Below are 47,248 nucleotides of genomic sequence, written 5' to 3'. Positions count from 1 at the left end.
TTTTGTCTCTGAAGTTCGATGGATTAACCATATTTCCCTGTACAGCTAACGCCGCCATATGGGGCGCACAAATGCTTGGCTAAACTTAGCGAAGAATGAGCGCAAGCCAAGCGTTTTGCGTCCAATTGCCATAATGGCCTTGTTAGTTGTAATTTACTCTTCACCAACTGGGTAAGCAGAATACTCAATAGATATACCACAATTTAATAGTAACTCTAATGTGTTTAACGAAAACTGGAGTGATGCAATAAACTGAACATCATCACCAACACCTATACCAAGAGATAACTCAGCGGAAAGCCCTGACTTATTGAAGTTGACCGATTGTTCTTTCAACTGATTAAGGAATTTTTCTATTGAAATAGTTAATCCTATGGGTGTATCAGTATCTGCAATCTCATACACACAGCCAAAATCTTGATAAGTTTTGCTCGCTATTATTGAGTCCCCACAAGACCAACTCCTAAATGGCAATGGAGGAATTTTGGCTTTGGCAATTTCTAATTCTTCTTTTGAACCACGAATAGTTAATGTAGCTAGATTCAAGTGCTCAACTTCCTTATTACAACTAACATGTTTATAGCGAGCGAATCGCGCGTTTTTCTACCACTGCGTCGCTCGCTTTTCTGAATGACTCATTTGTAACAAACTTCTTAACTAATTGCCATTACTACTAAAATGCAGTAATTCTAGCTTTTGTCTCAGGACAAAAACGAGCGATTGGGTCGTTTTCCTGACTATGCAAGCAATATGCTTTGACGAAATAGAACAGTAATTTCGAACGGCCGAAGTTCGCTCTTTTGAGTCATGCGCCTAAACACGTTTAGGGGCAATAACAAGTTAGCCTTCATCAATAACCATAAATTATCACCTAACAAACATACGTATTTGCACAGTACAAATGAGGAGAACCTGTGTGAAGACATTTTGTTTAGAGCTCGTACTTGGGTTAGTTCGAGTGGGTGTGAATAGTATTTATCTGTTTATCTCACTTGCGATATTTTTGTGGGTTCTTGATTACCCCGAAACTTCTAGACTGGCGTCTGCTAACTTACTCGAAAGCTATGAGCACATTATTTTGGCATACATATGTGCTGACATTTTAAGTTTCATAGAATCAAAATTACGAGACAAATACCTTTAATTCTAAGCGCCCTGTGGGCGCTTTTTTAAATTCTGATATAACTACGATTTTACTCTCTTATAAACCGAAAAAAGCGCCATATAGTCGCTTTGGTGGACAAACATAGGAGGTTAGTAAAACCTTAGTAACACATACTCAAGCATCTTTTTCATGCTGGGTGCGCGCTTTTCTGCATAGAGATAGTAGCCCGTTGCACCCATTACAAATTTGGTGCAAAACAGGCTCATTACGATTAACCATACAAGATTATCTGTGACCTTAAGCTGATAAAACGTAAATCCAACACCACTGAATAGAATCAGTGCGATAACAATCTCTATGCGATTGCGATAGATAAATGAGTGTTTAAAACTCATCTATTCCACCGCAAGAAATATCTATCCCCCAATCAGTATCATCAAATAGAGAGAAAGAATCACAGCTTGTTGTATCAGAAAAATCACTGTTATCTGTGCCAAATACGTTGCCACCTATATCTACACAATTGCCATTATCAGCATCATTGATAGGTAAACCGGTTGCAGGATTAATCGATGTAGTCGTCATTTTTTAACCTCTTAGAGTGGGTGGGTTCTCTTTAAAAGTTAATGATTTTGTGATAAAAAACAAACTTGTTTGACTGCGAAGCTCAGCAACAAACAGTTTGAATTATCACTTACTTCTTTTCTATTTATCTCACTATTCACAAACAATATTACTTTGTTTTGTTACGAAGTAGACTTACTTTTTCGTCTGAAAGACATCAAATCCAGCCTAATTCGGAACGAAATTAGGCAATAAAAAGCGTCTCAGAATGAGACCAATAAGTCGCGTAATGTGCCGTAGGCGAAGCCAAAGAAACATGGAGCAGCGCGAATGTACAGCTGGTCTGTACTCACCGCGATGATGTTTCGCCCTAGCGAAATTCGGTTGAAATTTGGTACAAATTGAAAAGCGAACCACCTTTTCGATAGAAAAGTAAGCGATATGATAAAGGCAGATAATGGGGCACCCATCGCCTGTTCATATAGCGGCATTGTGGCGGTGAGTACAGAGCGTAGCTCGGTACATTCGCGCTATGGCTTAATACGCTAGAGCGATAGCTCGTTGAGTCAGCTCGTTGCGGAGCAACATCAGAGATGACGGGCGTTTTAAGACATATGTTTGAACAACAACGTTGTGAAGACATCAGCTGAAAGCTGCCTGTTGTTGCGATAATCATCGCGACAACTCTACCGGGCATGCGTACAAAGCATCCCGGTAGGAAAACCGGCAGATAATCGCTAAACAGCGATAATTTGCAAGGTGGGTTGTTAATTAAAGATTCAAACTAACAACCAAGGTCTTTAAACATGACAAGCATCCAAAACAACAATACCTGTAGCCAACTTCAGCTTGCCTACCCTCGCTATTTTGATATTGATATGCGCTACTATGAAGGTGCAAACAATCATCAAAAGTTTAGCAATCGCCTTAAGCTCTCAATCCTTATTGCCATTCGATTTACTATCATCACACCAGGCCTTGTGAGTTGGCTTTATGGCATCTCACACCGATTAGCCTTGGAGCATTTAAATAGACTCACTAGTGATGGCTTTTTAAAGCTCGTTAAAACACATCGCAGCCCCGATGGGCGCGTCTATGTTCCAACCTACAGCGCCGCAAAGTACGCTGAAGAAATAATGAATATTGATGTCTACTTCAGAGCCAATACCAACCCCGCTTTACAGTTTAACCATAACAACGTTATGCATAACCTTATTAACACCTTTGTGATGCTAAGAGGCATTCACAATTATCACAATGATGGCACCTACGCCCCCATGTGGCAAAGCTTTATCACTGAACCCGAATTCAAGCGCGCCAATACAAGCACAGAGACCCGAACAGTCGATGGCGCAGTACGCTTATTAGATGGCTCAATTACAGCTATAGAAGTCGAACACTCCTTCAAGAACAAAACAGCACGGCAAGCCATTCTTCTAAAGTACCTAGCCTCACTTAAAAATGGCGACTACGACAAAGTGTTTTTATTCTCCCAATCGCAGCAAATTTTTGACGACATAAAGCGCCTGCATGAACAATTATTCGAAGAAATGACAACACGATTCGATAAGAAAACTCGCCACCCTCTCCTATCGCCTGAAGATGTCGAGCTACTGCAATCATCGATTATCTATCGAACCAAGCTATGTGATGAAATAAGTGAGAGGTTTTATAGCATTTAGATTTTGCTTACCAGTGGCGATAATAGCACCATATAAAAAGTAGAAATTTTTCGCAGAAATGGGCTATGAAGAAGGGTTCTAAATTGGGCATAACCGAGTAATGTCGGGAAAAATAAATTTAGGAGCCCTTAATGAATAACAAAGTTGGCATCTTTTGGTTTGCTGAAAACACATTAGTCTTTAAAGCTCAAAGTGCTATCGACTTAAAGCCAGATCAACTTGGATTTATTGATAGCACGCTGCAACACCAAGTTGAGTGGGAAGATAATAATATTTATCAATTGTTTGGTTTAATGCTAGACAACACTGACTACTACAACTTTCCCAGAGGTCGAGTTGTTTTTAATGTTGATCAAAATGCCTCATACGTATATTTAGACAAAAACTTGTTTAAAAAGCATATAGTTACAAAGATAAAAGCTAATTTTTCTTTACTAGATACAAATGTCAGGTTCTTTACTGATCCTCATTACAATTGCTTTGGTAGTATTTAGAACAAATAAAATACTACCAAATAACTGAGCACAGATACGCAGAGCTAGATTGGTGGTAACCTTGTGAAACTACTTACCAGAGGGAGCTGGTGATTGACTGCGTATAAAAGCCGGAATATCAAAAATATCACTTTGACTAGATACAACTGCTTTAGCTTTTGTTGTTTGCTCTACTTTAGGTATTGTTTCATCTATGTTTTTGGCATGAATTAACTGACTTTTTGCACCAGTGGCTATGATGAGTATTTCAAAGTTATTCGCCAAACTCGTAATTTTAGAAGCACCACAAATAACCACTGCGTTAGGGCTAACTTGATGACGTACTGTATCCATGATGGTGTTGTAACTACCTAATGAAATCTCATCGACACAATTAATTTGTACAATAACACCTGTACTTGTGCTCATATCAACACTGCTAACCAGAGGGTTACTCAGGGCTTGCGTAAGAGCCATTTGTAAATCGCTTTCATCTGCACACTTTCCAACCCCCAATACAGCATCGCCTTGGGCGTCCATTACTCTTTGAAAGTCACGCAGATCTACGTTAATTAATCCCTGATAACACAGCATATCAATGAGTGAGGTAATTAAAGAATGTAAAATTTGATTACTGTGCTTAAAGGCATCAAATAAGCCAATGTCATTGCCAAGCACCTCAATAAGTTGATCATTTGGTAAAGTGACAACAGCATTAGCGAACTGCTTTAATTCATCAAGCCCTTGCTCAGCTACTTTTCGCCTAAAATCCCCCTCACTGGTAAAGGGTAATGTTGCAATACAGATTACAGGCTTATTAAGATCTTTGGCTAACTTAGCTATGTATGGGCTAGCTCCTGTGCCAGTGCCACCTCCTAAGCCAGTTGCGCATAAGAGAATATCGCAACTTTTGATAAGCGTTAATAATTGCTCTTCACTTTCTTGTGCGGCGAGTAACCCTATTGCTGGGTCTGCGCCAGCGCCATAGCCGTTTGTAAGCTCAGCACCTATCAACACAAAATCATCACTTTGAGAGTGCTCTAATACAACCTTATCAGTATTAACGCAGTAAAACTTAGTTTGCGGGTTTTGAACCTCATTAAAAATGGTATTAACAGTGTTACAACCGCAGCCACCAATACCAAATACGCCAATAGACAAGCCATCTAAATTCTCAACTAACTCAAACATCATTGCTCCTCATTTTTTAAAGAGCATAACAACAAGGTGCGTCAATTTTTGACGCACCTAAAAGTCACAAGTTATAAGTGTTTGAAGCCTCATTTAGTTTTTTAATGATTCTGCTGCGTACAGCTTGAGGCTCTATTACCTCAAGCCAATGTGATGCTCTAAACAATTCACTTGTTAATTGCTCAGTGTCCTGCACATTGAATTTAAGCAGTGATGTTTGAGCATCTAACTTTTTCTGCTCTATTAACTCACCAAATTGTACAAACCCCTGATTCAATGAAGATTGAGACGGCACTTTGATAATCAAATTAATACTGTCCTGACGCTTTCCTTTATTAATCGCAGATCTTAAAGAGCTTAACTGCTCTAAATTTGGTTCACGCCGTGTCTTTTGTAATACTTTCACATTACGAATACGATAAACCGGCATCTGATAGCACTTGTCATGCAGCGTCCCTACCATAAACTGCGCCATAAGAATTCCGTTGTCTTCTTCAAGACCATAGAAGCTAAGTTCAGTAAAAGCTAACCAGTGTGCCTGATCATATAAAACGCGATAAATCTCAGCACTAACTGAACGATTATGTTTTATTGCATGCTCGATTTGTTCAACAACCTTGCTGTCAAGATTCACCTTAATCGAGCTATTATTTTCTAGGTTTAACCATTCAGGTTTGATGCCATTTAGTCGCTGTAATGCAATATCAGCTTTAGCATGAATTGTTTGTTTAATATCTACAGGGATATTCTGTGGCAGAAGCTGCTCAAGCAGTAAGTAATGCTGAGCAAGCTCAATACTTAGTAGCGGTGAGCTTCCCCGCCAATCCTTACTAATAGACCATGCATAAGGTTTTGTTCGTGTATCTTTTTCAAGGCCAAAACAGCCTTGATCGTATAAAGATTGAAGATCACGCTGCAACATGCGTGTTGAGAGGTCAATACCATGATTTAAGAGCTTAACTTTTAAGTCGAGTACTGAAACACGCTGCGGTTCAATTGGAATACTATTCAAAATTAAGTGATAGCGTTGGATTAACATTATCTCAAAGCCTCAACTAATATTTAATATAATAGAAAAAAGGGCTTAATTGCCAACCAATGTTGTATAAACTATAGCTAACTGAAGAGATTTAATTTTGTGATCAATTTAGAATATTAATCACAAAATCAAATTTATCTAGTCATCATAATTTAACTTGCATTTGGTATCGACCGTAGTCTTCAAATCTATATGGAACATTAACCTCTGATAGTTTAGCTGGTTTTATGATAAATACGTTAACCCCATCTGGAATACGTTGCACCTCCCAATTATGATTACAGCTAGACCTTCTAATAGCGAAACAGTTTTCATCCCTAGAAATCCATTGTTCTTCATTGGCTTTTTCGCCACAACAAGGGCAATACAACAACTCTTCAAATCTTTCTGCGGCCTCAGTAACTGCATCAACAGCCTGGGCGATAGAAACATCCTGCTTATGCTCTTTCTTAAACTCCAGTAGCTTGGGTTTAGTAGCTAGACATGGCTTTATTATGGTGATGCTATTATTCTCAAACTTCCAATAGCCATTTGCATTCATTCGGTTTAACGCTTTTAAAAGCAGTGATGGAGCTTTAGATATTGTAATTCCAATAGTTCGCAATGTTTGACTGATTAACCACTTCGAAATCAAAACAGCTAGCTGTTCTAATGAATAAAAATTGGTTGGTGCAGTACAAAGGTATTTTTCATTCATTTCTACAGAAGAACCTAAAGAAAGCAATATCCTTTGACTGTTTTCCATCAACTCTGTGTCTGAGAGGTCAATACTATTGTTGAAACACGGAATAAAGAATAAACTATGTTCAGGTGTTTTTAATACGATTTCAGAGCCAGTTGTTACCTCAAGATAAATGGCCTGGTTTCCATTTCTTTTAAAACAGTTTGGTGTCAATTCATTAAAACCAAGTTCATGCAATGTTCGTTTCACTAAGTCACGACAATATTGTGAATATGCAACTGCAAGCTTCTTATTTCGTTGAAAGATTTGTTCAGAATCGAGGTTATTAGCTTGCTGAGTATCCAACCAACTATTCCATAACCTTGCTACATGACGATAATGCTGATCATGTGACAAAACGTTGGTCATATTTAACTTAAGCGGAACATGAATATTATGAGTTAACTTTAGGTACAAACCTGAATGTTGTAATGTTCTTATTTTTTTCAACATCTTCGTTAGCAGTTCAAGTGTTGCTATTCCGTGTACTGCGGCATCATCCGCCTGTTCATCATCAGAAAAGCCTTCTCCCCATAAGGTAAAGATACTGTTCCGCAACTCAAAATAAATACCGTCCGCATTCTGAAAACTCACTGCTTGCTTGAATATTTCTTCTAATTTTTTAACTTCTAAAATGCGCTTAACTAAATATTGCTCAATATTACCCAATAATTTCACATAGACTCGATTTTCATAAATATTGAGCTGGTCCTCACTTTCTAAAGCGAGGATTTGTTTAGGGATCACACCAGTTAATGTCCTGGTTTGCCAACACTCTGAATGAGAAGCTAGGTGAGCATTGGCGGAGCGTGCAACTTTTTTAGCCCTGGATACTGGAACAAGATGCTCTTCATAAATTAACTCCATTCTAGGCCGCCTGGCAATTTCTTGGAGATGCCCTTTTTTTAGAACATCGACTAGTAATTCCTCAAATTTACTCAATTCAAAGCGAGCAAGTAATTTATCTGGTATAAGAAAAGAGCTATCTTTCCCCAAGTCAACCGCATCTTGATATGCGAGTATTGCGCTCTCGATAATTTCTAATTCGGTCTCAAGTTGTTCCGACTTTTCATTATGAATAAATGAGCCTACTTGAGATCCAATGTGAAACTTTTCTGTTCCATCACTAACAAGAAAATCATCTGGCTGAATATTTGAATGTCCATTAAAAATGCACGGTGCCTGAGCCGCATATCTTCCAGACACAATATTTTCAGGAAGCTGTTTTACTAACTTCCCGTTAAATCTGTCATACCAAGTAATCATTAAAGACTACTCTTTTTCTTCAATTCATTATTTAAGAGTTTCAAGCTCGCTTCAGGTTTGGAATTAAAGCCTTGAGTACGCCAAAACTCATTTAATGCATCAATTAGATTTGAAATATCTTCATGCTCAGTGTCATAACGGCCAGTCGCTTTACCCGCCCTTAACACCTTAGTTGCTAACATATGATCCAAGGCAAAACCCAAATCACTACCACACTCAAGCATCACTGGTATAAATCTAATCAAGTGCCTTTCTAGTCGATTGCCCCAACTAACATTGAATTCTTCCTCTAAAATCATTGAAAGCTCAGAACCATCTAATGCTTTAATAAGCTTAGTGACTTGAGAGTTATGTTTGTTAGCTGCCGCTTCAAAGGCTGCCTCAAGTGAATCAAAACTGTAAGTCACTTGCTCAAGATCTTTGTTGATTTCAAACGAATTCTTATGCCTTGGAAGCTCCATTACATGGGCACGGTCATAAGTTTTATCAGCGAACTCAAACGTTGTTTCATCGTGGTTAGCTGTGCCAATAAACCAAAGGTTTTCGGGTATTTTAATTTTTCTTCCATCTATTAACTTTTCAGGCCCATTAGGTTGTCCTGTTGTCATCAACGTAAGAATACGGTCTTTGGGATCTAATTCTAAAGCTGATAAAAACTCTGCAAAATATTGTTCTGGTCTGGAAAGATTCATTTCATCTAGTAAAACGATGTATGGACGATCACTGTATGCCGGAGATTGTGCTTCATATAAAGCTTGCAAAGTTTCTTGCTCGTAAAACTTCTTCTCGAACGCATTAAAGTGACCAATTAAATCTCCTTTATCACGCCAGCCAGCTTGAACAGATATGGTTTTCACACCACCACCAACAGCCCTTGCAAATGCTTTTGCTAAGCTTGTTTTACCTGTACCGCTGATCCCTTGTAGGATATGTAAACGGCTCATAGCAAGGCCAGCAATAAACAGCCAAATATCTTCAAGGCGATAGTACAACTCTTTCTGTTCATGAGAGTCCCAAGCAATACGATGCTGAAGCTCTTCTGCAAAGTTTCTTAATGAAGGAATAGACTCTGTTGTCCCTTTAGCTCTAAGTTTGCTATCAAGCTCTAACAGAGCTGGAAATGCGGTTTTAGTCTGTTGCTTATTAACTAGATCATCAACATCAGCGCTCAACTGATCAACTGCTGCCTTTAGTAATTGATTGTGTTTTTCCAAAGTTTGCTTCTGCTTTTGAACTTGCTCTAACTCAATAACGGACATTCTACTTTTTGTAAGCTGCACTTTATTTTGCTGTAGCTCTGCATGAGCATTATTGTATTCTTGCTCTAATGCTTCGTAGGTCTTTTTAAGCTCTTTGTAATTTTGTTCAAGCTGTTCGCTAGGCTTCTCATCTAACTGTAAACGCAGTTTGCTTACCTCTTGTTTGTAATGATTAAGTTGCTCTAAAACCTCTTGTGGCGTAGCGTCACCAAATTGTCTCTCTATGTCCTTAAATGAACTCAACTTTTCAAGTAACTGCTTTTCACCTTGGTCATACTGAGCAATTTGCTTTTCAAGGTTAGACTTCTGGTTTTCAAGTGAAGATATCTGATAGGTGAATTCTTTTTCAATTTCATCTTTTAGTGAGATTTTATAGCTACTGGCTTCTTCATTGGTTAGTTGTGCTTGCTTACGCTTTCTCTCAATTAGTATTTTCTCTTGGTTTAATTGGAACTCTTTTTCGTCTAATTCTGCTTCTTTAGAAGATAACTCATGTAGCTTTTCTTCAAGCAAGGCTTTTTCCGCTTCATTCAACGATTGTTTAGCTTTAGTTAGCTCATCTACTTCTTTTTCAAGATTTAATTTTTTCTGTTCCAATGATTCGCGAAGCTTATTCTGTTTTTCCTCAAACGAATCCAGCATTTCCATGTGTTTTGCGGCAAACCCATTTTCAGCATCAAGTTCTTGCTCTTTTAGCTCTTCGAGTTTGTTGGCAATTTCAGCCGTATCTTCTGCATTCTTCTTTTTGTTTGCTAATAGCTCTTTAGATTGCTTATCTAAATCTTTTTTCTCTAACTCGATTTTCTTTTTAAGTTCTTCAACCGACTCTTCTAATTGCTTTGATCTTGATAAACTTTGCCTATTATCCGCTTCAATCTTCTTGTTTTGCTCTACTAGCTTTTTAAGTTCGCCAACCAAAGTTTGAATATCGTTGCCGTAAGATTCTGATGCTTCTTTTTTTTGCTCTTCACTCGCAGCATCATGTGACGTTTTTGCTAGCTTAAGCTTTTCAGCCATAGCGCCAAAAACAGAACCGCTATCACTTTCTGCTAGATTGTCCACAGCAGCTAAAGCGCTACCAATTTTATCCGCTGTTGAATTTGATGGATTTGTTGCATTTGCAGCTACAGGCTGCTTCCGTGCTTTGTTTCGTTTTGCCATTATTTACTTCCTAATATTCTTTCTAAAACTTTTAATAATTCATCTACTGAATTGAGGTGATTTATAACCTCTTCTTTTGTTAAAACTTCACCACTCGCATGACTGGCTTTATTGTTTCTGTCATCAGCAAGCCGTATTGCATCGTCTAGCCAGTTAGGCAGTTGAATTGATAATTGCTCCACAACCTTTGGAAACGTTAGTAACATCGCAGCAAGCATCGGCTTTAATGATTGGTTGCCTCTTGTCATTGCTGATTGAACATTGCCCCCTCTAACGGTTGCTAACCTTTTCGCGGCATAGGCACTAACGCCGCTAACTCCTAAGTAAATTTGCTCAATAAGTCTTTTGTCATGCTGAAAAACAGGTCGATTACCGTTCCACCGCATGACTAAAACTTCCCAGTCATTGCTGGCTTCATTAGGCTTCATAAAGGTTTTTAACCAAGCTTCGATTATTTTCTGCAACTCACTCAACAACCCATCCAAGACTTCTGGTCTAGGTATTTGCGATTGTTCAACCTGGTTCTTAAATCGCAGTGTTGCTAGGACATGCTTTTCTATCAGTGAATATTCTTGAACCCAGGGATAGTTTGATAACAACTCTACTTTTGCCTGCTCCTCAAATAGCTGTTCTTGTTGCTTGTAATTGAGCGTATGTTCATCTTCAGCGATCCCCATTACTTCATTAACTCTAGAAGCAAAATGCTTATTTGAATCTAACAACTGTTCAGCAATATCATTTAGCTCAGGAAGGGTTTCCGTTAGTCCCGTTGGGTCAGATAAATACCACGAGCGCTCACCAGAAATTGTTGAAAATAGCTTAGTGTGGATAAACGCTGCGATAGGTTCAGGCTCAATAAACTCAATTGAGTAGGTAACTTCTAACGCATCGTCAGATATATAAAAATCAGCTTGCTTTAACTGGTTCAATACTCTGCGATAGGCTCTTAAGCTGGTGTTCATTTGCTCTGACGTTGGCGCTTCTGGCTTAACGCTATTACTTATTAACAAGGGCTTTACTAACTTCCCAGAGCCTTTACTTCGAACAAATTGAGGGAAACGCTCACTGAAATCCATGCCTTCAATGTGCGGTAGTGTAGAAAGTACCCTCGGCATCAACTTTCCCGTTGTTGCATCTTGAAGTATGTAATAACTTGTTTTCTCGTTTGTAGACTCTTCTACACCTAAAAGTAACTGCTTGGCTTTTTCTGTATGACTCCAACCATCAAGGTAATCATCATTAGTTAACTGAGCTAATATGTGCCTAATAAGCTCTTTATCTAAATTGCTATATCGGCATAATTTTTCGTTGTCGCGGCACCCTGCCAAAATAAGCTTTAACACCAACATCTGAAAAATATTCAAACTTGGTTTACTTTTGGGCGCAGCTACTCGCCATAGATAAAACGGCCAAAAGATATCTTTTTCATTCTGGTATCGCTTCAGCTTACTTTTCAAGTAGCAAGCATCTTGAATATCTCTATGTGTAATCATGATTTCACCCCACAGAGTTCGTGAATAAATGCCCATACTTGAGGAATGGCTTTTTCAGCTGACTCGCTAGAAAACATCGCTTTATCACCAACAACTTTAATTAAACTCTTAGCTCGACTAAACGCCACATTTAAACGGTTTGGCGTGCGAATGAAGCCATATTTTTTTCGGTATGCATTCTCATCTGATGCCGAAAAGTCATTAGAGCGAACCGTTGATAGAATCACCACATCAAACTCTTTCCCCTGAAAAGCATCAACAGAGCCAACTCGAATTTTTTCTTCTCCTTCTTCAGTTGTTTTAAAGCCTGGCAGATACTCCCAACCATCTTTTGATTTTTGGCAAATGCCTACTTGCGCAAGCTTATTTAAAATTAACTCTCGCTGAGCTGCAAAGAAGGTAATCACACCTACACTTAAATTAGGATTTTCTGCAAACAACTCTTTCACTTCACTAACAACTTTTTGTGCTTCGCAATCGCGTTGCCAACTAGTCCCTGAACGCTGCTCTTTGCCAGACTGTAATGGCAAATCAATCCACTCGGCTACTTTACCTTTATACTTAGCAATACCGAGATCAAAATGCTCTTTCCTTGAGCCTGCTTTTAGTTTTGGCTCTCCTTCAGCTTCATAAAACGAACGACTAACAAATCCGCCGATATCTGGATGCATCCTAAACTGGGTATCCAACATCACAGTTCGCTGAATCCCATCTTTGGCTTGGCGAGCTTTTAATTGCGTATATAATCGTTCGAAAAGACTCATTTTGATCGCTTTGGCAGTCTCTTGTTGCAAGTCACCTGCTTCAATCATTTCATTTTCAATATCGGGTTCTAACATTTGCGGTAGCTGGAAGTGATCTCCAACCAATACGATCCGCTTCACTGCCAGTGACATTGGAATAAACAAATCAAGCGGGTTTGCTCTGGCAGCTTCATCCACAATGACCGTATCGAAGGTAAAGTCTCCGCCAACTTCATCTAAAGAAGCATTAATTTGCTCTTTATACTTCACAACCTGTTGACCGGCAGAGCGTTGGCACGATGCACCAATTGACGTTGTGTAGTCTCTTACACTTTTTGCAAGGTAATCCGGTTGATACTTGATTAAATCTAAATACTCCTCGATAACATCAGGTATTCCCGCTGCACAATTCATTGCGTGCTTAGCGATAACTTCATTCAATTGATGAAGCGTTGATATTTCTTCTTTTGAAAGCTCAACTTGTAACGACTTAGGTCGGTAATCGGGGATTAAATCATCGAGTAACTTATTTTTTATTTCTTTAATTTTTTCAAAATCTTCAGCACTGAGAGTCAGTTTTTCGATAATTTCATCAAGAACTTCAGCTTGTTCTTCATATCGCCCCGTTCTGCGTAAAGCGGATAGACACTTGAAAGACTGTTCATAGCCATCATCGTAATACGCTCGTTCAGAGGTTCGTAAACCTCTAACTTGGCTCAGCAACAAAGAATTAGAAGTTGGGTTGTTCTCATCAACTTGAGTGTCAAACTGTTGCTCAAGTTTTGCTTTCAAGGACTGAGGTATATCAAAACCGTGATTTATCCTAAGATTATCAATATCCTCAAGAAGACTTTTTATCCGCTCGTGTTTTTGTTTTTTATCTACACGAGAAGCTAGAATTGTCGCTATATCCTTGCGAATGTTTTTTATAATTTTATAACTGCCGTCATTTTGAGCTAACTCATTCGCAACTTCAGTTAAATTACTTGTTTGTTTCTGGCTCCACTGCTCCAATAAATAAGGGGCGCGGGTATTGTCATCCGCTCTAATCGCCGGAATACCAAATGCCTCAGATCTAGCGATGACATTATCCACCGCATCATTTTGATAGCTAGTAAGTAGTATTTGCCCCGTTAAATTGCTTTTATGCTCTTCTGCCAACCTATTTTGCAGCGCACTAATAACTTGGGTTTTCCCCGTACCTGGAGGGCCGAGAATTAAGGCAATATCAGGTGTATTAAGAGCGACATCTAATGCTTCTATCTGCTTTGGAGTTGGTTCACCTTTGAAAGATCTTCTCGCCGCAGCGGTTAACGGCTTCAATTTATTTTTGGCTTGTTTTTGCCTAGAAATACTAAAATCTTGATCTTCAATTAACAGACGTAGGTCTTTCATTGGATTCAAAAAGCCTGTTATTGAATCCCTTGCTTGCTCACGTCGTTGCATTTGCACAATTGAGCCACTAATCGACAAATAAATAACACCTTTTTCTTCAGGCTTTCCGTAAGAGTTTAAATTGAGCGTTATATACTGATTAGTATGCCCCGAAAATTGAGCAGCAATACTCTCTACCTTTTCATCCTTTTCAAGCCCAATATCACCAATATTATTCTCTAACCAGCTAGGTAAGCGCTTGTTGATCTCTAGCGTAGAGTTAGGCTCTTCTCTTAAAGCGGAGACTAAACGGTTAACTTTATCAGTATCTTTTTCTTGGAAGTAAAACTTCCATTTAACACCATCAATCGAGTCTTCTTTATCGATTTTGATATAACGAACAAAGCCAGCGTTATTGGCGAGTTCCAGCGCTTTTTCTTTAACTTTTTGGTTGTATTGATTCCATAAGTTTATGTATGTTGAGTTATCTCGATTTAACTCCTCAAGCTTTTGCTTAATCAAGGGATCATTGATTCTAGCTACTTCGGTAAAGTCAACGAACGATAATTCACAATCTATCGAACTCAAATCGAACTTAACCTTGCGGCGCAATTTCTTAACCGATTTCGCCCACATCCTTTGCTCTGGTGTATATTGCGCTTCTAGCAAACTCGTTTTACCTACAATCGTTAGCCCTCTATTTTCAGCAACGCTTGCTTTATTGATTGCTGTTAGCACTTTCGATTGGTTATTTACATCAAGTACAAACTCGCTTTTTAGCCAATCAGTTACGCTATCAATGTCTTTGTTTTTTAGCTTTGCGAGTTTAGCTACTTGCTCAATAGTGTTTTCATCTACAGAAATTTGCAGCTCGTGAAAATCCAAATTATTTGGTAAGCAGGGGATCGCTTGAATAAGCACCTTATTTTCTTGTTTAGAAATCGGTATCCAAATAAAGTGCTCAATGTCGCCATAGCTATCAAATACTTCAGCGTTAGTAACCTGTGCTAAAAGCTCATTTTGCTTAATAAACAGCTCGTCGTGGATAATGTGAAAAGAGATATCTTGTTCACAGTCGAAAGCCGAAATAGCATCCTCTTCTATAGCAACTTCAATGATCTTTTCTTGAGTTAAATGTTTAAGATCTTGCGTATTCATCAGCTTACCACCTCAACCTAAACAGGTTAGCTATTTGCGGCTCAGGGGTCTCGACGATTGGTTTGATGAGTAGCCATTGATTAGCTCTTGTCGAAGCCGATACTGGTGTTTTCGAGTTGAAGGTTTGAAGTTTGTTCTTACCCATCCCCATCTCAAAAGATTTAGCACCTAGTGGAGTGATCTCTAAACCCTCTTTGGTAAAGCGTATCGACAGTAGCTCTTGTGATTCAGGCCAGTACATAGAACCAGGGCAAGAGTTTTTGAGTACAATGGTTTCGCCAATATTAAGCGTTTGGTGATACCCCGTATCAACGTATGTATCGTAAATCGTTGTGTTAGGTAGCTCTAAAATAGATAAATCTTGGAGGTTATTACGAATATACAAGACTTGGCTGTTGTTCATTGAAGTACCACAGAAAGGACACTCTAAATGGCCGTCACTCACCAAGAAGTTAAAAGAAGCATTACATTCGTTGTTTTGGCACTTCACTAGCATATGCGCAAGCTGTTCAAAGACTTCCGCCCATTCACTTAAACTCGGTCTGGCTAGCGGATCGTTTTTACCCGCGTTAAAGCATTGTTCAAATAAATTGGAAAGTGGCTTTAGCGCTACCAGTTCTAATGGAATGCCTTTGGGGTAATCTTCATCTAGCGCATTTGCATGATCAGTTGGGTGGTATATCCAAGGTAACTCACCCGCAAACGCTCGCTCTTCGTCTTCAGGTGTACCATTTTCAACAGCTTCACCAATAAATGGATGATTAGTTGTTAATAGCTTCATCGCGACGATTGCAAAGCTCCATGCATCCGTTAGCGAGGAAACAAAGCTGTCGCCATTAACCACTTCTGGTGCACCAAAACCTGGACTATAAATGCGACCTGGCTTGCCTTCATCTACCAAAGAGTCAAAACTTTCTCGTTGATTGACACAAATGTTGTCACAGTCAATCAACCACACTTCAGAGTAATCTGGGTTTGCTGAAACAAAAATATTAGCAGGAGATAAGTCACCGTACGCTAAACCCCTTGCATGAAGATCTGAGAGTGTTCTGGCAAGCTTTGCCAAAATAGTCATTCGACGTTTTAAGCCACCCGTTGATAAGTAATGCTCTGGTGACCCCTCCGCTGCAATTAATTCTTCAGTTTCATTCATTAACGATTCGAGAGGAATTAATCCGTCCATCAACTCCATTGCATAACCAAAGTTATTTCCTTTCATGGCAATGCGCGAGAATGGTTTAGCAATGTTTAATTGCTCTAACGGTTGCCTCATTAACCAATGAACATGCTCAAGCCAATTTCTTTTTTTATCTTTATATCGCTGTGTGCTCATTTTAACCAGCACGTTATCAACCTGAGTTGTACAAACAACTCCCTGACCACCTTGTCCTATCTTTTTGATTAACTCAAACTCTTGACCAAAGGTGTCGGTTACAATGCGCTTCTTTGTTTGTTCACTTGTCATTTGTTTATAACCTTTATTTTGCACAGTCAGCTCAAAACCAATAGTGCGAGGGTTTTATCATCCGTGTGATTCGGCGTACCCCAGTTCCTAAATTCGTTTTTTAGCCAAGCCTTAGCTTGTCTAATGCTCTTGCCCTTAGTGCTTTCAATAATCGAATGTGCAAAGTCCAGCTCCATGCCTTGGTGCAGATCTTCGCTAATACCGTCAGTCATAAGCGCAATCACATCACCTACACTCAATTTCTGCTTCGTTATCTGCCAGTCTGAAAACTGTTTAGATTTACCTAAGCCTGTAGTTATGTTGCCAAAATCATTTGTATCCGAATGCTCAGCTGTCTGTTGCGAAGTTAAAATTAAACCGTCACCTAACTGAAACGTTCTTAGCTCTCCGCTATCAGAAACCCAAGCAATCAAACACGTTGTTACTGCATCACTGGCTTTAAAATCGCCAAGCGAGTTCAACCACTTTTGGTAAACCCGCTTGATAAGCGCTTTACTTTCAATGCTGAAATCAACCGCCTTAATCACATCAAATGCAGCTCGACATGCTTGTTTTGATCCCACATCCGAATGAGCCTTGGATCCCATGCCATCACAAACTACAGCGAGCCAACCACTAGGCACCCTTTTTACTAGCACCGAATCTTGATTAGTCTGACCATTGAGTAAATGACCAGGCCCAATGACAGAAACACTTAGATGGCGAATACTTACCATTGGCCTTCTAGATCTAAGCCTAAATCGTCATCATCGTTGTCTAACTCATCAAAGTTAATCGGTGCAAGTTCGTTCGGGGTTCTACTTTGAGAGCGTGCAGTTACGCTCATGGTGACCGCTCTAAAAAAACGGTGAATATCTCTGGCTTCATTAGCTTTAAATACTGGCGCTTCTAAATCATTGTTAAATGCTTCAAGTACGTCGATATTAGCTTCAGCGCCTATCGCCATTGCAAAACGACTGGCTTTTTGACCGCGTTCACTCGTGGTTAAACGTTCTAAACCTGCTTTCCAACTGTCTGTTGGAATACCGTCCGAAAGTAAAATTAATACAGGGCGATAATCGCGAGATGTGATCAGTTCTTTATCTTCGAGCACCTCCGTCGCTAACTCGAACGCATGACCCATTGGTGTGCGACCAATCGCATCGAGTGGCTGCATCGCTTCTATTTCAGATGCTTTAGCAAGTGGTAGGTGCATTTCAGCCTTATCACCACCAAAGGTGATTAAGCCCACTTGAATTTCAGCTTGTCGTGCTGATTCTTGCCTAAAAGTAGAAACCATGTTTCGAACGGCTTCGTTAAGCGCTGCAATCTTCCCGTCCACTGACATACTGCCACTGGTGTCCGCTAGAATAATGACAGGGAGTGCTCTGGCTTTTGCTACTGCAAATTTTTTTAAACTCATTTTCTATCCTTTTAATTTTGATTAACTGTAAGCCAATCAAACTTCAATTAGTGTAAGTGTTTGTGACTATGCTTGAATGGGCGGATCTTTCTAAGATCTTTATTTCGGAAGGCTGTCATTACTGTTCCATTTGAGGACATAACAAGCTGAATTCCATTCATAGCTTTTAGTTCTGGCTCAATAGAGCCATACTTTTCAATTTCTTTATTACCAATCACGTAATAGGTTGCACGCCTTGAGTGAATAACACGACCATATTGATAAGCAAGCATCACCTGCTTTTTAGATATCCCTCTTTGCCCTTCTCTTATTTGTGCGTGCTGGCTATTTTTTAGGTCTGGTACAACGAAAAATCGATCTTGTTCTTTTACAATAAAGGTCATAACGTTTTCCTCACATGATTAGATAACCTTGTATTGCGAGAACCAGACCACAATTAAAAGTCAATAATTACAGGAACTTAATAAATAACCCCGACATCAAAAACCTAAAAAAGTAATATTTATTACATATAAGTAATTATCTATACACCAGATTTCAAAGTGAAGTTATAAATACATATCCGATATTACTCATACTTAATTGCAATATATGAATCATGGTTTGCAGCTTCTAACTTAAACGACCATTTTCTGACTGCATCAGCTTGCCCGAATTCATCTTTAGTAAAATCAAAAGTATTAAACCGGTATGGGTAACGTGTAGCCCAATAGCCCATCCCTTGATCAAATATGATCTTGACTTCACTTCCATCTTTCAGTTTTAAGAGTAAAAATCGACCATGTGGGAGATCCTTTGGCTCTGAAACTTCGGGATATACCGTTATTCCAAAGTTTTTACTAACCTGTGTATAAAAGTAAGGCTGATCAGAATGATTTTGCCAATTATCAGCAACACACACAGGTGTTCTATTATCACGATCTCTTTTCGGGTATGCAGAGTAAAGCTCCAAATCAAATTCATTTGTTTTTTCTTTGATTGCAGCAACAAAGTTAATTATTAAGAATGAGCTTAAGGGAGAGACTAAGAACTTATCATAATAATAGGCACTATCTATGCCACATGATATTTTTTCTAAAAGACTATCGTCATGTTCTGATATAAATGCTAAAAGGTTGCTGCCAAAAGATTGGACATTGCAATTTAATCTTGCGCCTACGTTATCTATAACGGTTGCAGAGTTTAAAGATGACTGGCTTGATATATTGTCAAGGTTGACCAATTCAGCAACTAGTTCATTGCTACTTGAAAGGGTTGATTTAACAATAAGTGTATCTAAAGGCTCACCCCAAGTTTCATTTGGGAAACAAGCATTTTTATCTAGCGTTCCCCAGGATTGAACGCTTTCACCTTTAATGACATCAAATAACATATGTCCACTTTCTATAGGTAGAACATCGAATTCACTCGCATACCACTTAATACTCGGAACAAGATCTTTTTGAATGCTCCAAGCGATATCAGGCTGAAAGTGTTCAAGGTATTTTCTTTCGATATAAATAGAGACATCTAAATTAGATACTGCAAGTTGATTAATCCAATTCCTATACTTCCACTCAGGCCAATCCCAATCCTGTATGTCTCCACCAAGATATATTCGTACACCTGTAACATCTGTATCAATAACTTTCGATATTAATAAAGATATACAGTCCATTTCTACTAAGGTGTCATTACCAAACGCCCTTAGTTCTTTAGGCAACCTTAACTTTTCAACAAATTGAGACGTTACCAAGAAGTCATTAGCATAAACTCGATCTAAGTTATCAATTTCATGTTGTGTATCATAATCCAAAAGACATGCGTGACATGCTCCTTCACACCCAGTGTTAGTACATGTCCCGAGGTAAGTTTTCGCTGCCTCTATTACTTCGGTAAAGTTCTTTAATATTGATGTTGAAAAACCAGCTCCTTGTGAAGCCATATCATATAGAAATAAGCTTGTAGCTTTTAAACCACCTCTTTGAGTTACATCACGAACAGCAACACCTAGCTCATTAGTTGTAATGCCAGATTGTTGAGCCAATTTTGTTCTTATGGCGACACCAAGGGTATACATTAATTTAGAGTCAAATATGGCGTTGCCTGTACATGGATCATTAATTTGTAACTCGAAAATACTAGTTTGAACATCATGCCCCAACATAAATGGATGCGTCACTTTATTATCGATACCAAATTTACTTTGTTTGATGGCCCAAGAATTTTCAGGGCCTTGGCAGTAAATACTGTTATCTACACTAGTACCCTGCAACCTTTTATGCTGTTTAGTTAATTTAGAAACACCCCCGTTGTTATCCAAAGCTTCAGCCCTACCGCAACACAAGCAAAGCGCATAACCTGCACCATTACCCGCATTATAATGAAACAGCTTTCCATTATCATTTGTCCGATATCGACCAAGCTCAGGGTTAGGTAGATGTTGCCAAGTAGCGTCTTCTAAGGATATTTTAGGCTCTTTGAATGGCAAATATTTGGGCTGCGTATAATCATTATGCAATGGTGTACTATAATCGACAGTAAACCCTGACGGAACAATATATTCCTGCCATGAAATATCACTTGAACAACACTCGGGATTTGTACAATATTCAGGCTTAGTTAAAGAAGTACTCGTAGTGTGGCACTCATTACACTCCCAAGAAACTCTGAATAGCTGCTGTTCAGTAATTTCATTTTCACTAAACGGCATTTTCCAATTTAATTGCAAGCCTTGTGATTGATAAACAATGCTGTCTAATACAATTTCCGCACCTGGTGCATATTCCCTTAAAGCTACATCCAAACTTCGACTTGGATAGCCTCTTCGCTGGAATTTATTTTGTTTACTACCAACTGAATTCCGATTTTCCTTGCTATCTTTACTATTCGTTACAAGCGCAACAACGCCTGTAGGGAAACCATACCCAGGTAAAAAACCACTTCCCGATAGTTCAGCTAACAAGTAATTTTCTTTTAAACGTTTTAATTGACCTGATAGTTTCCTTAGAGCTGCCTCACCCGCTCCCGTGCTATCACAACGGCTCAATTGAAAACTTAAGGATTCATATTCTTTCATCCACTTATCACAAGATTCGAGCATTTCTTCCTGAACCATTGAAACTAATCGTTTACTGTCGTAAAGGGAAAATACTGTTTCAAATCGCAGTTGGGATATACCTCTAAGTAACCTTTTATCAGTGAGCGCATCTGTTGAGCACCAATCTTGGAATTGTTGAATGACTGATTTTCCAGCAGCTTCAGGTTCAAGAAAAAATGTACCTGCATGCATTTGCAAAATACTCTCATCTCTTTGATAAATTGACATTAAAAAAGTTGAAAGTACTAGTGAATTGATATGCCTTAATACTAGAGGTTTACTATTTAGCGAGACAATTGGTACATTGATTGGTGTTTCAAATGGCCACTTTGGGTGGGAGAATACACGCTCACCGTGAGGGGTAGATTTACAAAACGTTAATGCCATAGCAGTAGACTCTTGCCTACGACCAGCACGACCAGCACGTTGTAAATAGTTCGCGGGACCAGGAGGAACATTATTCATAACAACCATTGAAAGGGAGCCAATATCAACCCCCATCTCCATCGTTGTTGAACAACTTAAAATTTGTATATTTCCAGATTTAAAGGCATTTTCTAATCCAGCTAAACGCGAACTTTGTTGTTGGGCAGAGTGCTCCGCCGCACGTATTAAGCTAACCCCCTCAAGAATACGGTCATTTAAATCACTCCAGTAACCTTGCTCCCTACCTTTTTCAATAAACTCTTCTGAAGTTAAATCATCTATCTTTGTACAGTACTCAAATCGTTCATCTTCATTTGGCAAATAAGGAGAGATACCTTTTAATGTAGTATCTAAAATTCGGCTGGTGTAGGGACACAACCAACCTTTAGTCATTAATTGAGGAGCGGCTACCTTTTCAAAATTTAAGCGATAACCTCTATCTTTATAATCTTTAATTAATATATGTGTTTCTAGAAGTTTTTTCCAGGCATCCCCCAGCACATCATTGAATAATATACAGTTTTCTTTTGGGTTTAATCCCGTCGCTTTTGCCAACATTCGAACCAATCGATGCATACTTCCTATTGGCTTAGCCATAGGCCAATTACGTAGTGCTTTCTTTTCTATTTCATCTCTTGGTGAGTCATCAGAGCTAATTAGACTTCGAGGCATAATTCGTGCCCCCATCCAGTTCAAATAATACTTGGGTATATCAACAAAGGTATTCTCACGAATCCAAAAATCTACACATATTTTTAGGAAGTCTTTCCAATCATCTAGATTATTCAACCCTATACTTCGCCATGACTGAGGCTCTTCGTTGATAGCATCAATAGCAGGATATGTTAATGCGACAAGCCCCATTGTTTCCAAACTATTTTGCGTCTTTGGTCTACGAGCAAACTCTCGATATAAGAATAGTCTTGCTAAATTTTTTGGATCTGAAAGCAGTGATTCTTTATCTGCATATTCGCCTATTTGTAACTGATCTTTTTTGTCACCTGTTAGTTCAGCTTCTATCGCACCAGAAAGTAACTGAATTTCACCAGTGCTTGATAACTGCTCTACTAAATCAAACCACGAAACTGATGAGGTACTTGATATTGAATCACGGTACTTAGGGACAGCATTCATGATCTCTTCGTCTGTTTTCCCCATAGACTTAAGAGCATCTATGATCCCCTGTGTCGATTCATCCAACTCATTTTGTTCACTCAAATTTGCCAAACGGTGATAAACATAACTACGGACAAAGTTTCTCTCTGAGTCAAGTTGCATTTTTGCTGAAAAACGAGCCGTGCCTTGTCGGCTATCAGTAAAAGTTATCATTCGTTTACCACGAAGATCTTTTACATCATCACTTTTTCCTGGGGCGTGCTCTAACATAGTAGGTACAACAGTCCCCATCAAAAATGGTGCACCAAGTATTGCTCGCTTAAAGTTCGTACCTGTTTGTTTTTCAACTTTCTCACAACAAGCACAACGTAAACCATCATGATCATCGTTTGTAATAATGCTAATCGCGTGACTATCTTCTTCATAAGAAGATGAAAGTGCCATTGTTTTGAAGTTTAAATACCTAATTCCTTTTTCTGATTTTAATGCTGAAAAGATTTGAGCATGCTTAGTCATTAGAACTTCACTTTCAGGCTCTTCTTGTTCTGAATCATCTAGTTGCATCTCGACTTCATCAGCATAATCATCAAGTAACTCACCAATCCTTACACTTAATTGTCTCTTACCTCCAGATACAACTAATTCTTCAGCATTTAGAGAACTTGTCCCACATCCAGAGCAATGAGCCAACTCAAATACTGGTGCGCCACAATCACAATGTCGCCTCTCTTCAAGATAAACTTTGCCAAATTCCCAACCACTTTCTAGCAAAGTGCCTTTTTTCTCAGGACAGTGGTTATCAATACAGCTCCAAATTCCCTTTTGTGCTCGATGGAAAAAATGTGCTCTAACAGGTAAAAATGCCTGGGGATCACCATACTGCCTCGAATATGCTTTCGCCATTAAATCAATTAGTAACAGCGCTTTTCTCTTATGATTAGTGGTTAACTTATTTTCCGTCGGCCAAAGGACTTTAGCTATATCAACTAAATTCATGGGCCTTTTTGTTAACTTTGTTCTTAAACTTTTAGCTACTGGTGAGCTAGATAAGTAACTAAATAACTCTCGGCTATCTAATGAAGATGCATATTCAATATCTAGCTTCGCGGTAGAATCATTATCTTTTATAGCAGGGATTAATCGATCACCATTAACTACATGGATTTGTGTTGTCTCAATACCAGCTAGCTTCGCTAAGTAAGCCTTTAACTGCTCATTTGTTTCTTTTTGATTATTTTTATCGCCAATTGTGGCTGACGTTGCCACGAAACGAACATCTCTAGGGTTTACTTTAAACGCGTGCATCACACGCGTTAACAATAAGGAAATCTCTGCTGCTTGCGACCCCACATAAGTATGTGCTTCATCTAATACTATCCACTTGAGCTTACCTTCAGATTGCTGAATTATTGGTTGGTCTTCCTGTCTAACCAGCATGTATTCAAGCATTGTTGCGTTGGTTAACAGTATTGGTGGGGGAGTATTTCTAATAATCTCTCTATATCTAACCCTCTCAGGCGTATCAGCTTGCTCTTTCCTTAATATGTCTTTTTTAGGAGGCTTAGTATCAGTATCGCCATTGTATAAACTATATTTAATTTTACCTTCAAATCCTCTTGTCCAAGAACTTAAACGCTCTCGTTGAGAATTTATTAGTGCATTTAATGGGTATAGAAAAAGTGCCTGTACCCCAACTAAATCATCTTCAGACTCTTCAGCTTGTTTTGCTAAATCGTTTAATAGTGGCACAAGGAAACATTCCGTTTTACCAGAACCTGTACCACTTGTCACAACTACCGACTTAACATCATCATCCATTAAATAACCCCAAGCTTCTAATTGATGTTGATATGGTGGTCTAGCTTCTGGCCATGAATAGTCTTCCTTAATATCATTACAATACCGAGAAGCATGCTCCTCTTTGTAATCCTCTTTTTCAGCTGGTTTTGGCAATGGTGGGGTTGTTAAGTTATTAAAAAAAGAAGTGGATAATTTTTTCTTTTCAACTAAGTCTAACAGCGATGATTTTGAAGGATTCCAACCAAACATTGCCTCAAAAATAGGATCTGCCAAAAGACTATTCCCTTCTCCAAATCTTGCTGATAACTCTTGGTGAATATAGTTACGCAGAGATGAGCTTCGTAACCTCATTTTGCTCAATATTGCTTGAGAGCTTCGCTCACAAATATCTTCGTATAACTCAGTAAACGGAATATTATTAGTCATTGACCTAATCCTTGGAAATTAAAAAACTAGCTTGAAGAGCCAAGCTATACGCTTTATGAACCCACTCTCTATCCTCAGATAGTAGCCTGGAAATTGCGACTTGTAAGAAACGGCCAAACGGTTTATAACTCACAGGAAAGTCATCTTCCGAATTTAAATGCCCTGCGGCCCAGTAGGCGGTCAGTACTGGTAATTCCAACATAAAAAATTGATTTTTATACACATGTTCTGGGAGGGTTGGATTTATTAACAGACAATAAAGCTTCTGAGGTAATACAGCTCTCATCAAATTTGGTTTTAGTTCGTGTCTGAATTCTTCATCTTTTCTAGCCGATTGAACTCGACAAATAAACTTGCCATTTTGACGTTCGAATAATTCCTTTTTTGCCATATGAAAAGAATCAAATTGGTTTAATTTCCAATCATCACTGTGACTTTTAATCCAATCACATGTTTTACCGGTTTTCTTGTATCTCAGAATATCGGCGATCGTTGCAAAGCCTTCTCCTCTAGAGGATAGCTTTTCCAAAAAGTCTTCTATCTGCATCATCATTAGTTGTTGCGACATCACAACATCAAGTCCTAAAGAGGAAACATCACGGTCTATTCTGGCTATAAGACTATCCATAGCTGAGTACCAATGCTCTAAGTCTAAACAAAACCAACTAAAAGGAAGCTGATTTTGTAGCTTCCAAACATCTTCAAACCATTCTTGCTCTGACTTTCTAAATAGTAACAATGCAAAAAGCTTCGGGTAATTCACCATATGAATAAATACATTAAATGTATTTGCTCTAACCAAGCTCAAAGCATCAATAAATATTTCTAATTCATCCCAAGCTTTGTGAGTCGGGTCTTGTTCCATTAGCTTTAAGACATCATGAAACCATTTCAAATCATTACTTTTGATCGCACAAGATAACGTTTCATCGAAATCAACATTTTCACCAAAAATCGTCACTACTGTAGGTTGAACTTTATGTTCAGGATCTGCAAAAACAAGCCAAGGACCAGATTGTAAATCCTTAGGAACAACAAAAGACTTTCTGCTCTGTTCGTCATAATCAACATCCATAACAACTTCACTTTCATTAAGTTTCCACATAGGACGAAGCTTTAAATTGACAGAATCGGGGTGTTTATGAACATGCATATTATTGATGAAGAACTTTTCCTTTATCCTTCTTTCATTGGTAACAGGAATAGCCAAATGTCTATCTGGGTATATTTTTGCTAAGTCACTACTGTACCCCAAAGCCTTATTTTCCACACGAAAACTGATAAAGTCCCATGTATCATCAGACTGTGCATACAAGGTATTAGCTAGTTTAATTAGTACCTGACAATCGATTAGCATTACAGGAGATATTTCAACATTTCCAAAACGTAAATGCTCATTTAAAGAAACTTTGATTTCATCACGCTGTTCTCCTCTGTTTTCCTTAATTAATACAGCATTAATCTTAAAACCCCAAATCGCACTTTCATTGTCGCAAACAACTTTTAGTGAGCATCGGTATAAATCATCAATACATATTCGTTGATACTTTGTAACAGGGCGTCCCGTATGTGAAATAAGGCAGAGACCATTTTGGCCTGTGGGAATTTCAAAAGATAATGACCCCGAATTTGGCCAGCGTAAGTCAGCACTGACAGAAGCGGCAATACCATTAGGCAACTGAATATCGAGTCTTTGTCCTAAAATAGCTGGCTCAACACTCCTTAGCCAACGTTCCTGAGATTGGCATAATGCAACACCATCATTTTTAAAATTAATGACATTGACTTCAAGTCTACCTGTGGCATCTAGGTGATGAGTAAAACTAGATTTTTCCGGAATGACATTCAAGTTTGACTGCCAAAGGATGTCACCATCTTTACTCCAGATAACATTACCTCGACCAAATACATTATCAGCCTGCCATGCGCTAACTTTATCTTGCTCTTTGCTTTTCCAAAACAACTCTTCTACTGGAATCTCTGCAATATTACCGTCTAGGTTGGATAAAAGTGTTGGTAGTCCTTTATAAACTTTGTCATCGACAGCTAATGGCTCTAAAAAACCTTTTACCTGACACAAAACCACATTAGTACTAACGCAATCAGTAATAACTTTAAATGAACCATGAATAGTTGATACTTTCGCACTTCCATATACTTCATAAACCGATCGTTCAGATCCTACAATAGTACCAACATGCTCGACTGTCGATAATGCATTTGAAGCCACAGGCTCTGCTGTAGAAACTATGTATACTTTTTCGTTATGACTTTTTACTGAACCTTGCCCAACGAACATCAAGCCTTTAGAAGCTGAAGCAAAAATCCAAGGCATTTCATTTGATAATGCCTCTCCTCGGTAGTAGATGTTTGACGTTAGCTTTTTATCTTCACTCCATAACTCAAAGCTAAGTTCGTTTTGTGCTGGTTCTCCAAAGTAATTGACAGTTTTACGAGATACTTGCCAGCGTTCTGCTCCATCCGTTTTTAAATTAAAGGAAGCTGATAATTTTCTTTCGAGTGTCGAGCTTATGGAGTACATGTCAAAAAACTTAGGTAGCTCTGCATTTTCCAGTTGCTCATTGAGATCATCAGGATTTATGGTTGCATTTAAATGTATCAGCGCTTCTAAATGCCATCCTTCTTGCCCCTCACGTAAAAAGCGTGTAACTCTAATAGGATGCTTTTCTCTTTTTACAATGCTAGAAGCTCTTCTAAGTAATACTCGCATTAACTCCGTTGCTTCATCATCATCCAATAGAAACTTTAAATCGTTCTTCCATTTAGGTTTTTTAGCATCCAATTCCAACACAGGATCTTTTACAGCATAAAGGTGGTATTCATCCCTTAACAAAATAAGATCGTCTAATAAGGATGCGGCTAGTTTAGCCAAGGAATCTTGCTGTAAGCTTTTCGGTAAGTTATGTAGAGATTCGCCCGCTAGTTCATACGATGATTTACTAAGGTGAAAACGGCTATATTCTTCAATTAAGTTGATAAGATATTGTCTTAAATGAGTTTCATTTTCTCCTGTTAATATTGCTCTTGGAAACCCCCCTTGACAAAATAAAGTAGCAAAATACTCATCTCTAGTGGTATCAAAAATAGTCTGTTTCCAGGAATCTAAACCTCTTTCCACAGCTCCTCGAACGGATGACTGATAATAAGGGCGGTAATCCCTAATACCTAAACTATCGAAAAGTGGTTGCCACTTATCTCTTCCACCACCGTAATTTCTTTGTAGCCATGTTGCTGAATACAGAACAAACAATTTATCAAATATAATTGAAGCATTAAAAACGACGCTAGGTGACTTCCCCCCCAGCATATTCTTTAGTTTTAATCGAAGAGAAGTAAGCTCTTCATCTGTTACTTTATACGCCCAAATAGGCTTTCCTGATAATCTTGTACGTGGAGGAATACTAAGAAATTCACTCTCCCAATGTTTTAATGCGCTAATACCAGTTAACTTTTTTGAAGATATAGCTGAAGTACTCATAATAAATTGCCTATTTTAGGGCGATAGGCTCGTTTGATATTTTTTATTATCCGAGCAAAGATATAAGTAGAGGAGTAACGCTGGGGTATTATCACTGAAATTCCTTTTTACTGCTTCCCGACCATGGGATAGTTATATACTACTAGCATTAATCTACCATTCATTTAATTAAGATCAAATAATTATGCGACCAATTAGATTAAACTCACAAGCAAGTTAAGAGCTCTATTATGCTCTTAACTTGCTTGAGATTATTATTCAAGCGCAGCGATTTCATCTAACATTGGCATTCCACCGTGTACGAGGCCCTGCAGTTCCCCACACATTGACAACATTTGTGCAGTTATGCCTGAAATTTGGCCTTCACGCTTTTTCCATATTCTTTGTATTGCGTTTCGTTCTTTATCAAGCTCGCTTTTCATTTGTTCTTGATGATCAACAACCGCCTTTACACGTTGAACAAATTGAGGGCTGCATATGTAATCATAAATAGCTTCCATTTGTTCATTTTTACCTGCACTTACCGTTTTTTGACGCTGTGTCTCTAACAAAGTAACCCTCAAAGCTTCACTTAGCCCCTTTGCTAAAGCTGGTTTAACTAACCAAACTCCATCAACCATTAACATAGGCTCATTTGTATTTGCAGGAAATACAGTGGTTACAAGTACTCCAATATCACCGGCAGCATTTTGTACATCTGTTTTAAGTTTGCTAACCCAAGTGTTTGACCAGTTTTCAGCTCGCTTTGTTTCCCACACTATTTTTCCACATACAGTTCCTGAGCGCATGCAAACTGTTTGAATAACATCTGCGCCTTTAGCGCCTTTTTTTACAGGTTCAATAAAATCAAGCGGATATAACTGTGCTAGTGTAGTCTCTAACTCAAGTTCTAAAACTTCACCTTGTAGTTGTTGTGATCCCTGCTCTAGCTTGCGTTTAAGTTCGTTATTAGCTTTGGAAGCATCATCAATTTTTTTACGATACTCTGCTTCTTTTAATTTAAACTCGTTAGCAGCATCATCACGCAGTAACTGCTTTTGCTCCTCAACTTTGCGAGCTAATTCTAGCTCATAGTTTTTTTGTTTATCTTCAAGCTCTGCTTTGGCCTTTCTGAGTTTAAGCTCTTCATCTCTAAATCGATCTAATTGTTCATCTTTAGATTTTATTGATTCCTCAAGGCTTTGCTTCTCCAGCTTCACCTTTTCAAGCACGCGTTGCTCTGCTTTAATTTTTTCAGATTCAATCTTTGTTTTAAGTACCTCTTGGCTTTGCTTGCTGTCTTCTAGCTGTTCATTTAATTGAGCTAGTTGCTGCTGAAATACTTTTGACGCTGATTTTTCTGCATCTTTTGTGGCTTGGGCTTTAATAGCCATTAATTGCTGGTTTAGTAGTTCCTTATACTCACTTTCGTGCTGCTCAATTAAATGCTTTGCTATCGCATCTTTTACATGAAAATCAGTATCACAATGAGGACAGGTTATTGAATCGTTTGCATTAAGGATAATTTTGGAAGTCATGGCTGAGCCTTATAATAGTTAAACACAAATAAACTATTACAAGCTTAGTGCCAATGTATAACACACTGTTTTGCATATAATTTAAACTTACAACCAAATTTAACATGGGAATAATATTACTTTTATGTAAATAAAATCACTATCAAATAAGACCTTAACTTAAACTGCTCAAATCTATTCTATTTTCACATTCAGCTTTTATATCAAAAGGAACAACCCAGAGCTTTAATGTACCACCTTCATAGTTAAAGCTATGTGGGAGTGTTGTACTAAACGCATCTGTTTTTGGGTAAATAAGGACTAAGCGCCCTTTACCATTTAAGTAGGTATGACCATAGCCAAGCATCTGATAAAAGTCAGCCTGAGAAAGCCCAAACTTGTCTTTTCGTTTAGAATTTTTCTCGTTTATTAATTTCCATTTTGTATCAAGCACAATGTCATTACTTTTATCAATATTACTTTTGCGTGAGATATATAAATCCGGTTTTAATAAAAAATATGGTGTATTACCATAATCAACTAAAGACTTTGTGCTAACCTGGGCAGATATCTCACCCAAACCTGTAATATGCTTTTTTATATACTGAGCAACAAAGCTCTCAAACACCGCTTCCATAGGAAACAACAACGAAAATGCATTGCGCTTGCCTTGCAAAGTTAACGGAGAAAACCCATCAATAATTAGCCTTGCCCACGCCAGTGAGGCTTCGTAATATTTCATTCCTCTATCTAACTTAACGCTGGCAAAGTCATTTTTAACATTATTACTTAGTGGTATATCTGCAAAAGCAAATAACAACTCTTGCAGTAGCTTTTGGTTATTAGCACTTCGGCTATAGCCTTTCACCTTGACAAGTGCAGTGTGTATTAGTCGATTAACCGGCCTATTTTGTAAGTAATCTTCGTACTCAACATAAAACTTATGTTTATTAATAAAGTTATGCTTAACTTGCTTTCCTACCAGAAGCTTTCCTTTTAAAAAGGCAACGTTATCTTCTTTTAGTAGATAGTCACTTTTAAGCCCGCGCTTTATTAAGGTATTTACAGAGGCTAAAAACTGGCTAATAAAAACCTCTAGTAAAGGTATTTTATTTTCAGCTAAATTAGCATTACTAGTTTGTAAGTGCCTAAACTGCTTAAGTGATTTAAGCATCATTAGTAATGAAGCGCGCGAGGCGCTATCATCACTATTTTTAGCTACTTTAGGCAATACCTCTATTTGGGTTCCATCGGGTGTAAAAATCACACCAGCATAGTTTTTAACTTGTAATACTTCACAGTGATCAACTTGCTTTAAGCGCATAAATCGGCTTTCTGAGTCATCACATAAACATAATTTTTTTAAATAGTTATATGCATCTCCAGAAATAGGCTCTATCTGGGGCGATGCTTGTACTTTGTCACTTTCATCATCACCATTACCCAAATACCCAAACTCAAAAACAGTAGTTTGCTTTTTAACTTCCAACATTAGTGAGTACTCGAAGATGTAACTTCACCCGCATCATCACTAGTGTTCGCTGGGCTTTTAAACACTGTATTGTCATAAATAGCTTGATAAGCTATTGGGTTATTCCATACTGAATCATGATCGTTAAATTCAGCTAAAGTGAAAGTTGTTTTCGTGTCTTCATAGGTTTCTAAACCATGATTATCACCAAAAATTTCATTATATTTTTCGTTTTTCGACTTTACAAAAATATATTGTTCTAATTCACTTTTTTCTTTTCGGTTGTCACCTAAAACTAAGCGAATTTTATTCCAGTCTTCAAAAAAGTACTCTTCAAGTAGCGGGATTATTTTATTTTTAAAGGTATTTTTAAGTTCACTAAAGGCTTTTTCTTCAGCATCATCGTCACTATTTAAAGCGTCTAAAACAGGAATTAAAAAAGCATGCCCTAATGCATGTTCTCGGTCATATAACACTTCAATGCGCTTATTCATTGTTTCAAGTAGTTGTTCTAAATTTATCCCCTTAACTACTTTGTCTTTAAACAACTCAGGTTGTGGCATCATTTCTATAAAGTCAAAACGACGTCGCAATGCAGTATCCATCATTGCCAACGATCTATCAGCTGTATTCATAGTGCCAATAATGTAAAGGTTATCAGGGACTGAAAACACGTCACCTGAGTATGGCAAAACAGTATCTAACTTTTCGTCATTACCAAGTCTTTTTGAAGGCTCAATAAGTGTAATGAGCTCACCAAATATTTTTGAAATGTTGCCTCGATTTATTTCATCGATAATTAAAACAAAGTTTTTGCGTTCAATATTGTTTGACTCAGTGGGTGAAACTAAACCCTTTAAGTACGAAACTAAAGGCCGATAATAAACACCTAGCCCAGATTTGTACTCTCGCTCACCATTAAAAATAGCTCTTAAAGTATTTATACTCAGTGTGTGATCTTTACTACCCCCCTGTTTTTCGAAGAATATTCGCTTGTCATTAAAATCGATTACTTTGAATGACACTTTCGACATAGGAACTTCAACAAACTCACTTTCAGCTAATTCGGCGCAAAATGCGTCCCAGCAACTATCAAAGCTATGCTGTACAGTTGATTCTTGAAAGGTACGATATTTAGTTGCTTCAATTACAATTTGTTTAAATACGCCATCTTCAACTTCATAGGAGATACTGCCGTTATCGCTAGATGCTTTAAGTCCTTCAACAAACTCTTCATATCCAAAGCTCTGATGGAATGTTAAAAATCTAATTTGACCATATTGCTTAAGCTCTTCGTAATATTCTTTATAAGTTGCTCTTAAATCTTGGTCATTTTCTACTTTTTGAGCAAAATAAGGATCTACAGCATCAACTGCTAACTTAACGGTATTAAATGTTTTCCCTGTCCCTGGTGGGCCATATAAAATGGAGTTTAGAGGGGGTAACTCAATTGACTTATTCATAGATGGAGCTTCTAAATCACTATTTGTAATTGCTTTACTAGGCAGAAATAGGTCAAAGTCTTGCTTAACATTGTTAAAAGCAAAGTCAATTAAAGCTGTTTTTTCTGGATTATCTGCTGTTACTTTCCAAATGCGAGGCCTGTATGTATAAAAATACCATGTCTTTTTATGAAAATCAGGATACCATTTTACCTTTAAATTAATACCATCATTTAAATTTTCAGTTACTTCACCAATAGCTTTAATGTCCATTACTGAAGCCATTTTACCGTCATTATCGAAAGGTAAATTATAGGTTTGTGTATAAACTGACTTTATAGCAATTTTATCGCCTGCTTTAATTTTTTTTACATTGTCATGGTATTTATTATCATCACCATTTTGCCAAATACCTTCTTTTGTAAAGCGCTCGGTTTGATCATCAATTGCGCCGTACGATGCACCTAAAAACCAATAAATGCTTTTTCCGTTTGACATGAAACATCCTTATCTTTTTTTAATTTAGGTTTAGCTCTATAAAACTTCTAAATTCGTAATTAGGCTAAATTCTAAAATTTAACTGACTATCAAGTTCACATAAATACTCAACAAAACACTCTTCTATTTTTATTAACTTTGCTATATCAAATTCTTTAGTATTGCCTGTGCCGTATAAAGCGTCGTCTTCTTCGTCAGGTTCTATTCCATGCACTATCTCACTGTGTAATTGGGCAAGGATATCTCTATCAATGTAGGGAGCTTCACTACAAAATTCTCCAACGGTATCAATTAAATTTGCATGAAACTCGTCAAACTTATCACGTTCTAAATTCTCTGGAAATTCAACTAAAGAGTCATAATAATCTTCTAATTCACAGGCTAACCGGTCTAACTCATTTGCATCCAAAATAAAATCTTTAGATCCATTATCATAAGCAATATGTAACTCGTTATGAGCTTCTAGCTCAGCTAACAAACTCTGCAAACATGAAACCATTACAGCTTGATCGACTAATGCTTGTGAATAATCAATTCCTATCTTTTCATAATCTGCTTTTATTTCTTGCTCAATTTCTTTTTTATTTATATTTAATTCATTTTCAATGGACGACATATTTAGTACCTATAAAACTTTAATTTTATAAAAAATAATCTACTAAAAAGCTAACTAGTAACTTGTGCTAGTTAGCCGAGGTACTGACCGGCGCATACTCTAAGTTTTTCTTCATATTTCCAATTAATATCGCTTGGTTAATTTCAGAATCAAAAAGTTGTTTTAACAAGTCTTTCTGATTGTTTATTAACTGGGCATGCTGAGGAGTTTGACCGCTAATGACTTCACGCGCTTTTGCATTACACCAAGTCTTATAATTAGATAAAATTAGGTTGTAATTTTTTGATGAAGTCTCAAGTATATGATCAGCCATTTTATATTTACCGAAGCGTTCATAAAGTTGGCTTTCTAAGCAAATAGTCTTCGGAAGCAAGTCCATCATCATATTTACAAAATCAAACATCAACTTTGCATGTTGTGCACTTGCAGAGTCTACATATCCAACTAAGTTATCAATAAGCGATAAAAGTTCATTTCTTTTAACTGCAAGTTGAGCCATGTATTGCACTGCAATCTCATGTGACTCCTCTACAAGTGCCTTGTCTAATAACAGCACTCTTGCCGACTCAATTAATCCAAAGTATTCTGATAGTTGACTCATAAAATATATAACATTTTGTGAGTGTACATCTTGCGAAACCAAATCAATCTGATCTTGCAACTTATCAATTTTATTAGCTAAATATTTTGTTTGTGCAACAATAGCACCCAATAAAAGCCCAGTAGATAAACCCGTAGCAGCAAGTTGAATTGTTTGAGCAGCTTGCATTTGCTTTAAAATAGAACCAAGCCCTTCAGAAGAATCTATCGTTTTTTCTACTAAAGGAAGCCACTGCTCTACTCCTTTATTGCTCACAGCAACACCATCTCTTAGGCGAATAGTCCCTCTCTGTAAACCCTCAATTACTTCAGGCTTTACTTTAGACCAATCGATGATTAAAACTTTTTCATACATTTAAAAAATATCCTTATTTTCTAATTGTTGGCGCATAGCAGCTACTTGAATAACAGCAGGAAGAGTAACTCTAAATGCAGGACCTGTAATCGCAGGAACAGTTATTAAACCATTAATTGCCCAACCGACTGGACCTGCAAAAATACTCAGTGTTCGAACAATTGTTGCATTAGCTGCTAACTGTAAACCTTTACCCATAATCATTCTAGCAATAGAGTTAGCAACAATTAACGCAACCTGATAACTAGCAAAGCCACCAAGCTTTATTGCCGAAATTATTGCCGTCATTGCGGCAGGGCCAGCTAACTTAGGGTCAACTTTTAGTGCTTTTGTTAACTCACTTTTTTGCTCATCGGTCATATCGTCCCATGAAGTCTCTATTAATTTGGCAAACATTGCTTTTTCTATTTCAATAGTCTCTGCATCAAAATTGGTTTTTACTTTAATACGCTTACATACATCCACTAAAATTTCACGATACGTAACACCTGTTCGACGAACAAGGTTAACCAAAGTATCACCACCATAATGCTGGAGCTCTGCAGCTACACTTTGCCACGCTTTTCGATAGTCACCTTTTGCATCTATAAATGCTTTATTTCCAGATAATGACTCTGTATTTCGTTTTTTCCCATCTTTATCAAACATCAAATGCTTAACGAGTACTTCTAGCATTTCTGCATCTGCATACTGTAAAAATGCTAAATCTTTATCTTCTCTATATTTATTTGACATCTGTATTCCCTATTTTAATTTACGATTAATTATATTGATTTATTATAAATAGCTACTTTTGGTACTTATAGATCGATTTTTTTTTCGATCAAGGGTTGTTTATTTCAAACCTTGTCATGAAACCTTCAAACACTTTATCGGCTCTATTCTCTGATAAAATACTTTTTAATGTTTCAATAGCTTTTAATTTTGAATGTTTATTTTTTATCATATAGGCATATACCAGCATTGCATGTCTGATATGCGTAATAGGTATGTCTACAGCTGAAAGTACGTCCAGAACAGTTGTAACAGCATTTGAATAACTAAAATCAGCTTCTTGTAGCAGTGTTGTAACAGCTAAGTTTTTTACCTTTTCTTCCTGAGTATCAAAGTTAGTAGCACTCTTAGACGTATTATCATTTAAATAGTCATAATGTGATGACTCTGAGTAGCGACCATCAGGTGAGTAACTTCCATTATTTATGTGTCTGCGTTCAATCTCAGCTTGATGTGATAGCTTTCTCGACATGTGCTTCCTCTAATTGTTTCAAATTTTTATTAAAATACTTAACCACCTCGGCAACAATGCCGACCAGCAAATAGCGTGTTATTTTTTACTGGCTTTTGCTAATATCGATTGCGTTAGATTATCCACCCGCTGTTTAGAGTTAGCGAGGTTCTTTTCTAAAGTGCCGGCTAAGGCGAAGTATTGTTCGAAGAGACGAACAGTTCGGTTTGTAAAAAATTCAAAGTTTGATTTTTTCACTGGCTACTTCTCCTTTTACTCAATAGGTATTGGCAACTTTAATACCAACACTATTGTCCTTTTTATTTTTCGTGTTTGATGTTTAGATTCTTCATCCAATTGCTAAGCGTTTGGTGATCTTTTATGCCAAGCATTTGAGCAGCATGTTTTTTAACATTACCACTTGCTTTTAAAGCAGCTAAAACATAAGCTTTTTTATATTTATCAACTAATTGTGTTATATCTATTTTATCATCGTATGACAGTATAACATCTGTAAAGCTTTCATTTTTAGCACGCTTAATCACGGCATTTGCTAAGTCATTTTCAGTTATTGTTTGTGAGTCAGACCATAAAAATGCACGGTTTAATGTGCTCCACAGCTCTCTAATATTACCTTGCCACGGTTGAGATAAAATAAACTTTATTCCCTTTTCGGAAATATTTTTACTTATGTAGTCGGGATGTTTGCTACCTGCTTTATTTATTTGCTCTACTAGTTGATTAACAATAACAGTGATGTCTTCAATCCGCTCTCGTAGCGCTGGCATTTGTACAATGCCCACTGCTAAGCGGTAAAATAAGTCTTCGCGAAACTTACCTTCTTCTACTAACTTTGATAAATCTTTATGTGTGGCTGCAATGACTCGAACATCGACATTAATGGTTTGGGTGTCACCTAAACGGTTGACCTCACCTTGTTGTAATGCCCTTAAAAGCTTTACCTGAATTTCGGGAGTTAATTCACCCACCTCATCTAAAAATAAAGTGCCTCCGTCGGCCTGTTCAAAGAGCCCTGGGTGATCTTTTTCTGCTCCAGTGAAGGCCCCTTTTTTATGACCAAACAAGGTTGAATCAACAAGGTTTTCTGCAAATGCTCCGCAGTTAATTACTTTTAATGGCTTGCTTGCTCGTAAGCTTCCTTTGTGAATGGCTGTTGCCATTAGCTCTTTACCGGTTCCGGTTTCGCCAAAGATAAGTGCGGGTACTTCTGAAGCTGCAATCTTTTTAGCTTTGTTGACTACTTTTTGCATTTGCACTGATTTTGCAGTGAGTGCTGAAAAAGCTTGCTCAATTTTAGGCTCAGAGGTTGCCGTATTCGCTATGTTTTTAGATGCTGACTTTACATACTCTTGGCCAAAATCAATTGGGATATCAACGTGTAGCAACTCATTCTTTGGGGTTGCTTGAAGGAATTGAACGTTCGCTTTACCTTTACCGATAAGAACCGATAAAGTGGTCATTGCTGGCGTGCCTGAGGTCAGGTTTATTGATAACGAGTCAGCTTCTTTACTTAATTTATTGATCCAAAGCGCTGTTACTTGGTGAATAGACTCATAATCAATTGGGCTGGCTATATTGGCTTTATGTACCTGAATATCATGATATGGTTTTCCAATTGTAGCCATTCGCTTTTTTACAAAATCTTCAAACTTTTTCCAATATTTTTGCTGATGATTTGAGAGTATTACAATTTTATCAAAAGGAGTTTGAGAGTTAGTAGCGAGAGTTGAAATTGAAGCATTTTTTTCACCATCGAGCATGTTATCAATGTCTTTGGTGCCCAGCCAAGAAAGAAGTATATTCACAGTCCATTTGCTCATATTGTTACTTTGTTAACTATATTACAGTAAATAATAAAATTTACCTATAAAAAGTAATAAGTTAGCCCCTTATTCATCACTAAAATTTTCCACGTCAGATTGATTTATGTTGTATTTCTATACGAGTCTAAGTCTTTATCTTGACTAATAAAGTTTGTGAAAAGGTTCTCTATAAATGAAGAATAATATTTTGTGATCGACCATCAACTCCTAATAATCATATACAACAATTAAAAATGACATTTGATGTACTACTTGTTTTTACAAGAAAGAAGTTTGGTAAACAACTCTATTAAGATAGTGTTTATGAGATTTGTTTTATGTAGAAAGGAAAATTTTGCAAGTTTTAGTGTTTTTTGGTTCATTACGCTTTTAATTAAAAAAGGAGTAGCACGCTACTCCTTTATTGCCCTCAAGCCTCGCCTTACATTATCGTTGGCAATACGCTTTTGCATTACCACAATGGAAAAGTATATTTGCGTACAATTCCCTCACTAGTATTATCAGAGTGAACTCTGACTACCCAGACATTGAGTAGTGAGCCGGCAAATAACGGCTCGTGGCGTATTTCGTGAGTTATGATTAGGCCGCTATTTTTAAATGCAAAAATAGCTTTCTTTATCCTATGAATGCGTTTGTTTGATTTGCGATATGGTCTCTTTTATAGAATTTTGAGTACGCTCATTATTAAGCTCTGGCTCGAACTCACGCTCAATTTTTTCTTTAAAGTCATCATCAAAGTCATTCTCTAATTCCGTATCGAATAAATCATCAAAGCGCTCAGGGCTTTCGTTGCAAGGTTGGTCATCGTAATCCGAATAATCAAAGGTACCCTCCTGAATATCTTCGAGCAGAAACACCATCATTTTATAAAACAACACTTTTACACCACGATAGTTGAGTTGTTTATTAGCATAAACATCAGGCTCAAAAATTGACCAAAGCCCCTCAAAATCAGGGTTTTCTTTGTTTAACATTAAATGATTAATTTTATGGTCGTTTTTGAGAATGATACTGCGGATTGAGTCAACTAAAGTTAGAAGATCCTGCGTTGATATATATCTAAACATAGATATGCTCCTTTATTTTTATATGGGTTTAAACCGCTGTAACGGCTTTTAACTAAAAAGGAACGAGGAAGGGGAAATATTAAGAAAGCGAACCCAAGGGTTCGCCAGTTTTAACTTTTTTCGATGATTTCTAACCAGCTTTCTTCAGCGTAACTGAAGAAAGTTGTTGGTTTAGTTAAGAATATCGCTTCGAACTCCGCTGAAAATAAATGACAGAATTCTTTTATTTGCTCAATGTACAGAAGCAAAAAAGCATACATTTCTACACCATCTAAATAGCGCCCTGAAAAATCAGGATTATCATCAAAAAGCTGCTTTGAGATGCTTATACCCAATACACTGCCTACCCTATCTCTGTGCATATAAATGTAATGGCTAAAGCTAAGTTCGATTAAATCGCTTGTAGACGCTTCATCAACATCTGCTAATAGCAAAATCGTTGAATTGTCATCCCAAGGTGATTTACTCGCGCGTTGATACTCTCTGATGAATTGTGATTTTGATGTACTCATGAGTTTCCTAGTTAGTGTTTGACCTAACACTAACTAGGCTTATGTGATGGTAACGAATGGTAAGTAACAGAGGTAAATTTCACCTCTGTGTTACGCTTTTCTCATTCAGTGTTACGAGTTAATGGCGCTGTGTTACGTAGTAATTTAAGAGAAAATAAAGGAGGGAAAGCGTGTGAAAAAATGCATAAAATTGATAAAAAGTCGATTTAGTTAATACAATTTGCTTTTCCATCAAACTTAGTTAATACTTAGCTTTGTTGTTGATTTGTCAAAAATCACCAACACAAAAAAGAACACAGCAAAATTCAACTATTTGTTTTTCCTCATTAAATTATGGCACCTAGTACTTATCACAGTTAATACATTTGTTATTGATGAGTAATGCCATGACACACCTTTAAGCACGATGATGGAGTATTGCCTTTAAAAGCTAATCTAGATTTCAAAAAGCAGCGAAAATTGCAGCCGCGTAATATAGATTGCTGCGAATGAAGTTTCTTTGATCTAGATCAAGTTTAAAAGTAGTTAAGATCCTTCGAGAGCGATATTTCAGTAGTAATGGAGTGGGATTATCTACCGAACCAAGCTATGTGATGAGATAAGTGAGAGGTTTTATGATGACTAAGTGGGTGTTCGTATGTGTAGTAGTCATAAGAGCATTGCTTATAACTAGATATAAATAAGTTAGAGTGTTTATTCGGTAGCTCTCTTTTTCGCAGCTGCCAACGCAATAAAACAGCTACCGCATTGCGCCTTAAATACAATTTTTACTGCAAACTAAAAATGCCCGCGGTGGCGGTCGTCTTGAAGCGTTTGTTATAACTATATTCCAAACTGTGTGCCTAAATTACTTTATACAAGCCACGTTTTATACGCTCAAAGATGGCGCTATCAGTCTTTGCACATTCACACGCCCCTATACAAGTATGGTTAATACAGTGATCAGAGGGATGAATCCATCTTTCATCAAATGATGGCATTTTTAGTTTGATGATCGATTTGATTTCCTTTGTAGTTAACTCAGAACCACGAAACTCTACAAAACATTCCCTAATTTTACCATGATGTCGGGCAAAACTTCCCATGGCGAATATTTCCCTTTAATTATAAAACCGTAATATATGGCGTAAAAATCTTGGCTATAAATAGCGAAAAGTGAGCACAAACCAAGCTTTAGACGTCAATTCATTAATGTATTTATTATGTATTCTCAGCTAACCAGTTACAATTCTATGTTTTTGTTTGATTGGTTCAGTTGATGACCAACCCATTTCTTCAGCAACCAGCTTGGCAAGTGACCTAATTTCTTCCCAATTAGGATCGTCAAATAAAGCACTACTTTCAAGATACATGGCTGAGAATTGCGCACCTGAATGCTGATTAATAAAAACATCTAACGCCTCAATAGATGCTGCTTGTTTAGGTGTTAAATCACTAACTTTCAAGTCGTCTAAGCATTCACCAAACTCAAGCACCAACTCATCACCAATAGCCGCGAAACTTGGATATAGTTCCTCTTGGACTTTTGCTGATGCAGCAAGTGCCATAATCGAATTTTTCAGGTTATCCATATTTCTACCGGAGTACATAACACCTCACTTAGGGACACAAATGAGTGACTAAAGCGGTTGTTTAATAACCATTTACTCTGCACTATCTCTCAAGGTTTTCGGAATATAGCGAATTAATTGTTCAGAACTTTGAATAGTTAAACGCTGCTTTGGGAACTCATGTAGTTGAATATTTAAGTACTCAGTTTTTGAAACTGGTTTAGCCATACGCTTGAGAAAGCCCGGAGTATTTTCTGAAAACAAACCACTTTCTAATGTAACAGCCGAGATTTCTTGCCAGGGAATAAACAGGTTTTTATGACCAAACTTAAAGGGAAAAAGCACTCTTAAATAAAGCCCCCTGTTATTTGCTGCAACCTTTAAGATTCCGTTATGTCGTATTTTACCAATATACCCACTTCCAATTCGGAAGCTTTCTTCTAAACCCCAGTCATTATTTTTTCTGTATCTTTTAGCTAAGTTTTGCCAGCCACTTTCTTTTCCTAGTCCATAACAAACTCCAAACCAACCAACTACAAAAACAACATAAAACCAGTTTGAAGTGAGAAAAGACGATAAAACTGTCTGAGAGTAGATCACATACTCTTGAACTAAAGGAGGTATTTCACCTCCACTTCCCACGTAGATGAATAGAACAAAAAACGAAAGGAAAGAAATAGTCCAAATCAATCCAATAAACTTAAAAACAATCTTCATACTTTCCTTGTGTCCTAATCAGCTTGCGTGCGGCATAATTTTTTTGTTAAGTACGTGTTTAGTACAACCTATCAAATTTCATTACTCTGTAAAACTCACCAGTACTAGAGCATTTATAGTTGCTACCATTTAACCCCCCGCCTTTGACCTTTACGAGAGTTTTGTCTTCGAAATAACACGTATTCAAAGTGGACGTGAATATAGCCTCACCTCTGAAATGATTAAAACCACCATAAATGGAAGCACCATTTTCAGTCATCTGTGATATTGCAGTTACAAACTTTAATTTTCGAGACAAGTGCAGAAATCTTCCATAAGTATCAATGCGCCGATAAGGGGCTAAAAATTGTTTGCTAAATGTTGAGGAGCCAAAACAGCAAACTGTTTTTTGTACTTGTTTATTAGATTGTTGGGGCTACTTTTACCCAAATGGTGATTTAAAGCAACCACGTTTATACTCTTGAATTGTTATATCAGCACTAAAGAGACTTTAAGGCTTAATTTAGCTTCGCTTACTAACTCTTCTGAAAGAGCCAAGAATCTGAAGCTGATATTTAGTTCAATGTCTGCGTCCATTTGGTCTGTCCATAGATGCATAAGAATTTAATAGTGCGAGTTACATATTTTTCTGCTTATTCGTAATGCGAAAAGGCTACAGCAATACGCAGCGTTAATTTGTTATGCAACTTCCAACCACAAATCAATATTGAATTCCTTTAGGTGTTTTTTAATTGCACCTATTAGATTAATAATTTCTTGTTCAGGAATTACTTGGGCTTTGATATAAATATCGCTATTACCCTGACCATACTTGGATATCCATTCATCGGAGAAGATGGTATCCGTATAGCTTTGAATCTTAGTTTTCAGAAGTTGTTCGTGATACTCACAATCCCTTAGTGCACTTGACACTATAATAACCAAATCGACACCACCACCTTTTCTTTCTCCAACGATATCGATTTTATCTAAGCCCTGAATAGGGTCATCCATGTTAGATTCCTTAAGTTACGTGATATTTAAGTCTTTGTGTGGCATGCGGTTTGTGAAGCAAGAGCAAAGCAACTGGTTTTGTCAGCGCTTTTGATTTGCCTTGTTATATGCAAGTGACACAAATTTCAATATGTCATCTAACAATATTAGTATTGCAAAGCTAATTAATAAAACAATTAAGTAGTACAAATTATAAGGTGACCAACTAACAAGTAGTGTGACTTTATCACTATCTGATAAACAAGACTCTAAGATGCCATTTAAGCAGCGTTTTTGAGCTAAAATGAACTGCTCACTGCTTCTATATGACATTCCAAACATAGTACTTGTGTAGCCTAATATGCCAAACAAGAGTCCTTTCAAAATCCTTTTATACATTTTAATAGACACTCTAAACCTTCATGTTCATTTAATTTTTTAGTGTGCTCATCGCACATATTTCTGCCAATGCCACGCTCATTTATCTATCTTATATAGTTCTAACAAAGTTTCTAAGGTATTGCTATAAAAAAGAAAACCTAACAAAATACAAGTATCGTCTTTAAGCAATGACTATCTAGCTGCTCTTCGGCTCTAGCTCATTGCAGCCCTGCTTCGAGTCAGTAGGATCTGGACTAGCGCTTTCTGCTCAAGATTGCTACCGTAAATAGTCTAAGGGCGGTTGTGAGTGAACAACGAGCATATAACATAACCGCTCGATGTCAGCATTGGTTGTTTTGAAGTCATATCTGCCAATCAAATAAAGGTGTATTATTACTCTCATAATTGATTACTAATTAGAGCGTCATGCTTAAAGTTATTTGTTTGCATATGATGGAATGGAATGGAATTGGTTATTAATAGTACATTAAGATGAATGGGTACAAAGAGAGGTTAAAAACCAGGACGTTAACTCAGAACTCCAAACTTTGTTTTAAACAATACTTTCACACCAATATCGTTCCGTTACCTATCGCCCTAGGGTGATTTACTCGCGCGTTGATACTCTCTGATGAATTGTGATTTTGATGTACTCATGAGTTTCCTAGTTAGTGTTTGACCTAACACTAACTAGGATTGCGAGTTGGTAATTATCTAAAAGAGGCTAATTGAGGACATATACTTTGAATTAGAGTAGTAGCTAAATACCTTTAAGAATTTGTATAAAACAGCTAGCAGTTCCAATCCAATTTGTAATAAAAAACCCAACACTTCGATAGTATTGGGTTTATTCATTTATAACGCTCTACTTCAAGTTTGAGTTAACGGCTAAACCAAACCGCAAAACCAAATTGAGCAATAGCAAAAATGATATGCGCAACAATAATGTAGGCATAGGTCTGAAATTTATTCGGAATTAAACGCGCAAAAAAACCACCACCTAATCCAGGCATGAGTATACCTAGACCTGCGAGAGTACTTAAAATTACACCGACTATAACAGTAGGCATTACCGTTGGGTTTTCGATAAAACCAACACCATAAATAAGCAGAATAAGAGCTGCATATGCAATACCGACTAAGTAATGAAATACCCAACCAGTCGCTTTTTCAATCAAAGATGGTGCATTTTTGTTGCTCTGGTCTAAAACAAAATTACCAGATGTGATACCGATTAACCAACGTCCAACAATGCCCCAGTCAGTCGGCGGGATCTTTGTAATCGTTTTAACTAGAACACCCCAAACATCTAAAGCAATTGTTGAACCTACACCAACAATTAAACAAAAAAGTATAATATTTTCCATACATCTCCACTTATAGGCAAAGTTATTAATAGCGAACAAATTATGGATCGATTATTCCATAATATCTAGCATTGAAATTGAATGTTGCTCTAAAATAGAAACAGTAAAGACTCAGAAATGGTAGAAATTGTTTACATTGAAATTACTGCCAATTAGAAAGTAAGAGACCAACAGCCTCTTGAAGCTGTTTTTTCTTATAACCATCTTTCGCTTTTATTGATATTCCTTTAACAAAGCTATCAATCATTAAAGCATATGCATCTGCATTGATATCTTCTGGCAATTCCCCCTTATCTATTGCACGAATTACACAACGCAAAATAGCTTCCGTCGTTTTATTTCTTACTTGATAAGTTAACTCCTCAACATCTTTATTATCATCGCAACAGTTTAAACCAGACAAAACAGCCATACAGCCTAAAGGTGAAGTTGAGGATGTTTGGACTTCGATCAGATGATTCAACATATTTTGCATAGCCTCCCTAGGCCTTACGCTGTCATTATCTAAGTAAGAGGTCACTTCACCACATGTTTGCGTATAGAGGCTTAGGCATTCTTCAAAAAGCTCTTTTTTAGAGCCAAAGGCTGCGTAAAAACTAGCTGAAGATAGATTTAATGTATCTCTAAGATCAGCTAATGAGGTGCTTTCAAAACCCTTAGCCCAAAAGATATTCATCGCAGCTTCTAATGCGATGTCTCGGTCAAATTTTCTAGGTCGACCTGTTCTAGCCATAACTACTCCTTAAAAAAACTATTATAGATTAGTCAATCCATAAGTTGTTGACAAGCATTTTTACCTCGTTTAAATTATGGATCAACCAATCCAAAACTAAACGAGAAATAATATGCCAATCGCATTATACGCTCTCGCTGCAGCATCATTTGCCATAGGAATGGCTGAGTTTGTTGTAGTGGGAATACTTCCAGCCATAGCTAATGATATGAATGTTGATATTCCAACAGCTGGTCAATTAGTTTCTTTGTATGCCTTAGGAGTTGCTGTTTCTGCGCCGCTATTAACAGCCGCTACGGGGAAAATAGAGCGACGTACTCTATCTGTTACGCTGATGATCGCTTTTGTATTAGCTAACCTTATAGCTTGGCAGGCCAACAGTTATGCAATGCTGTTATTGTCTAGAGTACTAGCAGGCGTGGTGCAAGGAGTCTTTTACTCAATGGCGACTGTTGTAGCAGCCAATTTGGTATCAAAAGATAAATCAGGTCAAGCGATCGCTCTTGTCTTTATGGGACTAACCGTTGCTTTAGTATCAGGGGTTCCATTAGGGACTTTTATATCAGATCTTTTCGGCTGGAGAGCAACCTTTTTATTTATAAGTATTCTTGGCTTGATCTCCGCTGTTGCACAATGGCTATATTTGCCAAAAAAAGTAGAGCGCCCTAGTCCTGCTAAATTACACCAACAACTAAGTATTATTTTAATACCTAGAATCTTGCTTGTTTTACTTATTACCTTATTTAGCTATGGCGGTGCATTCGTTGCTTTTACCTACCTTTCTGAAATTTTACAAAATGTGACCAAGTTTTCTGTGAGTACAGTAAGTATGGTTTTAGTGCTTTACGGCATTGCCGTAACTATTGGCAATATTTTTTGCGCGAAATTGGCAAGTAATAAAGGGCCAATTAAAACGATGGTCTCTATGTTTGCCATTTTAAGTTGTGTTTTAGCCCTTATAGAGCCTGTAGCTGCTAACCCTTATCTAATGGTGCCATTAATAATGGTATGGGGCGCTTTAGCATTTGGCAGTATACCCGTTTTACAACTTTACATTGTTCAGCAAGCAGAAAAGTACGCCCCTCAATCTGTAGATGCTGCATCAGGACTGAATATTTCTGCATTTAACGCAGGTATCGCATTAGGCGCATGGGGAGGAGGAATCGTCGTAGCAAATTATCACTTATTAGCAACTGGTACAGTCGCAGCCGTTGTTGTAGCAATAAGCATTATGTTGGTTTTGTTAAGTGGGTATTTAGATAAAACAAAGGTGGAACTATCTAAAGAACAATCAACTGCAGATATAGCATAATATAGAGGTATACATGTCAGTCAAATCAGTAACTAAAGAGAACTTTAAATCTATCGTTTCAGAGCCTGGTGTAAAATTAATTCGGTTTTGGGCTTCATGGTGTGCGCCTTGTATGATGATGGCTCCTATTTATAAAAACGCAGCAAATAAGCTTAGTGATAAAGCTTTGCTCGGAGAAGTCGATGTCATTGCCCAACCAGACCTAGCAAATTTGCACAGAATTAGGAGTATCCCTACAACTGTATTGTATAAAGATGGCAAACATATGGGGCAATTTTCAGGTGTGCTCAATGAAAGTGAGCTACTTTCGATAGTCAATCAAGCATTAAACTAAAATATTGATCAGACTACTCTCCTGAAAGACACAACCATATTCAACATGGTTGTGTCTTTTTCGCATAACTAGTTTGGGATTTTTATTTTAAAAACTTGATTAGCCAAATCGACAGCAAAACCATCCAAGCTAGTTAAAATATCATTTCCCAAAATAATGAGAGGAGTTTGATTTGTATCCGATAAGTTAAAGCGAAAAGAAACATATCCAATGTAAAAGTATTAATTCAAATTTCCCATTTATTGACAATAGCAATACTTACCTCATTATAATGTATTTCCTAAATACGTAGTTAGATAGAGCTGATGGGTAGA

At 37.4% G+C, this 47,248-nt stretch carries 34 protein-coding genes; 4 read left to right on the top strand and 30 right to left on the bottom strand.

What is annotated here, in order from left to right; all coding sequences use genetic code 11:
- Positions 1 to 153 precede the first annotated feature (153 nt).
- The 3 genes from CWC28_RS08595 to CWC28_RS08585 form a co-directional block, all read right to left on the bottom strand.
- Positions 154 to 546, bottom strand: coding sequence for a hypothetical protein (locus CWC28_RS08595; RefSeq protein ID WP_138624987.1), 393 nt, complete (start codon positions 544 to 546; stop codon positions 154 to 156).
- Between the two features lie 708 nt (positions 547 to 1,254).
- Positions 1,255 to 1,500, bottom strand: a complete 246-nt coding sequence (locus CWC28_RS08590) for a hypothetical protein (RefSeq protein WP_138624986.1) — start codon at positions 1,498 to 1,500, stop codon at positions 1,255 to 1,257.
- On the bottom strand, positions 1,490 to 1,690 hold the full coding sequence (locus CWC28_RS08585) for a hypothetical protein (protein WP_138624985.1): 201 nt from the start codon (positions 1,688 to 1,690) through the stop codon (positions 1,490 to 1,492). The genes CWC28_RS08590 and CWC28_RS08585 overlap by 11 nt, the downstream gene beginning before the upstream one ends.
- 785 nt (positions 1,691 to 2,475) lie before the next feature.
- On the opposite strand from CWC28_RS08585, the gene CWC28_RS08580 reads away from it, so the two are divergent.
- Positions 2,476 to 3,351 carry a hypothetical protein gene (locus tag CWC28_RS08580; protein ID WP_138624984.1) on the top strand — a complete coding sequence of 292 codons (876 nt, stop codon included), beginning with the start codon at positions 2,476 to 2,478 and terminating at the stop codon, positions 3,349 to 3,351.
- Positions 3,352 to 3,482: 131 nt separating this feature from the next.
- Positions 3,483 to 3,845, top strand: a complete 363-nt coding sequence (locus CWC28_RS08575) for a hypothetical protein (protein WP_130167714.1) — start codon at positions 3,483 to 3,485, stop codon at positions 3,843 to 3,845.
- Positions 3,846 to 3,914: 69 nt separating this feature from the next.
- On the opposite strand, the gene CWC28_RS08570 is transcribed toward CWC28_RS08575, so the two are convergent.
- The 27 genes from CWC28_RS08570 to CWC28_RS08435 form a co-directional block, all read right to left on the bottom strand.
- Positions 3,915 to 5,018: a cell division protein FtsZ gene (locus tag CWC28_RS08570; RefSeq protein WP_249324953.1), complete on the bottom strand. Its 1,104-nt coding sequence runs from the start codon at positions 5,016 to 5,018 to the stop codon at positions 3,915 to 3,917.
- Between the two features lie 61 nt (positions 5,019 to 5,079).
- On the bottom strand, positions 5,080 to 6,054 hold the full coding sequence (locus CWC28_RS08565; protein ID WP_130167716.1) for a WYL domain-containing protein: 975 nt from the start codon (positions 6,052 to 6,054) through the stop codon (positions 5,080 to 5,082).
- 145 nt (positions 6,055 to 6,199) lie between these two features.
- A complete protein-coding gene (locus CWC28_RS08560) occupies positions 6,200 to 8,041 on the bottom strand; it encodes a hypothetical protein (RefSeq protein WP_130167717.1) in 1,842 nt (613 codons plus the stop codon).
- Positions 8,041 to 10,461: an AAA family ATPase gene (locus tag CWC28_RS08555; RefSeq protein ID WP_130167718.1), complete on the bottom strand. Its 2,421-nt coding sequence runs from the start codon at positions 10,459 to 10,461 to the stop codon at positions 8,041 to 8,043. Before CWC28_RS08555 ends, CWC28_RS08560 begins: the two co-directional genes overlap by 1 nt.
- Positions 10,461 to 11,954, bottom strand: a complete 1,494-nt coding sequence (locus CWC28_RS08550; protein WP_130167719.1) for a hypothetical protein — start codon at positions 11,952 to 11,954, stop codon at positions 10,461 to 10,463. The genes CWC28_RS08555 and CWC28_RS08550 overlap by 1 nt, the downstream gene beginning before the upstream one ends.
- Positions 11,951 to 15,229: a DEAD/DEAH box helicase gene (locus CWC28_RS08545; RefSeq protein WP_130167720.1), complete on the bottom strand. Its 3,279-nt coding sequence runs from the start codon at positions 15,227 to 15,229 to the stop codon at positions 11,951 to 11,953. Before CWC28_RS08545 ends, CWC28_RS08550 begins: the two co-directional genes overlap by 4 nt.
- A gap of 4 nt (positions 15,230 to 15,233) precedes the next feature.
- The gene (locus CWC28_RS08540; protein WP_130167721.1) at positions 15,234 to 16,694 is read right to left on the bottom strand and encodes a serine/threonine protein kinase; all 1,461 of its coding nucleotides are present in this window, start codon (positions 16,692 to 16,694) and stop codon (positions 15,234 to 15,236) included.
- A gap of 26 nt (positions 16,695 to 16,720) precedes the next feature.
- Entirely contained in the window at positions 16,721 to 17,410 is a 690-nt protein-coding gene (locus tag CWC28_RS08535) for a PP2C family serine/threonine-protein phosphatase (protein ID WP_130167722.1), read from the bottom strand.
- On the bottom strand, positions 17,404 to 18,096 hold the full coding sequence (locus CWC28_RS08530; RefSeq protein ID WP_130167723.1) for a vWA domain-containing protein: 693 nt from the start codon (positions 18,094 to 18,096) through the stop codon (positions 17,404 to 17,406). Before CWC28_RS08530 ends, CWC28_RS08535 begins: the two co-directional genes overlap by 7 nt.
- A 47-nt stretch (positions 18,097 to 18,143) precedes the next feature.
- Positions 18,144 to 18,479, bottom strand: a complete 336-nt coding sequence (locus tag CWC28_RS08525; RefSeq protein ID WP_130167724.1) for a DUF4258 domain-containing protein — start codon at positions 18,477 to 18,479, stop codon at positions 18,144 to 18,146.
- A gap of 185 nt (positions 18,480 to 18,664) precedes the next feature.
- Complete coding sequence (locus CWC28_RS08520; protein WP_138624983.1) at positions 18,665 to 24,943, bottom strand: DEAD/DEAH box helicase; 6,279 nt, start codon at positions 24,941 to 24,943, stop codon at positions 18,665 to 18,667.
- 4 nt (positions 24,944 to 24,947) lie between these two features.
- Complete coding sequence (locus CWC28_RS08515; RefSeq protein WP_130167726.1) at positions 24,948 to 28,442, bottom strand: STY4851/ECs_5259 family protein; 3,495 nt, start codon at positions 28,440 to 28,442, stop codon at positions 24,948 to 24,950.
- Positions 28,443 to 28,696: 254 nt separating this feature from the next.
- Positions 28,697 to 29,959 (bottom strand): DUF2130 domain-containing protein, encoded by a 1,263-nt coding sequence (locus CWC28_RS08510; protein WP_130167727.1) that lies wholly within the window; start codon positions 29,957 to 29,959, stop codon positions 28,697 to 28,699.
- Positions 29,960 to 30,113: 154 nt separating this feature from the next.
- Positions 30,114 to 31,430, bottom strand: a complete 1,317-nt coding sequence (locus CWC28_RS08505) for an McrC family protein (protein WP_130167728.1) — start codon at positions 31,428 to 31,430, stop codon at positions 30,114 to 30,116.
- Positions 31,430 to 33,349 (bottom strand): McrB family protein, encoded by a 1,920-nt coding sequence (locus CWC28_RS22525; protein WP_249324952.1) that lies wholly within the window; start codon positions 33,347 to 33,349, stop codon positions 31,430 to 31,432. Before CWC28_RS22525 ends, CWC28_RS08505 begins: the two co-directional genes overlap by 1 nt.
- Positions 33,350 to 33,413: 64 nt before the next feature.
- Positions 33,414 to 33,965, bottom strand: coding sequence for a hypothetical protein (locus CWC28_RS08495; protein WP_130167729.1), 552 nt, complete (start codon positions 33,963 to 33,965; stop codon positions 33,414 to 33,416).
- 67 nt (positions 33,966 to 34,032) lie between these two features.
- The gene (locus tag CWC28_RS08490) at positions 34,033 to 34,920 is read right to left on the bottom strand and encodes a hypothetical protein (RefSeq protein WP_130167730.1); all 888 of its coding nucleotides are present in this window, start codon (positions 34,918 to 34,920) and stop codon (positions 34,033 to 34,035) included.
- The gene (locus tag CWC28_RS08485) at positions 34,921 to 35,655 is read right to left on the bottom strand and encodes a YaaW family protein (RefSeq protein WP_138624982.1); all 735 of its coding nucleotides are present in this window, start codon (positions 35,653 to 35,655) and stop codon (positions 34,921 to 34,923) included.
- 88 nt (positions 35,656 to 35,743) lie between these two features.
- A complete protein-coding gene (locus CWC28_RS08480) occupies positions 35,744 to 36,166 on the bottom strand; it encodes a hypothetical protein (RefSeq protein WP_130167732.1) in 423 nt (140 codons plus the stop codon).
- Positions 36,167 to 36,465: 299 nt separating this feature from the next.
- Positions 36,466 to 37,986, bottom strand: a complete 1,521-nt coding sequence (locus CWC28_RS08470) for a sigma-54 interaction domain-containing protein (RefSeq protein WP_240701541.1) — start codon at positions 37,984 to 37,986, stop codon at positions 36,466 to 36,468.
- A 623-nt stretch (positions 37,987 to 38,609) separates the two neighbouring features.
- The gene (locus CWC28_RS08465) at positions 38,610 to 39,056 is read right to left on the bottom strand and encodes a hypothetical protein (RefSeq protein ID WP_130167733.1); all 447 of its coding nucleotides are present in this window, start codon (positions 39,054 to 39,056) and stop codon (positions 38,610 to 38,612) included.
- A 110-nt stretch (positions 39,057 to 39,166) separates the two neighbouring features.
- Positions 39,167 to 39,568 (bottom strand): hypothetical protein, encoded by a 402-nt coding sequence (locus CWC28_RS08460; protein WP_130167734.1) that lies wholly within the window; start codon positions 39,566 to 39,568, stop codon positions 39,167 to 39,169.
- Between the two features lie 1,214 nt (positions 39,569 to 40,782).
- The gene (locus tag CWC28_RS08455; protein WP_063704283.1) at positions 40,783 to 41,139 is read right to left on the bottom strand and encodes a hypothetical protein; all 357 of its coding nucleotides are present in this window, start codon (positions 41,137 to 41,139) and stop codon (positions 40,783 to 40,785) included.
- Positions 41,140 to 41,211: 72 nt separating this feature from the next.
- Entirely contained in the window at positions 41,212 to 41,835 is a 624-nt protein-coding gene (locus CWC28_RS08450) for a hypothetical protein (protein WP_138624981.1), read from the bottom strand.
- Positions 41,836 to 42,513: 678 nt separating this feature from the next.
- Positions 42,514 to 42,828 (bottom strand): DUF6572 domain-containing protein, encoded by a 315-nt coding sequence (locus CWC28_RS08445; RefSeq protein WP_063704278.1) that lies wholly within the window; start codon positions 42,826 to 42,828, stop codon positions 42,514 to 42,516.
- 1,241 nt (positions 42,829 to 44,069) lie between these two features.
- Positions 44,070 to 44,555 (bottom strand): DUF2938 family protein, encoded by a 486-nt coding sequence (locus CWC28_RS08440; RefSeq protein WP_105173679.1) that lies wholly within the window; start codon positions 44,553 to 44,555, stop codon positions 44,070 to 44,072.
- A 142-nt stretch (positions 44,556 to 44,697) separates the two neighbouring features.
- On the bottom strand, positions 44,698 to 45,288 hold the full coding sequence (locus CWC28_RS08435; RefSeq protein ID WP_063704271.1) for a TetR/AcrR family transcriptional regulator: 591 nt from the start codon (positions 45,286 to 45,288) through the stop codon (positions 44,698 to 44,700).
- A 112-nt stretch (positions 45,289 to 45,400) separates the two neighbouring features.
- Here CWC28_RS08435 and CWC28_RS08430 point away from each other — a divergent pair, with 112 nt between their 5' ends.
- Entirely contained in the window at positions 45,401 to 46,600 is a 1,200-nt protein-coding gene (locus CWC28_RS08430) for an MFS transporter (RefSeq protein ID WP_063704269.1), read from the top strand.
- Between the two features lie 13 nt (positions 46,601 to 46,613).
- Positions 46,614 to 46,934 (top strand): thioredoxin family protein, encoded by a 321-nt coding sequence (locus tag CWC28_RS08425; protein ID WP_063704267.1) that lies wholly within the window; start codon positions 46,614 to 46,616, stop codon positions 46,932 to 46,934.
- The last annotated feature ends 314 nt before the right edge of the window (positions 46,935 to 47,248 follow it).

This window comes from Pseudoalteromonas sp. S4492 (assembly GCF_005886115.1).
Lineage (GTDB): Bacteria > Pseudomonadota > Gammaproteobacteria > Enterobacterales > Alteromonadaceae > Pseudoalteromonas > Pseudoalteromonas gelatinilytica.
Note: the sequence above shows the minus strand (reverse complement) of the source record. Positions and strands in the feature narration are given on the sequence as shown.

Coding starts and splice junctions, on each gene's coding strand:
- CWC28_RS08590 (WP_138624986.1), bottom strand. CDS start 1,500: ATGAGTTTTAAACACTCATTTATCTATCGCAATCGCATAGAGATTGTT.
- CWC28_RS08585 (WP_138624985.1), bottom strand. CDS start 1,690: ATGACGACTACATCGATTAATCCTGCAACCGGTTTACCTATCAATGAT.
- CWC28_RS08580 (WP_138624984.1), top strand. CDS start 2,476: ATGACAAGCATCCAAAACAACAATACCTGTAGCCAACTTCAGCTTGCC.
- CWC28_RS08575 (WP_130167714.1), top strand. CDS start 3,483: ATGAATAACAAAGTTGGCATCTTTTGGTTTGCTGAAAACACATTAGTC.
- CWC28_RS08570 (WP_249324953.1), bottom strand. CDS start 5,018: ATGATGTTTGAGTTAGTTGAGAATTTAGATGGCTTGTCTATTGGCGTA.
- CWC28_RS08565 (WP_130167716.1), bottom strand. CDS start 6,054: ATGTTAATCCAACGCTATCACTTAATTTTGAATAGTATTCCAATTGAA.
- CWC28_RS08560 (WP_130167717.1), bottom strand. CDS start 8,041: ATGATTACTTGGTATGACAGATTTAACGGGAAGTTAGTAAAACAGCTT.
- CWC28_RS08555 (WP_130167718.1), bottom strand. CDS start 10,461: ATGGCAAAACGAAACAAAGCACGGAAGCAGCCTGTAGCTGCAAATGCA.
- CWC28_RS08550 (WP_130167719.1), bottom strand. CDS start 11,954: ATGATTACACATAGAGATATTCAAGATGCTTGCTACTTGAAAAGTAAG.
- CWC28_RS08545 (WP_130167720.1), bottom strand. CDS start 15,229: ATGAATACGCAAGATCTTAAACATTTAACTCAAGAAAAGATCATTGAA.
- CWC28_RS08540 (WP_130167721.1), bottom strand. CDS start 16,694: ATGACAAGTGAACAAACAAAGAAGCGCATTGTAACCGACACCTTTGGT.
- CWC28_RS08535 (WP_130167722.1), bottom strand. CDS start 17,410: ATGGTAAGTATTCGCCATCTAAGTGTTTCTGTCATTGGGCCTGGTCAT.
- CWC28_RS08530 (WP_130167723.1), bottom strand. CDS start 18,096: ATGAGTTTAAAAAAATTTGCAGTAGCAAAAGCCAGAGCACTCCCTGTC.
- CWC28_RS08525 (WP_130167724.1), bottom strand. CDS start 18,479: ATGACCTTTATTGTAAAAGAACAAGATCGATTTTTCGTTGTACCAGAC.
- CWC28_RS08520 (WP_138624983.1), bottom strand. CDS start 24,943: ATGACTAATAATATTCCGTTTACTGAGTTATACGAAGATATTTGTGAG.
- CWC28_RS08515 (WP_130167726.1), bottom strand. CDS start 28,442: ATGAGTACTTCAGCTATATCTTCAAAAAAGTTAACTGGTATTAGCGCA.
- CWC28_RS08510 (WP_130167727.1), bottom strand. CDS start 29,959: ATGACTTCCAAAATTATCCTTAATGCAAACGATTCAATAACCTGTCCT.
- CWC28_RS08505 (WP_130167728.1), bottom strand. CDS start 31,430: ATGTTGGAAGTTAAAAAGCAAACTACTGTTTTTGAGTTTGGGTATTTG.
- CWC28_RS22525 (WP_249324952.1), bottom strand. CDS start 33,349: ATGTCAAACGGAAAAAGCATTTATTGGTTTTTAGGTGCATCGTACGGC.
- CWC28_RS08495 (WP_130167729.1), bottom strand. CDS start 33,965: ATGTCGTCCATTGAAAATGAATTAAATATAAATAAAAAAGAAATTGAG.
- CWC28_RS08490 (WP_130167730.1), bottom strand. CDS start 34,920: ATGTATGAAAAAGTTTTAATCATCGATTGGTCTAAAGTAAAGCCTGAA.
- CWC28_RS08485 (WP_138624982.1), bottom strand. CDS start 35,655: ATGTCAAATAAATATAGAGAAGATAAAGATTTAGCATTTTTACAGTAT.
- CWC28_RS08480 (WP_130167732.1), bottom strand. CDS start 36,166: ATGTCGAGAAAGCTATCACATCAAGCTGAGATTGAACGCAGACACATA.
- CWC28_RS08470 (WP_240701541.1), bottom strand. CDS start 37,986: ATGAGCAAATGGACTGTGAATATACTTCTTTCTTGGCTGGGCACCAAA.
- CWC28_RS08465 (WP_130167733.1), bottom strand. CDS start 39,056: ATGTTTAGATATATATCAACGCAGGATCTTCTAACTTTAGTTGACTCA.
- CWC28_RS08460 (WP_130167734.1), bottom strand. CDS start 39,568: ATGAGTACATCAAAATCACAATTCATCAGAGAGTATCAACGCGCGAGT.
- CWC28_RS08455 (WP_063704283.1), bottom strand. CDS start 41,139: ATGGATAACCTGAAAAATTCGATTATGGCACTTGCTGCATCAGCAAAA.
- CWC28_RS08450 (WP_138624981.1), bottom strand. CDS start 41,835: ATGAAGATTGTTTTTAAGTTTATTGGATTGATTTGGACTATTTCTTTC.
- CWC28_RS08445 (WP_063704278.1), bottom strand. CDS start 42,828: ATGGATGACCCTATTCAGGGCTTAGATAAAATCGATATCGTTGGAGAA.
- CWC28_RS08440 (WP_105173679.1), bottom strand. CDS start 44,555: ATGGAAAATATTATACTTTTTTGTTTAATTGTTGGTGTAGGTTCAACA.
- CWC28_RS08435 (WP_063704271.1), bottom strand. CDS start 45,288: ATGGCTAGAACAGGTCGACCTAGAAAATTTGACCGAGACATCGCATTA.
- CWC28_RS08430 (WP_063704269.1), top strand. CDS start 45,401: ATGCCAATCGCATTATACGCTCTCGCTGCAGCATCATTTGCCATAGGA.
- CWC28_RS08425 (WP_063704267.1), top strand. CDS start 46,614: ATGTCAGTCAAATCAGTAACTAAAGAGAACTTTAAATCTATCGTTTCA.